The organism is Janthinobacterium foliorum (assembly GCF_978021625.1).
Window position 1 is genome coordinate 113,813 of the sequence record NZ_CDXDQE010000015.1, and the last position, 54,687, is coordinate 168,499.

A 54,687-nucleotide genomic window follows, 5' to 3' on the forward strand; every position below is an offset into this window, starting at 1 on the left:
CGCGTTTTATGTGCGCATCGGCGGCGTCAACCTGTACCAGTGGCTGTACGCGCACTGGTTTACGGGCTGGGCGCCGGCGCGCGTGGGGTCGCTGCTGTTTGCCGTCAGCTTCATGCTGCTGTGCTGGCTGATCGCGTATGCCATGGACAAGCGCAAGATCTATATCAAGGTCTAAAATTTCAACTTCAAGCCGTACCGGGTGGCCAGGGCCGTCAGCAGCAGCATCAGGGCGGTGACGGCGGCGGCGTTCCACAGGCCGGCCGCGCCGCCCGTTTCCCAGTAGGGCCACCAGAAACGCGGCAGGTGCAGCACGGCCGCCAGTTGCTGCCACAGGTCGGGCACGATATAGGCGAACAGGGCGTTGGTGCCGGCCGGCAGCAGCACCGCCGCCCAGGCGCGCCAGCGCCACACGTCGATGACGACATAAAACACCAGGAACAGGGCCAGGATGATGGCGCTGCACACCAGCGTATAGGATTCCGTCGCCGCGATCTTGTTGATGTGGTGATACGGCCGCAGCAGCATGCCGGCCGCGAACAGCCCCAGCGCGAACCATGCCATGAAACGGATCCTGCGGGCAGGCGTCAAGGCGGCACCGCGCAGGAACAGCTGGCCCACCAGGGTACCGGCCAACACGTTGGCCGCCGTCGAGCCCAGCACTTGCGGCACGTTGACGATGGCGTTGATGCCTGCCGGCAGGAAGTCCAGGCTGCCCGCCGTTCCCCCCATGTACAGCACGACCAGCAGGGCCAGCACGCCCATCAGCGCCGTGCTGTTGCCGCGGCACGCCAGGTACAGCAGGCTGCACAGCAGATAGGCCCAGCCGATCATGCCGAGGATGCCCCACCACGACGGCTGCAGCCAGGTGCTGGAAAATTCGCTGTCGAGCGTGCCGCGGAACGTCGCCAGCAGGAACAGCATCAGGATGGCGCCCGCCGCCAGTTCTAGCTTGCCGGCGCCCTGGCGCCACAGCAGGATCATGGCCACGTAAAACAGCAGGAAATACATGGCCTGCGGCAACAGCGCCGCCTGCGCATCGTAGCGGTAGGCGTTGGCCAGCACCACGCCGGCGAGCATCAGGCTGGCGGAGCGCCACAGCAGGCGCCCCAGCAAGGCGGGCGTGACGTGGCCGCAATGGCGCTGCATGGCCAGCGGGATGGCCATGCCGACCATGAACAGGAAGCCGGGGAAGACCAGGTCGGGCAGGGTGATGCCATCGGCGCGGGGCCCCGCATGTTCGAGCCACCAGGCAATACCGGGCATGCCGGCGAGGTAGTTGACCCAGATCATGGCGATGATCACGCAGCCGCGGAAGGCGTCCAGGCTGATCAGGCGTTCGGTGGCGGCAGGGGCGGTGACGGTGGCTGGTGGCATGGATGGCAGCGAAAAGTCGAAAAAAAAGCGGCCCCGGCGTTGACCGGGAACCGCTCTTGCAGGCATTACCTTGGCAACAATTACTGTGCCGCTGCTGCCGGCGCCGCCGCTGCCGTGGCAGGACGGTTCAGCCAGAAGATCCAGTAGCGGGCCAGGTCGCTCACGCCGTCGGTGCCCTTGACGGTTTCCAGTACCTTGATGGCTTCGTCTTTCTTGCCGGCCATGGCGTAGGAATAGCCGAGGCGCAGCTTGGCGTCTTCAGGACGCTTCAGGCCGCCCTTGGCGATGCCTTTCTGGATCAGGTCGATGCCTTTGTCGAACTGGTCCATGGTCACATAGGCGTAGCCCAGGTTGATCAAGCCCGTGCCATCCTTGCTCTTCATGGCCGACGCTTCGCCGCTGGCGATGTTTTTCGCATCGTCGGCTGCAGCCTTGTTGGCCTGGTCGCGCAATTTCTTGTGCTTGGCGGCGTTGGCGCCCGTGCCCAGCGCGCCCTTGGCATAGCCGGCGTCGAGGACTTTTTTCGCTTCCGTCGGGAAGGCATTGACGAGGGCGATTTCCGCCATGTCGCTGTAGTCCTGCGGCTGCATGTTGCCGACGGCCTGGAATTGCAGGCGCAGCACGTCCAGCGCGAAGCGGTCGGAATAGCCGGCCTTGCCCTGCAGGCGGCCCAGCAAGTCGCTCCAGTAGTCGTCCGACGGGTAGTAGCGCACCAGGTTTTCCATGGCGATCAGGTAAGTGGCCGGGTCCTTGCTTTTCGACCCCGTATTGGCCAGCAATTGCAATTCTTCGATGGTTGGCGTCTTGCCCGCTTGCTGCTTGGCGGTGAGGTCGGCCATCAGTTCCTGCTTGGCGCGGGCGAAATCATTGCTGAAGTAATAGGCGCGGATGATGTACGGGCGCACGCTGCTGACATCGCCAGTTTCCGTTTGGTAACGGGTGAACCACTTGATGGCGTTCGGGTAATCCTTGGCGTTGTAATGGTAGTTGGCCAGTGCCTGGATGAAATCACCTTGCGATTTTTTGTCCAGCTTGCCCGATTCGATCACCGCTTCCAGTGCCGTCATGGCCATCGGCGCATTGTTGGTGGTGGAAGCCAGCGCCACGCGCAGGCGGTTCAGCACGAACAATTCATATGGGGTCAGGGCGGGAATGGCGGCAGCCTGGTCGATGCGGCTTTGCACGTCGGCATAGTTTTTCGCATCCATCGATGCCTTCACGGCAGCCGGATCGAGCAGCTTGAAGATTTCAGGGCGCACCGTGTCGGCCGGGGCAGCGGCAGGCGCACCGGCAGCCGGGGCTGCAGGTTTGGCGTCCTGGGCATGCGACAGGGCGGGCAGGACGTTCAGGCCGATGGCGGCCAGGAGCAGGCTAAGGCGTGCAAGACGGAATTGGGACATGGGTTATCCTTCAATCAATAACAAAAATACGCCCCGACACTGCTTGCCGCAACAGGGTGCGGCGGTTTTGCCGGGGGGCAGGGAATCTTAAAAAACACGTATTTTGCCATCCATACCGCACAAGTCAAAGGGCGGCAGCATGGTAAACAAGGGCTATTGTCACATAAACGGCTGGGCTGGAGCGCCAAACGTGCGCGGCAGCGCCTGGCCTGCCGCATCGAACAGCAGGCAATGCGCGGGCGGCAGGTGCAGGCGCATGGCGTCGCCTGCCTGGCGCAAGCCGTCGCCGGCCGGCAGCTTGACGGCCAGCATCTCGGCCACGCCAGGCACGCTGGCGTAGACGACGGCCACGTCGCCCAGGTATTCGACATGGCTGACGGCCGCGTCGACGACGTTGTCCTCCGCCTTGGCGTCCACCCTGGCAGCGCCGTCGTGCAGGCTCACATGTTCGGCGCGCACGCCCAACGTCAGCTTGTCGCCAGGCGCTACCGTCCCGCCCTGTGCGTCGACATCGAGCACGGCGCCGCCGGGCAGGCGCACGGCCACCGAGCCAGGGCCGCTGGCGACGGCCTCGCAGGCGATGAAGTTCATCTTCGGCGCGCCGAGGAAGCCGGCGACGAACAGGTTGCCGGGATTGTTGTACAGGGCATGGGGACTGCCCACCTGCTCGATGCGTCCGCCGTTGAAGACGACGATGCGCTCGCCCAGTGTCATCGCCTCGACCTGGTCGTGCGTGACGTAGATCATGGTGGTCTTGAGTTCCTGGTGCAGGCGCGAGATCTCCACGCGCATCTGCACGCGCAGGGAAGCGTCGAGGTTCGACAGCGGTTCGTCGAACAGGAAGACCTGCGGCTTGCGCACGATGGCGCGGCCGATGGCCACGCGCTGGCGCTGGCCGCCCGACAGGTCCTTCGGCTTGCGCTGCAGCAGGGGCGTGATCTGCAGGATCTCGGCCGCCCGCTCGACGGCGGCGCGCACCTCGGCCTTTTTATGCCCCGCGAGGCTCAGGGCAAAGGCCATGTTCTCGAACACCGTCATGTGCGGATACAGGGCGTAGCTCTGGAAGACCATGGCCAGGCCCCGCTCGGCCGGCGCGATGTCGTTGGCCAGCCTGCCGCCGATGTGCAGCTCGCCGTCCGTGATGTCTTCCAGGCCGGCGATCATGCGCAGCAGGGTCGATTTGCCGCAGCCCGATGGCCCGACGAAGACGATGAATTCGCCGTCGCGGATATCGAGGTCGATGCCGTGGATGACCGGGTGCCTGTCGTCGTACAGCTTGACGATATTCTTTAATACGATATGGGCCATGTCGTGTTTCTATCCTAGCTGGCGCTGGCTGGCGTCTGTGGCGACCCGGCCTTGGCATCGGCCTTGGTCAGGTCAGGTTGGTCGTCGTCTTCCCTCGGCCCGACGCGGATGAAGCGCGACAGGACCAGCACGGGGATGGCCGACACCAGTACCCACAGGAAGAAATTCTTGTAGCCGAGCGCCGTCTGGATGTCGCCGCTGATCATCTTGAACAGCACGAAGCCCAGCTGCATCACGCCGGTGGCGAAGGCATAGTGGGCCGTCTGGTATTTGCCCACGGAGACCACCTGCATCATGAACAGGATCAGGCCGACGAAGCCGAAGCCGTAGCCGAACATTTCCACGCTGAGCGCGGCCGTGATCAGGGCCAGGTCCGTCGGCATGCTGTGGCTCAGGTAATAGAACACCAGGTTCGGCAGGTTCATGGCCAGGATCAGGAAGAACATGGCGCGCTTCAGGCCCAGCCAGGACGTGAAGTAGCCGCCGCCGATGCTGCCCAGCAGGAAGGCCACCGTGCCGGCCGTGCCGTACACGGCGCCCACTTCCGTCGTCGACAGGCCCAGGCCGCCCAGCTCGCGCGCTTCGCGCAGGAACAGCGGGCCGATGGTCTGCACTTGCGCCTCGCCGGCGCGGAACAGGATGATGAAGGCGATCATGCCCCAGATGCCCGGCTTTTTCAGGAAGTCGACCAGCACGTCCCACAGGGTGCGGCTGATGCCCGCCACGCTCTTGTCGGCCACGGCGGCGTTGCGCACCTGCGGCAGCGCCCACAGGTGATATGCGGCCAGCGACAGCATCATGGCGCCGATGATCAGGAAGATCACCGACCAGGCGGGCTGGATGCCGATTTTTTTCTCCAGGTAGCCGGCCAGGATCACCAGGCCGCCCAGCGAGATGAACTTGCCGGCGTTGAAGAAGGCGCCCTGCCAGCCCGCGTAGGCCGCCTGCTGCTTGTCGGACAGGCTGGCGATATACAGGCCGTCGCAGACGATGTCGTGCGTCGACGACGCCAGCGCGGCGACGAACAGCACGGCGATGCTGGCGGCGAACCACAGCGGCGTTTGCAGGGCCAGCGCGATCATGCCCAGGCTCAGGCCGCCGAGGAACTGGAACAGCACCACCATGGTCTTCTTGCTCGCGGCCAGCTCCAGGAAGGGGCTCCACAGCGACTTGAAGACCCAGGCAAAGCCGATCAGCCCCGTCCAGCGGGCGATCTGGTCGTTCGGCACGCCCATGCTCTTGAACATCAGGCCGGCCACCAGGGCCACGGCGTAAAACGGCAGGCCCTGGGCGAAATACAGCGTCGGCACCCAGGTGATGGGGCTGCGGGCGCTCTTGCTGTTATTGCTGCTCTTGTCGTTCATGAACACTTCCTCGGGTGATGGCGCCATCTGGCGATGGCGAAGGTACTGCTGTTATGTCTGCGCTTGTGCGTTTCATGGCTGCCGCGCCAGCGCCGCCTTGCAGCGGCGCCAGCCTTCGGCCAGGATGATGCGGTCGGCCGCCTCCTGCACGTAATGCTGCACGTTGCTCTCCGCCTTGGCCGGATAGCGCCGTGCCTGGGTGGCCAGGCGCGCCAGGCGCGCCCCCACCGCCTGGAGCGGCAGGCGCCCGGCGGCCAGCGCGCCGGCCAGGGCATCGAGCGCGGCGACTGCGGCGGGCCGTTCCAGCACCATGGCCATGTCGCTGCCGGCGGTCACGCTGCGCAGCGCGATCTCGCCCGTCATGTGGCGTTCGCGCACGCAGGCCGTGTCCAGGCCATCGCTGATGATCACGCCATCGTAGTGCCACTGCCCGCGCACCAGATCCTGCAGCACGCGCGGCGACAGGCTGGCGGGCAGTGCCGCGTCCAGGGCAGGGTACAGCACATGTGCGCTCATCATCGACGCTGCCTGCGCCGTGGCCTGGCGGAACGGCACGAAATCGTATTCCTCCAGCTGCGAACGGCTCTTGGCCACCGTCGGCAGGCTGGCCTGCGGCAGGGACAGCGCGGCGCTGCTGGGCATGTACAGCCTGGCGCAGCAGGCCACGCCTTCGGACTGGCTGCCGGCCATCCAGGCCATCGCCATCGCCGTCGCATGCGTGGGGTCGCCGCCAAATGCGTGTTCGGCGCCCGGCGCGGCCGGCGCGGCACTGGCCGGGGCCAAGTTCAGCAGGGGCGCCAGGTGCCAGTTGACGCCCAGCGAACGCAGCGCGCGCGCCACGCAGGCGCCCGTGCCGTAGGCCAGGCCGGCATCGCCCTCGGCGCACAGGGCCGCGGCCGTCGGCGGCACGGGCAGCCAGGCCGGGTAGGCGGGCGTCGCGGTTGCCGTGTCGATGGCGATCAGCGCCTGCGCGCCCAGCACGCGCTGCAGCGCGGCAGTGAGCCGCAGCAGCTGCGCCTTGTCGGCGATGTTTTCCGCGCGCAGGCAGACGGCGCGGATACCGCTGCGCTGCAGCCACTGCGCCGTGGCCGCATCGAGCTCGGTGCCCGCGATGCCCGTCATCAGCAGCTGCCCGGCCAGCAGGCGCAGGTCGTTCTCGATGGCGGCGCTCATTTGACGGCGCCGTCCATGCCGCGCATGAAGAAGCGCTGGGTAAACAGGAAGGCCAGCAGGGTCGGCACGATGGTGATCAGGGTGCCGGCGGCGATCACGCGGGTGCTGCTGCCGAAGGTGCCGCGCAAATACAGCACGCCCACCGACAGGGGGAATTCATCGGGCTTGCTCATGACGATGGAAGGCCAGATGTATTCATTCCACGATTCGACGGCCGTCAGGATGCCGACGGTGGCCAGCCACGGCGTGATCAGGGGCAGCATGATGCGGCTGAAGATGACCCACTCGGACGCGCCATCGACCCGCGCCGCATCGATCAGGTCTTGCGGCACTTCCTCGAACGCCTGCTTGAGCAGCAAAATGGCCACGGCCGTCACCACGTTGGGCAGGATCACGCCCGTGTAGGTGTCGACCAGGCTCATTTGCGTGATGGTGATGAAGTTGACGAGGAAGTTCACTTCCGACGGCAGCACCAGGGTGGCGAGGATCAGGCCGAACACCAGTTTGCGGCCGCGGAACTTCAGGCGCGCCAGCGGATACGCGGCCAGTGAGCACAGCAGCAGTTTCCAGAAGACGGTAAACACGGCGATCAGCACCGAGTTCTTGAAGAACGACCAGATGGGAATCGCGTTGAACACTTCGATGAAGTTGTCAAACGACGGCGCCCTGGGCCAGAAGGTGGGCGGGAAGGCGAAGATATTGCCTTCCGTGGAAATGGCCGTCACCAGCGTCCACCAGAACGGGAAGACGCAGACGACGGCAATCGCGCACAGCACGGCGTAGTGGCCGGCATATCGGCCTATGCGCTGCAGGCGCGTTGTCAATGGGCGGGAACGGGTGGTCATGGTCACTCCCTTGTCAGCGGTGCTTGGGTTTCAGGTAGCGCAGGCACAGCAGGGCGATGCCGATGCAGAACAGCGATACGACGAAGCTGGCGGCCAGCGCGCGCGGCAGTTTCAAATGCTTCAAGCCCTGGTCGTAGGCGTAGTACAGCGCCGTGAAGGTGGAGTTCATGGGCCCGCCCTGGGTCAGCACGTCGACTTCCTGGTAGGCCTTCAGGGCTGCCAGCACGGACAGGATGGAGCACAGCATGATGGTCGGGCGCAGCATCGGCACGGTGATCTTCCAGAAGCGCTGCCAGCGGCTGGCGCCATCGAGCATGGCCGCCTCCTGCATGTCCGACGGGATGGATTGCAGCGCCGCCAGGTACATCACCATGTACCAGCCCAGGCCGCGCCACAGGGTGACGAACATCACGGCAAACAGGGCCAGGCTGTCGTTCGACAGCCAGCCCACGGGCGCATTCACCAGCCTTAATGTCATCATCACGTAGTTCAGCGCGCCCTGTTCGTGGAACATGAAGCCCCACATGATGCCGACCACGGAAACGGTGGTCACCACGGGCACGTAGAAGGCGGCGCGGAACAGGCGGATGCCGGGCAGGCGGTTGTTCACCAGCACGGCCAGGGTGATGGCGCCCACCTGCACGAAAGGCACCATCAGCAAAAACATCAGCGAGTTTTTCAAGCCCGAGACGAACATCTCGTTATTGAAGATGTAGCGGAAGTTGTCCAGGCCGACGAAGCGCGTCTCGCGTATCAGGCTGTAGTCGGTAAAGGCCAGCACCGAGCCATAGCCGACGGGCCAGAAGGAAAAGGCGGCCAGCAGCAGCAGGGCGGGGGCAAGGAACAGCCAGGCTTGCGCGGTGTGGCGGTGGGCGAGTTTCATGGTGTCCTCAGTGGCGCGGCAGGGTGGCCAGCTTGCGGTTCCAGATGGCGACGGCCTGGTCCAGCGCCTGTTTCACGTCCTGCTTGCCCGTCACGCCCGCTTCAACGGCTTTCACCAGCGAGCGGCGCAGTTCGTCGTAGTCGCCGATGCCGGCCACGTACAGGGTGCGCGAGTGATTCATCGACATGGCGCCGGCGGCCACCGCCTTTTCGGCCGCGCCCGCGTTGGCCGGCGTGGCGAGGAAGAACGGGTCGGCCGCCGCCTTGACGGTGGTGGGGAAGACGCTGGCCTGGCGGGCGAAGTCCAGCTGGTTGGCGTCGTTCGTCAGGAAGCGCGCGAACTTGCCGACCGACGGCAGCAGGCGCGCCGGCACGCCCTTCGGAATGGCGAAGTGCACCAGCCAGCCGCCGTCGGCGATGCCCGTCGGGCCCAGCGGCGCGGGCGCCACGTCGGTGATGGCGTAGATGTCCTTCGCATCGCCGCGGATGCGCTGCATGGCCGTGGGCGGCGCCAGCAGCATGCCCAGGCGGCCGCCCTTGTAGGCGTCGATCACGGCGGGGAAGTTATCTTCGGCGAACAGGCTTTCCTTCAGCAGGCCGCCCACCTTGTAGGTGTCGGCCAGCTTTTGCACCAGCGCCACGTGCTGCGGCGAATTGAAGACGGCGCGGTTGTCGCTGATGACGGCCAGGCCCTGCTGCATGAACAGGCCGTCGATTTTCGACAGGGCGGGCGCGATGCCGGCCTTGCCCGTGCGTTGCGCGATCTGGCGCGCGAACGCCAGCTGTTCGTCGAGGCTGGCGGGACCGCGCGACAGGCCCGCCTGCTTGAAGATATCGGTATTGAAGGCGATCACCGCGACATTGCTGTACATGGGAAAGCCATAGGTGTGGCCCTTGAAGCGCAGGTCTTCCAGGGCGCTGGGAATGTAGCTGGCGCGCGCCTGCGCGATCAGACCATCGACGGGCGTGAGCAAGCCGTCGCGCGCGTATTCGTCGGCCCAGGGCACGTTCAGGCTGACCAGCGCGGGCGGCGTGCCGGCCACGATGCGCGTGACCAGCTTGGTCTGGATGACGTCCCACGGGAAGTCGATCCATTCGATCCTGACGTCGGGATTCTGCGCCTCATAGCGCGCCACCACCGCATTGAAATACGGCGTGAACTTGGGCTTCATGCTGAAGGTCCAGAATTCGATTTTCTCGACAGCGCCTGCCTGCGGCGCGAACAGGCCCGCGCAGGCAACTACCGCCAACAGTCTCTTGATGGTCATTTTTATCCTGGGGCGGAAGGCCCCACGTTTATATGAATCCGCAGCGCGGGTACATGCCCTTGCCGTCGCTTATGTTCTTGTTTTGCCGGCCAGCCGGCCCCGTGCCGGGGGCGGGCTGGCCGGGGAGTACTTAGTTCGTCTTTGTTACCTTGCTCAGGTGGCGTGGCGCATCCGGGTCCATGCCGCGCGCGGCCGACAGCTTTGCCGCCATCACGTAGAAGGACTGGATGGCAACGATCGGATCGAGATCCGGCGTGGCCGACACGGGCAGGGTCAGGTCGCGCTCGGCCACGTCGGCTGGCGCCGCCAGCAGGACCTTGGCGCCGCGGCCGCGCATTTCGCTGGCCAGTTGCAGCAGGCCGGCCTGGGTCGGGCCGCGCGTGGCGAAAATCAGCAGCGGGTAGCCGTCTTCGATCAGCGCCATCGGGCCGTGCTTGATTTCGGCGCCGCTGAAGGCTTCCGCCTGCAGGGCCGAGGTTTCCTTGAATTTCAGCGCCGACTCCAGCGCCACGGGGAAGCTGATGCCGCGGCCCACGACCATGATGTTGCGGGCAGGAGCCAGCACGTCGATGGCGGGCGACCAGTCGACGCGGGTCGCTTCGAGCAGCGCTTCGGGCAGCGCTTCCAGGCCCGCCTGCAGTTCAGGATCGTTCTGCCATTGCGCGACCATGCGCGCGCCGGCGACCAGGCTGGTGATGAAGCTTTTCGTCGCGGCGACGCTTTGTTCCTTGCCGGCGCGCAGGGGCATGGCCCATTCGGCGGCGTGCGCCAGCGGCGACTCGATATCGTTGACCAGGGCCACGGTGGTGGCGCCGCCGTCGCGGAAGTAGCGGATCGGTTCGACCACGTCAGGGCTCTGGCCCGATTGCGAGATCGAGATGGCCAGCGTGTCGCGCGTCACCAGCGGCGATTTGTTCAGCGTGACCAGCGACATCGGCAGCGAGGCGACGACACGGCCCAGGCGCGCCATGATCAGGTAGGCGACGTAGTTGCAGGCGTGGTCCGAGCTGCCGCGCGCGATGGTCAGCGCGGTCGAGAACGACGTGCTCCTCAATTTGCGGCCCAGTTCCGCGTAGCGTTCCGTGTCGCTGGCCAGTTGCAGGGCGACGCATTCGGCGGCGGAAATGGCTTCTTTAAGCATCATTGAGGTCACAGATTTCTCCTTCTATATACACAGCTTTGAGTTTGAGATCGCGATCGAGTACCACCAGATCGGCGTAAGTACCGGGGGCCAGCCGGCCACGTTCTTCCAGGCCCAGGTAATCGGCGGCGTTGGTCGACACGCGCTTGGACGCGTCGGCCAGGTCCAGTCCCAGTCCCACCAGGTTGCGCAGCGCCTGGTCGAGGGTCAGGGTGCTGCCCGCCAGCGTGCCGTCAGGCAGGCGCACGCCGCCCATGCATTTCTGCACGGCGTGGCGGCCCAGCATGTATTCGCCGTCCGGCATGCCGGTGGCGGCGGTCGAATCGGTGACGCAGTACAGGCGCGGAATGGCGCGCAGGGCCACCTTGATGGCACCCGGATGCACGTGCAGCAGGTCGGGAATCAGTTCAGCGTATTCGGCGTGCGCCAGCGCGGCGCCAACCATGCCCGGCTCGCGGTGATGCAGGCCGCTCATGGCGTTGAACAGGTGCGTGAAACCCATGGCGCCGTGTTCCAGCGCGGCCACGCCGTCTTCATAGGAACCCAGCGTGTGGCCGATCTGCACGCGCACGCCGGCGTCGGCCAGCGCCCGCACCAGGTCCAGGTGGCCGGCGATTTCCGGCGCCACGGTGATGACGCGCAGCTTGGCCAGGGTTTGCAGGCGCTCGATCTCGGCCAGCGTGGCGGCGCGCGCGTAGTTGGGCTGCGCGCCAAGCTTGCCGGAATTGATGTACGGGCCTTCCAGGTGGGCGCCCAGCACGCGGGCCGTGTTCGGGCGGCGGTCCTTGGCGGCGGCGCCGATGGCCGTCAGGGCCATGTCGATGTCTTCCGGCGGCGCCGTCATGGTGGTGGCCAGCAGGCTGGTGGTGCCGTGGCGCGCATGGATGGCGGCGATGGCGTAGACGGCTTCGCCGCCTTCCATGATGTCCTTGCCGGCGCCGCCATGCACGTGCAGGTCGATGAAGCCGGGCAGGATGTAGTCGTCGCTGTTGGTCGACGGGTGGACGGAGCCGCCCTCGATGCTGTCGACTCTTTCGCCGAAGGCGATGGCGCCGTGGATCCAGCCGCCGGGGGTAAGGATATTGCCTTTGATTGTGCTGCTCATCTGCGCGACTCCGCTACGAATTCATAATAATCACTGCGGCAATACGAGTGGGTCAGTTCCACCGCCGCGCCGTTGTCGAGATAACTGACACGGGTGATGTGCAGCATGGCTTCACCCGTCTTGATATTGGCCAGCTTGGCCTGTTCCGCCGTGGCGTTGACGGCGCGGATATGCTGCAGCGCGCGCATCGGGATGGTGCCGCGCGATTCCAGGTAGCCGTACAGCGAATCGGTGACCTGCTGCGGGTCCGGCATGTACAGCGCGGGTATGGTGGTGGTCTCGATCGCCATCACCACTTCGTCGGCCGTGCGCAGGCGGCGCAGGCGCGCCACCGGCATGTGCGGCGACAGGCCCAGCGACAGCAGCTCCAGCGGCGCCGCGGCGCCGATGTCGCGCTGCAGCCAGCGCGAGCCGGCCGTGAAGCCCCGCTGGCGCAGTTCTTCCGAAAAGCTGGTCAGGCGCGACAGCGGCTGTTCCAGTTTCGGCGTGATATACGTGCCCGAACCGCGCTTGCGCGTCAGCATGCCCCGGTCGCACAGCATGTCGATGGCCTTGCGCGCCGTGACGCGGGAAATTTCCAGGATGTCGGACAGCACGCGCTCGGAAGGCAAGGCCTGGTTGGCGCGCCAGTCGCCGCTGGCGATGCCGTCCGACAGCATGTTCGCCAGCTGCATGTAGAGCGGCGTGTCGCTGGCGGGATTGGGTTTGAAGGCCGACAGTTTGGCTAGCATGGCGATGGCTCCCGCAAGTGTTTGCGTATCAGGCGCAGGCCGCCTGCCGCCGAGTCGCCCTGTGCCGGCACGACCAGTTTCAACAATTCCGCCGGCAGGTAGGCCGACAATGGCGCCGCCAGGCCGCCGCACAGGGCCACCGGCAAGCTGCCCGCCGGGTCGAGCGCCCTGGCGATCAGCGCTACCTGCTGGCCCGCTTCGACGAGGATGGCGCGCGCCACGGCATTGCTGGGGGCGTGTTCAAGCACCAGGCGCGCCAGCTGCGCGAAGGTGGTCTGGCTGGCAGCCGCCAGCCACACCTGCATGGCGTCGCGCTGGCCGCCGCAGGCGTGGATGATGGCGGTGGCAAAGGCGCTGCCGGGCACGCGGCCGTCAACCACTTGCTGCGCGTGGTTGATGGCGCGCATGCCGATCCAGGCGCCACCCGCTTCGTCGCCGGTGGGGAAGCCCCAGCCGCCCACTTCCTGGCGGCTGCCGTCGGCATGCAGCACTTCGCCCACGCTGCCCGTGCCGATGGCCACGATGGCGCCCGGTTCGCCCGCATGCGCGCCCAGCAGGGTGGTCAGCGCATCCGATTCGAGCGCCACATGGGCGTATCCGGGATTGTGTTCGACGAAACTGGCGGCCCACTGCTTGTTGTGCACGCCAGCGAGGCCCAGGCCGATGGCCATGCGCTGCAGGGACGGCTGTTCCAGGTCGGCGGCGCGGAAGGCCAGGGTGACGGCATGCGCCACAGAAGTCCAGGCGCGGTCGATGCCATGCGCCAGGCCGGACGGGCCGCTCTGGCCCTGGGCCAGTTCCTGGCCATCCGGCCGCGCCAGGCGTACACGGGTGCCACTGCCCCCGCCGTCGACGCCGATTATGTATTCGATCATGTGTTTGCAGTCCGGCTTATGGTTGATTGCGCCTGTCTCGGGTTTTTATTTGTCGGGCGGCGAAAAAGCTGAAGGCACTATATTGTTGCCTCGATGGCTTGTCAACAGGTATTTAAGTGGTATTGTAAATTGGTGTAAAGGCGCTGCGGGGCTGGCCTTGGGAATGTGTTTAAGTTGTTGTTATTGAAGGGTTTTTTCTTTATGGTAAATGGTATTAAAATTGGCCTTGTTTAATGCCAATTTTTCTCAAGTGGTACACGCATGGGCGCGTGATATTGCTTTCACGCATGCTTGGCAAGCCCGGCCATCAAGAGTAGAGTCCGCCTTTTACACCTGAGTTGGAAGAGCATGATGAACGACAAGGCAGCAAAGAGCGCGTACTGGGACGACTGGCAGCAAGAGGCGCTGGCCGCTGGCGTGTCGGCGCCGCTGGCCGCGCTGGGCGTGGAATTGATGCGCACGCACCGCAAGAACCGCTGGCCGAAGGATTTCCTGGGCCGCGAAAGCGATGGCCCGGTCATGATCGAGATGTGCCTGGAAGATGAAGCGGAAACGGAACTGTTCTTTATCGAGAACCTGTATCCCTACGATGCGGCGCTGATCGAGAAGACCCGCCGCCGCCTGTGCCTGCATTGATCACGCCTGCGGTGTGACCGGAACGGCCGCCTTGCGCGGCCGTTTTGACGTCAGAGACTGAACTTTTCGCTGCTGACGCGGGTGTGCATGCGCAGGCTCAGCAATCCAACGGCGACCAGCAGCAGGGAATAGGTGCTCGGCTCGTGCGGAATGCGCGCGCGCAGCGCGCTGCGCGGCGCTTGAAAGCTAGCTAGTTGTATGGCGGCGGAATTTGCTGCCTGGTAGCCGCTCCGGGTGCCGGGTGCTTGCGCCGCGCCGGCATGGGCGCTGGCCCAGAACGACAGGGCCGCGCTCAGCAAGATCATTGTTCTCATCATGGTAGGTCTTTGTCCAAGGCTGCACTGATTCCACCTGGTCGCGACGCACGCCGGCCAGTTCCTGTCCCCAGTTGTATGCTTGGTGCCAGCGCGCAGTCAGCTGCACTGGAAAGATATCTTTTTATAAAGTGCGTGTATTAAAACATAATAAAGTGAAAATGCAAACGTCTTTTTTCACATAAGTGCATGCGGGCCGCGCGCGCTGCCGCACCGCTTCCGTTGCACCTGGGAAATGACGTGGCATTTTCATGGGGCGGTGTCATAATGGTTGCGGCATCCCCGCCCAGGCATGGAGTAGATAATGAGCAAGGCACAGGACAGCAAGAAAGAAGCCAAGAAAGAACCGGCCAAGACCATGAAGGAAAAGAAGGTAGCCAAGAAGGTCAAGAAAGAAGAGCGCAAACGCTGATCATGCGTGCATGCCGTTTCCTGATGCGGCCATGGCGCGCGCCGGCCCTGCTGGGCTTGCTGGCCCTGTTGGGCGCTGGCGCGCCCGTCTCCGGCGTGCTGGCGCAGGCCAAGCCGCCGCCGACGACATTCGGGCAAGTGGTGGGCAATGCCGTGCTGTGCGTCGACCAAATCGACAACAAGGCTTTTTATGCGTATCTGCTGACGGCCTTCGGTCCCGCCTACAAGCACGAGGGCGGCGCCTACTGGTTCCGCACGGATGCCAGCCTGTGGGGCGCGCCCGTTACCGATGTGATCGTCAGTGACGATACCAGTCCCCTCGTCTTCATGGGCGTGGTGGCGGACACGACGCCGGAAAAGCTGGAACCGGCCATCCGCAGCGCCTCGGGCATGCGCTTCAGCAAGCTGGATAATTCCGCCTTTCCTGTCCGTGGTTCCGTGCCTGGCAGTAAAATCGTCTACTTCCGTAGCAAGGCTAAAGTCTATTGCGCCAAATACAAGCCATTGCCGCCCGCGCAAACGCGGTAAGCCCCTGGCTTGCCGAACCAGCTTGCTGCAGCGTATTTTGATCGTTCCACCGCAGGGTCTCCATGTACACGCATTATTTCCAGCTCAAGCAATCGCCGTTTTCGATCGCCCCCGATCCCCGTTACCTGTACATGAGCGACCGCCACCGCGAGGCGCTCGCGCACCTGCTGTACGGCGTGGGCAGCGGCGGCGGCTTCGTCCTGCTGACGGGCGAAATCGGCGCCGGCAAGACCACCGTGTGCCGCTGTTTCATGGAGCAGATCCCCGAGAATTGCCAGCTGGCCTATATCTTCAATCCGAAACTGTCGGTCGAGGAATTGCTGCATTCCATCTGCGAAGAGTTCGGCATTGCCCTGGCGCCCGAGGTTGCCAGCGTGAAGGGCTATGTCGACGCCATCAATACATATTTGCTGGCCAGCCACGCGCAGGGCAAGAACAATGTGCTGATCATCGACGAGGCGCAAAACCTGTCCGCCGCCGTGCTGGAGCAGCTGCGCCTGCTGACCAACCTGGAAACGAGCGAGCGCAAGCTGCTGCAGATCATCCTCATCGGCCAGCCGGAATTGCGCGCCATGCTGGCCCGCCCCGAACTGGAGCAACTGGCGCAGCGCGTGATCGCCCGCTATCACCTCGGTTCCCTGTCGGCTGACGAGACGGCCAGCTACATCCATCACCGCCTGGCCGTGGCGGGCAGCACGGCGCAGATGCCGTTCGCGCCGCGCCTGATGGCGCAGATCCATGCGCTGAGCCACGGCGTGCCGCGCCGCATCAATTTGCTGTGCGACCGTGCGCTGCTGGGCGCCTACGTGGAAAACCAGCCGCAGGTGACGCGCCAGATCCTGCGCCGCGCCGCCGAGGAAGTGTTTGCGGAAGAGGGCGCCAAGGCGCCGGCGCAGGGCTTGCGCTGGCCGCACGTGGCCGGCGGCGTGCTGGCCGGCGCCGTCGTGACTGCCGCGCTGGCCTGGCATTTCATGCCACGCGCACCGGCCGTGGCGTCCGTGGCGAAAGCGCCCGTCGCGGTCGCCGCGCCAGCTGCCGCGGCCGCACCTGTCCCTGCATCCGCCGCCGCGCCTGCCGTTGCCAGCGTGCCGGACCGCAATGCCGTGCTGCGCCAGCTGGCCATCCTGTGGGGCGAACACTTGCCTGATGGCGACGCGTGCCAGGCTGCCGCCAAAGCAGGCTTGCGCTGCCTGTCCAGCCGTGGCGGCATCGCCGAACTGCGCGTGCTGGACCGGCCCGCCATGCTGGTGCTGCGCCAGCCGGCGGGCCAGGAACAGCTGGCCCTGCTGACCCGGCTGCAAGGCGAGACGGCCACCGTGGCGATCGGTGGCAAGCAGCACAGCCTGCCGCTGGCGGAACTGGCGCAGCGCAGCGATGGCGGTTTCACGACCTTCTGGCGCGCGCCGCGCAACTGGCGCGACGAAGTGCCCGTGGGCGCCCGCGGGGCCGACGTGGACTGGCTGGCGCAGCGCCTGGCGCAACTGCACGGCATGCCGGCGCCGCAGGCGAATCAGCCGCTCGATGCCGAGATGCAACGCCTGCTGCGCGACTTCCAGCAAAGCCAGAACCTGAAGGCCGATGGCCTGGCGGGACCGAAAACTTTCATGCGCCTGATGCAGCTGGGCGATAACGCGGAGCCGCGCCTGGCGGGCGCCGCTCCCGCCGTGTCCGCGCCTGCCGCGACGGCAATGGTGGCAGGGAAATAAGATGTCTTACATACTCGAAGCACTGAAAAAATCGCAGGCCGAGCGCCAGCTGGGTGAATTGCCCTCGATCCATGCGCCACAGGTGCAGCTGCAGGGCGGCATGGCGGCCAGCAGCGCGCGGCGCGGCCCCGTCTGGCTGGCGCTGGGCGGCATCACCTTGGCCGTGGCCGCCGCCTTGCTGTGGTGGCAGCCCTGGCAGGCCCCCGCGCCTGTGCCTGCGCCGGTCCCCGTGCTGGCGGCAGTGGTGCCGCCCCCGACGCCGCCTGCCGCTGCGCCGAAGCCGGTTCCGCAAGCAATCGCGGCGCCCGTGGTGGCCGCAGCGGTAACGGCGCCGGCAGCCGCACCTGCGCCCCTGCCTGGAGCGAAACCTGCGCCGCAACGCGAAGCGCCGCCGGCGCCCGCCGTCGTGCCCGCTCCGGCCATGCCAGCGCCAGTGCCAATGCCTGCCGTGCCTGCGCCCGCGCCGGCAGGCGACGAGGCCGTGCCCGGCATGCGCGACTTGCCCGAGCCGATACAGCGGCAGATTCCACCGATCGCCATCGGCGGCTATATCTATTCGAAGAATCCGGCCGACCGGCTGTTGCTGATCGATAAGGTCTTGCGCCACGAGGGCGAAGAACTGGCGCCAGGCCTGGTCCTGGAAAAATTGCAGCCGAAGGCGGCCATTTTCAGCTTCAAGGGTTACCGCTACCGCGTGCCGTACTGAGGCGGTTGTAACTGGTTGACTTGTCGCGCCTCAAGGCCTGGCGCCGCTAGCTGAACCATACTGGCGGCGCCTGGTCGAACCAGGGTTGCCGCGCCTGTGCGCGCGGCCGGAGAGTGCTGATGACCGCTGCTGAATCTGTCTCTGCTGACCTGGCGCCGGGAAACCTGGCGCAGATCGATCACATCGTCGTGCTGATGATGGAGAATCGCTCCTTCGACCACATGCTGGGCTACCTGAGCCTGGAAGGCGGGCGCAGCGACATCGATGGCTTGCGCGCCGGCCATGCCAACGTGCATGCGGGCGTCACCTATCCCGTGCACCATCTGCGCCGCACGGCGTTCGGTGCGCAGCAGGACCCGTCGCACACGGGCATGTCGGTGGCGCAGCAGTTGCAGAACGATAACGGCGGCTTCGTCGACGACTATGCGCAGACGCATCCGGGCGACCCGGATATCGACCTGGTGATGGGCTACTACAACGGGACCGACCTGCCCATGTACGACTTCCTGGCGCAGCAGTTCTGCGTCTGCGACCGCTGCCATAGCTCGGTGCCGGGCGCCACCTGGCCGAACCGCCTGTATGCGATCAGCGGCAGGGCGGCCGGCAGCAAGGATAGCAAGCGCGTGCCCCTGTATGCGAACAAATCGTTCGTGCGCCAGCTGGAGCGCAATCTGGTCAGCTGGAAGTTTTATTCCGCCTGGAAGCCGTGGAGCCTGGCGCTGACGGATGACCACTACCGCTCGTCCGAATTCTACGAGCCCTTCGGTTCCAGCCAGCGCCGCTATGGCTTCATCGGCGATGCGCTGGCGGGCACCTTGCCCGCCGTCAGCTGGATCGATCCGCATTTCTTTGTCAATGATGACCACCCGCCTGCCGACATCCGCGCGGGGCAGGCGCTGGTGGCGCAGGTGTACCAGGCGCTGGCGCGCGGCCCCGCCTGGCAGCGTACCCTGCTGATCCTCAGCTACGACGAGCACGGGGGCTTCTTCGACCACGTGCCGCCGCCCGCCGCCATCGACGACGATCCCGCGTTTCGCCAGTTCGGCGTGCGCGTGCCCATGCTGCTGGTGTCGCCATGGATCGCCGCCGGCAGCGTCAGCCACGAGCTCTACGATCACACCTCCATCATCAAGACCATCCTGCAGCGTTTTTGCCGCGCCGCCGACGGCAGCTTGCCCGACATGGGCGCGCGCGTGGCCGCTGCCAATGGCCTGGGCGCGATATTGCATCTTTCCGTACCACGCGCCGCACCCGCCGTGCCCGCCAGCGTGCAGGCCCAGCGCGCGCAGTGGGAAGCCGATCTGCGCGCCATGGACTTCGCCACGTCGCTGGCCGCTGGCGATGCGGCGTGCGCGGATGCCGCCACGGTGTCCACGGTGCCCGCCATGTCCGATGAGGAGGCGGGAGCGATTGCCGCGCACCGGCAACTGGCCCGCACGGCCAGGAATGCGCTGGCGGCAAATGGCAAGACGGCGCCGCAGTCGGTCGCCCGGCGCCGGCGCGGCAAGGGCGCCGCGCAAGGCGGCCTGGCCGCCCGGGTGGCTGGCCAGGGCGTGGCAGGGGATGGCGGCAGGCCGGATGGCGAAGGCATGGGCTGATGGCGCGATCGTAGCGGCGGTGCAGCCGCGTGTTTCGCATGCTGCCTGTCCGATTGCGAAATGCCTGACCTGCCACGGCCCGGGCAAGGGCGGGGCTGCCGACGTGCCCTTGTGCGGGGGAGTGGCTGCGTATAATGGGCCATACTCACTCAAGGAATGACCCATGCACGATGCAATGCCCGCGCACCCGGTACTCGGTGTGATTGGCCGCTCCGGCAGCGGCAAGACGACCCTGCTGGAATTTGTGGTGACGGAAATGGCGGCGCGGGGCTTGCGCGTCAATCTGGTCAAGCACAGCCACCATGACCTGGCGCTCGAACCGCCGGGCAAGGACAGCGCCCGCCTGCGTCTCGCGGGCGCGGCGGAAGTGCTGGTGGCGTCGCCATATCGTTTTGCCATCGTGCACGAATTGCGCGGCGCGCCGGAGCCCAGCCTGGCGCAGCAGTTGGCCCGCATGGGGCCGGCAGACCTGACCCTGGTGGAGGGTTTCAAGACGGACCCGATACCGAAACTGGAAGTGTTCCGGCCGGAAGTGGGGCAGGCGCCCCTGTATCCGCACGATCCGCATGTGATCGCCGTGGCTTCCGACAGTCCCGCGCCCGCCGATTTGCGCGACGGCGTGCAATGGCTGGACTTGAATGCGCGCGAACTGGTGCTGGAATGGCTGCTGCGGCGGCTGGAAAAATAAGGCTAAAGGTTTGTGATCGTTGTCCGTTAACAAGGGTAGAACCTCATTGGAGAAACGTATGGACGTCGGAAGCATTGCTCAACTGTCAACCACGATGGCGGAGACAGGCACGCGGCAAGCCGTCGGCTTGACCGTCCTCAAGAAAGCCCAGGATATCCAGAGTTCCACGGCAAACGCCTTGCTGGAAGCCTTGCCACCAGTGCAGTCGTCGGCGAGTCTGCCGGCGCACCTGGGTAACCGCATCAACACGACTGCCTGAGCCGTACCCTGGCGCCATCGCGGCGCCAGCCATGCCCACGCTACCGTTCGCCACGGTGGCGCGTGGGCATCGCATGCTGTTTTTTGACCGCGTTTGCTGCCTTTCCCCATTTATCCTCTTCCTCCGGCTCCCCATCGGCATGCCGCATGCGGCCTTGGCTGCAGCATTATTCGCCATGGCGCGGCCGATTCAGTAGAATGACGTGCATTGCTTCCTGGCTGCCGGCAGTGTTGCCAGGCGCCTTGCCGTATTTCCTATTACCCCGACCATGCCAGAGGATTACCCATGAATAAACGTCAAGCTCTCGTCGCCGCCGCCCTCGCCGGCATTTGCGCCAGCACCACCGTGGCCGCCCATGATGGCCCCGCGCCAGGTGACAAGGAAAAATGTTACGGCGTGGCCAAGGCTGGCCAGAATGACTGCGCCTCGTCCGATGGCGCGCACTCCTGCGCGGGCCAGGCGGCCACGGACAACCTGCCCACGGAATGGGCCTATGTTGCCAAGGGTACGTGCACGCAGGCGGGCGGTTCGCTCAAGCCCGTCAAGGCCGCCAAGGGCACGAAGCCAGCCACGCAGCCATAAGCACTTCACGCAACATCGTGGAGCCGGGTTCCGCGCTTTCCGGCGCGGGCATCGGCTTGCGCGCCGGGCATTACCGCGACTTTCTTGCGCAGCGGCCCAAGGTGGCCTGGCTGGAAGTACATACCGAAAACTATCTGCAGCCATCGGGATGGGACTGGCAAGTGCTGCAGAGCCTGCGGCGCGACTACCCCATCAGCCTGCATGGCGTGGGCCTGGGCCTGGGCTCGGCCCGCGGTTTTTCCGAGCCGCACTTGCAGCGCGTGCGCGCGCTGGTGCAGCGCATCGAGCCGGCCATGGTATCGGAGCACCTGTGCTGGGGCGCCGTGGCGCATCAGCAACTCAATGATCTGTTGCCGCTGGCCTTGAATGGCGCGGCCATGGACTTGCTGTGCGCCAGGGTAGGCAGGGTACAGGATGCCTTGAAAAGACCGATCTTGCTGGAGAATGTCTCCACTTACCTGCGTTTTCGAGACGATGCCATGGGCGAGGCGCAATTTCTCGCCGAGCTGGCGCGCCGCAGCGGCTGTGGCTTGCTGCTCGACATCAATAACCTGTATGTAAATCAGTGCAACCACGGCGAAGATGCGCTGGCGGCCCTGCAGTGCATCGCCCCCGGCAGCGTGGGCGAGCTGCACCTGGCGGGCCACCTCGTCACGCCGCACGCCGTGGTCGACCACCATGGCACCACCGTCGCCGAACCCGTTTGGGACCTGTATGCGGCGGCCCTGCAGCGCTACGGCGCGGTGCCCACCCTGATCGAATGGGATACGGACTTGCCGCCCCTCGATGTCTTGCTGGGCGAGGCGGGCAAGGCGCAAACGATGCTGGCGCGCCATGCGCCGCATTCTCCATGGCAAGGCACGCTGGCGGCGGCGCCATCGCCCGTGTCCGGCGATGCGCTGGCCGCGGACCAGCAGGCATTTGCCACGGCCCTGCTTGATCCAGCCTGCGACACGGGCCGGCTGTGGCAAGGCCAGGAGGCCGCATCGGCGGCGCGCTTCGGCCTGTACCGCGGTCAATTGAATGCTACCTGGCGCCGCACCCTCGGCCACGCCTATCCCGTCGTGCTGGCGCTGGTGGGGGAGGAGTTCTTTGCCGGCCTGGCGCGCGCGTATGGCAGGGAGCATCCGTCAGATAGTCCCGACTTGAACCAGTTTGGCGCCCGTTTCGCCGATTTTCTCGCCACCTTCCCGCACGTGGCGGATTTGCCCTACCTGCCGGACATGGCGCGCCTGGAATGGGCCTTGCACCTGGCCCACTACGCGCCCGATGCGCAGGGCGTGGGCCCCGAGGCGCTGGCCGCATTGAGTCCGCAGCAGCTGGAAGCGAGCCGCTGGGCCCTGCATCCGGCCTGCACCCTGCTGGCGTCACGCTGGCAAGTGCCCGCCCTGTGGCAGGCGCATCAGGAGGGTGACGGGCAGGGGGAGTTTCCGCAAGACCTGCAGGCAGCCAGCCATGCGCTGGTTTGCCGTCCCCGCTGGAAGGCGCAGGTGCTGGCACTGGATGCAGCCGCGCATGCGGCACTGGGGTTGCTGCAGCAGGGGCGGCCGTTCGGCGCCGCGCTCGATGCGGCATTCGAGCGCGATGAGGATTTTGACCTGGGCGGACAGTTGCGCCTGTGGCTGGCGCATGGGCTGCTGGTTGAAATATTGCCTGGCTAGTCGAAGGCGCGCAGCAGGCGTGCTTCGCCGGACTGGTCCTGGTACAGGGCATTGGCGGCCGAGGTGGCGTCCATCATGCGCGTGACTTGTTCTTCTTCAAAACGGGCAAGTTCGGCAGTGGCCGCGACGAGGGCCAGCTCCAGCCTGGCGCGCGCGCTCTGGTACAGGGTGCTTGTGTATTTGTCTGTGTTGCGGAGCAATTCTTCCGCATTTTCTATGACTTGGCGCAAGTCGCCGATCAGGCGCTCCTGGCTGCGCGTACCTTGTTCGGGATGGTCCATGGCGCTTCCCTTCCGCAATCGATATTCAATGACACAACGCTGGCAATAACGCTGGCAATCACGACATGTTGCAGCTTGATCAGGCAGCCGATGGCGGAATGACGGGCAAGACGCATGGGGCTGCTCGCGCGCCCCATGCGGGGATCATGCCGGGCCGACGACCGTGATGCGGATATCGCCCACGCTGACGACCTGGCCGGCGCGGATCTTGGCCGTCTTGCGCAATTCCTTCTTGCCATCGACCTTCACCACGCCGCTATCGACCATGACCTTGCCTGCGCCACCGCTGTCGCACAGGCCGACCAGCTTGAGCAGCTGGTTCAGCTCGACGAACTCGGATGTTAAATCAAAGCTTACTTTTTGCATTGTATCCCTTATTGCAATGATGTGTTTTCAACACTTGATGACGGCGTCAACCAAGTTGTTAGTTTACATGAAGCCGTCCGGGATGCAGGCAGAGCCTCAGCTTTTGTTGGGGCGCGTCATCTCCAGGGGCACGATCCAGGCACTGAATTGCTCTTCAGTAACAAATCCCAGGGACAGCGCCGCCTCCTTCAGGGTCGTGCCTTCGTGCTGGGCCTGCTTGGCGATTTGTGCCGCCTTGTCGTAGCCGATATGCGGCGCCAGGGCCGTCACCAGCATCAGGGAGCGCTCCATCAGCTCGGCGATGCGTTCGCGGTTCGGCGCGATGCCGTGGGCGCAATGCTCGTCGAAACTGCGCATGCCATCGCCCAGCAGGCGCGCGCTTTGCAGGAAGTTGTGCGCGATCAGGGGCTTGAAGACATTCAATTCAAAATTGCCCGAGGCGCCGCCCACCGTGATGGCGACGTCGTTGCCGAAGACCTGGCAGCACAGCATGGTCAGCGCTTCGCACTGGGTGGGGTTGACCTTGCCCGGCATGATGGAGCTGCCCGGTTCGTTTTCGGGGATGGTGATTTCGCCGAGGCCCGAGCGGGGGCCGGATGCCATCCAGCGCACGTCGTTGGCGATTTTCATCAGCGCCGTGGCCAGGGTTTTCAGCGCGCCATGGGCGGCCACCAGCGCGTCGTGCGCGGCCAGCGCGGCAAACTTGTTGCTGGCCGTCTCGAAAGGCTGTTTGGTGAGCCGTGCCAGTTCGGCGGCGATGCGGTCGGCAAATTCCACGTGGGCATTCAAGCCGGTGCCCACGGCGGTGCCGCCGGCAGCCAGCTGCAGCAGCGGCGGCAAGGCAGCCGTGATGATGTGCTCGGCAAAGTCCAGCTGCGCCACGTAGCCGGAAAATTCCTGGCCCAGGGTCAGCGGGGTCGCATCCTGCAAGTGGGTGCGGCCGATCTTGACGATGTCGGCAAATTCCGCGGCTTTCGCATCGAGCGTGGCGCGCAGCTGGCGCAGCGGCGGCAGGACGGTGTTGGCGACGGCCACTGCCGCCGCCACATGTATGGCAGTGGGAAAGATATCGTTCGAGGACTGGCCCAGGTTGACGTCGTCGTTCGGGTGCAGCAGGCGCTCGGCGCCCCGCAGACCACCGATCAGCTCGGAACCACGGTTGGCCAGCACTTCATTCATGTTCATATTGCTCTGCGTGCCCGAGCCCGTCTGCCAGACGGCCAGCGGGAATTCCCCGTCATGCTTGCCGGCCAGCACTTCGTCGGCTGCCTGCGTGATGGCCACGGCCTTCTTGCCATCCAGCAAACCCAGGTCCAGGTTGACGTGGGCGGCCGCGCGCTTGACGGTGGCCAGGGCGGCGATCAGTTCGGGCGGCATCTTTTCCGTGGAGATATGGAAATGTTCGAGCGAGCGCTGCGTTTGCGCTCCCCACAGCCGGTCGGCGGGTACGTCGATCGGGCCGAAACTGTCGCGTTCGATTCTGCTACTCATGGCATCCCTTTCATCGATGGAGGTGGATCGAGTGTACTCCAGACGCCAAAAAGGCACAGGATGATGCTGTATTGCATCATTTCTCCAGCATTCCCTCTCTATTTTTACGCTTTCCTGCCGTTAAAGATGAGCGAGTCCCGTTTATTTACCCTGTTATCAAAGCGATCAGCCCATGCCCCGTAGCGCCTTTTTCCATTCGACCCTGATCGCGTGCGCCGCCGCCAGCCTGGCCTTGCCGCCGGCTATGGCGGCCGAACTGGGCGAGATGACGGTACAGTCGCATGTGGGCCAGCCCTTGCAGGCCGAGATCGAGCTGACGGCACTGGCGCCCGAGGAGGCCAACGGCGTGGCCGTGCGCCTGGCTTCGCCCGACGTGTACCGCGGCGGCGGCATCGGCATGGATGCGGCCCTGAGCACATTGACCATCACGCCGCTGGAGCGGGGCGGGCACCGCTACGTGCGCGTGTCTACCCAGCAAGCGATCCAGGCGGCTCACGTGCATCTGTATCTGTTGCTGGGCAATGGCAACGCCGCCATCGTGCGCCTGGCAACGCTGTGGCTGACGCCGGCGCCACCGCCGCCGCCTTCCCTGGTGGTTGTCGCGCCGGCCAGGCCTGCGCCGTCGCTTGCCGCGCCGCCGGATGCCGCCATGCTGGCGGCCCGCGCCCGCGCGGAAGGCATGCTGCGCCCGCCTGCCGTCTTCGTGGCGCCGCCAGCCGCACCCAGGGCAGCCGCCGCCGTCATCCGCCCGCCCGCGACGGTGGGCCCGCCGCCGCTGCGCCGTCCGGCCGTGCCCGTGGCGGCCTGCGCGCCGCAGGCGGATGCGGCCCAGGCTGAAGCTTGCGTGGCGCTGGACCAGAAGAACGCGGCCCTGAATGACAAGCTGGGCGAACTGGAAGGCAAGATCGGCGCCCTGCAAAAGGCGCTGGCGCAACCTGTCACGACGGCCGCCTTGCCTGCCGCCGCGCCAGCCGTGCCGCAGCCTCAGCATGCCAAGCCCAAGCCCCTGGTGCCGGCGGCGGGCGAGAAGGAGAAGAAGGCGGGCGGCAATGGCTTGCTGTGGCTGGGCATCGGGACGCTGGCCTTCCTGCTGCTGACAGCCGTGATCGTGTATCTCTTGCGCAAGCGCAAGGAGGCGGGCCAGGCGGCGGCGCCGTCGAAATACTGGGTGCTGCTGCGCAAGCCCTTCCGCCGCAAGCCGGCGCCGCCCGTCCTGACGGAGGCAAGGCAAGAGTCCGGGGAGCGCGAGCCGGAAGCGGAGCCGTTTTCGCGTTAAGCGCTGCGGTGATTTGATATGAAAAAAGATATTGAAAAAATACATGGAAACGCTTGCCAATAGCGTTGCCTATTTTTCAAAGATGGCGATATAATTAATTCAGTGGACTTGCTCTACGACAAAACAGCTCCTGCCTGGCGCAGTCACCAACGATAGTGTGGCGCGGCAAACAGGTGTAGCGTTGCATAAACGCCTGGGGCTGGAAGCGGTCTGCGATGCCAACGATGTGCTCGCGGACGCCGGATGCAACCGGCAGCGAGGCGACGCCAGGAGATACCTGGGGTTCGCCTTCCACATTCCCCTCCATGTCCTGGACGCCGCGAACAGCAACAGATACGCGGCAAGGGCATGGCGGCAGACGTAAAAAAAGCACCCGCGGGTGCTTTTCTGTTTTCTGCTGCGGCAATCTTACATATTGGCGCGGGCTGCCGGCATGGCGCTGGCCATCTGCGCCATCCACGGTTCCGTGATGGTACGGATTTCGCGGTCGTTCGCCAGGATCTGCTTGAGCAGGTCGATCTTGCGCATGCGCGCGGCGCCGGCCAGGGCAGGCACATTGCCCGGCAGGGTAGGGCTGGCGGCACTGGCGCACTGGTTTTCCAGCGTGTTCAAGCCATCCCAGTCACTCGCTCGTGCGGCCACGACCATTTTGTTGGTCATTCCTGCAATATTTTCGTACATCGAGAGAACGTCGTTGGAGGTCATGAGCACACCCGTAACTAGTGAATGGATTACCGCTTGTCCAGATTAACGGCAGCTTCACGGGGAACTTGAGGGTGTTTTTGAAAAAAAGTGAAAATAATTTGGCTTATTTTCCGAAGCTCGCCCGCATCGCCCGCCAGGCCACATGGATGCCGGGATGGCAGGCGGCGATGCCGGCGGGCGGCGGCCTTATTTGACCAGTTCTTCCAGTCCCGCACTCAATTCGGCGGGCGGCGGCATTTTGTCGACCAGCACGGACGGCGGCAAGCCCAGCGCTTCAGCCACCTCGCCGGGATAGCACGCGATGATTTCTTCATTGCTCAGCTGATTTTCATCAATGCGCGCGCGCCAGGCGGCCAGGTGGACGATGGCGGCCAGGCGGTTCAACGGCGTTTTCGCCAGCGGGTCGGGAAAGGCGGCGATGGCGTCGGCAAAGGCGGCGGGAAATTTCCAGCGCCGCGCCAGTTCGGCGCCCACGTCCGCATAGCTGTAGCCCAGCGAGACCCGTTCCGCATCGAGCCGGCGCGCATCGAAGGGCGGGGCGATCTTGTCGAGCTGCATGGCTTGCTCGGGCATGGCGGCGTGGATCACCAGTTGGCCGATCGCATGCATCATGCCGATGGTAAAGGCCAGCTCCTGGTTGTCGCCCGTCTGCCTGGCGATCCAGCGGGCCGAGACGGCGCTGTGCAGGCTGTAGCGCCAGAATTGCGGCAAGTTCAAGCCGGGCACGGCCTTGAAACCGCTGACCAGGCCCGAGCTGATGACCAGGGTGCGCACGGTGACAAAGCCCAGCATCAGCACGGCGTCTTCCACCGTGCCGATGCTGCGCGACACGTGGTAATAGGCGGAATTGGCCAGGCGCAGCAGCTTGGCGCTCAGGGCCGGGTCCGCGCCCAGCTTGCGGGCGATGTCTTCCGTGGAAATGGCGGGGTTGTCGAAACTGCGCACCAGTTCATCGACGATCTTCGGGGCGGTAGGCAGGGCATGGGGATGCTGGAACAGCGCTTCCAGTTGCATGGCAATCTCCTTGGCGTTCGCGCGGCACGGTATGGGTCGTGAAACTATATGCCGATTTTTTGTTCTCATGCAAAAAAGATCACGCACGCTTTTTTCACGGGAAACAGGCTATGATTTTGGCTATTCCATCGAAAGGATCACCATGCACGGTTTGCGTTTTTCCTGGCGCCAAACGCCAGTCCAGGCTGCCATCGCCTTCGTCCTGGCGGGCGCCACCCTGGCCAGCGTGCCAGCCCACGCGCACGGCCAGGATGGGGCGGCTTCCGCTCCCGCCGCCGTCCCGGCGAAAGCGTTGCCCGGCGACGACTTCTATGACTACGTGAATGGCGACTGGATGCGCAGCACGCAGATTCCCGCCGACCGCAGCAGCTGGGGTTCGTTCGCCATGCTGGCCAACGCCACCAACGAGCGCATCATTGGCCTCGTCGAAGGCTTGTCCGCCACGCAACAGGCGGACGCTGGCGCGCGCCAGGTCAGCGATTTTTACCGCACCTATATGGACGAATCGGCTATCGAAGCGAAAGGCTGGGCGCCGATCAAGCCGCTGCTGAAGAAAATCGATGCCGTGCGCGACCAGGCCGGACTGGCGCGGGCGCTGGGCGAAAGCTTGCGGGCCGATGTCGATCCGCTCAACTCCACCAATTTTTATACGGAAAACCTGTTCGGCCTGTGGGTGGCACAGGACTTGAACGACACCACGCGCAACGTGGCCTATCTGCTGCAAGGCGGGCTGGGCTTGCCTGACCGCGCCTTTTACCAGAGCGACAGCGCGCGCATGCAGGGCTTGCGCACGGGCTACCAGGCGCATATCGCCGCCATGCTTGCCATGGCTGGCTACGGCGATGCGCCGGCCCGCGCCGCGCGCGTGTTTGCGCTGGAGCAGAAAATTGCCGCAAGCCACGCCAGCCGCGAGGATTCGGCCGATGTCGCCAAGGGGAACAACCCCTGGCGCGCGGCCGACTTCGCCAGCAAGGCACCGGGCCTGGACTGGAAGGTCTTCTTCCAGGCGGCCGGCCTGGGCGCGCAACAGGACTTCATCGTCTGGCATCCGACGGCCATGACGGGCAGCGCGGCCCTGGTGGCAAGCGTGCCGCTGGCCACGTGGAAGGATTTCCTCGCCTTCCATACGATTAATCATTTCAGCACGACCTTGCCGAAAGCGGCGGCCGCTCAGCGTTTCGCCTTCTATGGCCAGACTCTCAGCGGCACGCCGCAGCAGTCGCCGCGCAGCAAACGGGCGCTGGCGGCAACCAACGCGGCCCTCAGCGATGCCGTCGGCAAGCTGTATGTGGAACGTTATTTCCCGCCTGAATCGAAGGCGCGCGTGCAGGAGATGGTGACGAACATCGTTGCCGCCTTCTCGCGCCGCATCGACAAGCTGGACTGGATGGCGCCGCAGACCAAGGCGCAGGCGCAGGACAAGCTCAAGACCCTGTACGTGGGCGTGGGCTACCCGGAACGCTGGGACGACTACGCGGGCTTGCGCGTGGTGCGCGGCGATGCGCTGGGCAATGCGCAGCGGGCGGAGCAGTTCCATTACCGGCAGGCGCTGGCCAAGCTGGGCACGCCGCCCGACCGCAAGGCCTGGGCCATGCCGGCGCAGCTGGTCAATGCCGTCAACCTGCCGCTGCAAAACGCCTTGAATTTCCCCGCCGCCATCCTGCAGCCGCCCTTCTTCGACCCGCAAGCGTCCGATGCGGCCAACTATGGCGGCATCGGCGCCACCATCGGCCACGAGATCAGCCACAGTTTTGACGACCAGGGCGCGCAGTTCGACGCCCAGGGCAAGCTGCGCGACTGGTGGACGCCGGCCGACCTGGCGCATTTCCAGGCCGCGTCCAAGCAACTGGTGGCGCAATTTTCCGCCTACAAGCCGTTTCCCGACCTGGCCGTGAATGGCCAGCTGACCCTGAGCGAAAACCTGGCTGACCTGGCCGGCGTGGCGGCCGCGCACGATGCGTTCACCCTGTCGCAGCAAGGCAAGCCGGTGCAGGCGGAGGCGGACCGCGACTTCTTCACGGGCTATGGCATCAGCTGGCGCAGCAAGGCGCGCGAAGCGGCGGCGCGCCAGCAGATCCTCACGGATGGCCATGCGCCGGCGCAATACCGTGCCGCCAGCGTGCGCAACCTCGACGCCTGGTATCCGGCCTTCGGCGTGCAGCCGGGCCAGCAGTTGTACCTGGCGCCGGAGCAGCGCGTGCGCGTCTGGTAGTCATGGACGGTGCCGGACGCGCAGCGCGCCGGCGCCGTAAAATGGCGGGATTACCGATTGGAGCGCCATGAAGCCGACCCCGCAAGACCAGCAAGACCCGTTGCACGCCATTACCGGGCGTACCCTGGCCCATTACGAGGCCAGCGCCGAGCAGTTTTTCGCAGGCACGCGCGACCACGACGTCAGCCAGAATATCGGCGCGCTGCTGGACGCCATCGGCAAGCCGGCGCCGCTGGCCATCCTCGACCTGGGCTGCGGCCCGGGCCGCGATTTAAAGGCGTTCACGGCCATGGGCCACCATGCCACGGGCGTCGATGGCTGCCCCCGCTTTGTCGAGATGGCGCGCGCCTACAGCGGCTGCACCGTGTGGCAGCAGGATTTCGTCGACCTCGACTTGCCGGCCGCGCACTTCGACGGCGTGTTCGCCAATGCCGTGCTGTTCCACGTGCCCGGCGCCGCCTTGCCCGGCGTGCTGCGCGCCTTGTTCGCCTGCCTGAAGCCGGGCGGCGTGCTGTTCAGCTCGAATCCGCGCGGGCAGAACCAGGAAGGCTGGAATGGCGCGCGCTATGGCAGCTACCATGACGAGGAGCGCTGGGCCGCGTATGTGCAGGCGGCCGGTTTTACCCTGGTGGAGCAGTATTACCGTCCGCCGGGCTTGCCGCGCGAACAGCAGCCGTGGCTGGCCACGGTATGGCGCAAACCGGCCTGATTTTCGTATGTTGGCTGAATTTGGGCATGTGTTAGGAACCGTACATAGTTTTTGCGGCCTCGGGCGTACTATGGATACATCGACACGCAGCAAGCAGCGCAAGCTGCTTCCAGCAGCGTGTGAGCCGCAGTACCGGCCCTTTGGGCAGGACAACAGATGTACCAACTACAGTGAGGATCCATCATGAACAAAGATCAAGTCGAAGGTAAACTGAAGGAAGTCGGCGGTAAAATCCAGGAAGCCGCTGGCAAGGTCGTCGGCAGCGAAGAACAGCAAGCCAAGGGCCTGGCAAACCAGGTCGAAGGCAAAGTGCAAAAGAAAGTGGGCGACGTGAAAGATGCGGTAGAAACCGTCACGCGCAAACCGTAATTTGATGCACGCATGAAAAAACCGCCGCCTGTCGCGAGACAGGCGGCGGTTTTTTATTGGGGCGCGATGCTTACTTGGCCACGTCCAGGTTCTGCTTGAAGAACATCTCGATCTTCCTGTACACGTGGCGCTGGCCTGCGCGCGACGAGATGCCGTGCTTGGCGCCCGGATAGGTCATCAGGTCGAACTGCACGCCGCGGTTCACCAGCGCATCGATGAGGCGCGTGCTGTTGCTGAACAGGACGTTGTCGTCGGCCATGCCGTGCACCAGCAGCAGCGGCGATTTCAGGCCGTCCAGGTGGGCGAACACGGTGCTGGCCTTGTAGCCATCCACGTTTTCCTTCGGCATACCGAGGAATTGCTCCGTGTAGTGGGTGTCATACAGCGACCAGTCGGTGACGGGCGCCACGGAGACGCCCATGGCGATCTTGTCGGACGCGGCCGACAGCAGACGCAAGGTCATGAAGCCGCCATAGCTCCAGCCGAACACGCCGATGCGTTTCGGGTCGACGAAGCTTTGCTTGCCCAGCCAGTCGATCCCGACCAGCTGGTCGGCCACTTCGGCCGCGCCCAGGTTATGGTAGATGGCGTCCGTGAAGGCGCGCTCGCGGCGCGAGGAACCCCGGTTATCCAGGCGGAAGACGACAAAGCCCTGCTGCGCCATGTACTGGTCGAAGTTGTTGCCCCAGCGGCGCGCCACGTGCTGCGAGTGCGGGCCGCCGTAGGTCGACAGGAAGACGGGATAACGCTTGCTTGCGTCGAAGTTCGACGGCTTGACGATGGAGTAATACAGGGTCTGGCCGTCGTTGGCTGTCAAGGTGCCGTATTGCGTCGGCAGGTGGTCGGCCTTGTATTTCGCGTACGGGTGGCTGGCGTTCAGCGCGTTTTCTTCCAGCCAGCCCACCATCGAACCGTCAGGGCGGCGGATGCTCACCTGCGGCGGCGTGGCAGGATCGGAATAGGTGTCGACGAAGACGGCGCCATTGCTGGCAAACGTGGTGTCGTGCCAGCCGTCGGCTTGCGTCACGCGCTGCGGCTTGTCGGCCGTGCTGCCGTCGAGGGCCAGGGCGTAGGTCTGCTTGTCGATCACGGCGTCGCGGTTCGAGGAAACAAACACCTTGCCGGTTTTCTGGTTCACGGCCAGCACGCTGTCGATGCCCCACGCGCCCGAAGTGACAGGGTGCAGCAGCTTGCCGCCCATGTCGTACAGGTACAGGTGGTTGCGGCCCGTGCGCTCGGACGACCACAGGAAGGTGCCGTTCGGCAGGAAGCGCAGGTCGTCATGGATGCTGACCCAGGTCTTGGACGATTCCGTCAGCAGGGTGCGCTGCGCCAGCGTGCCGGCATCGACGGCCACCAGATCGAGAGTCTTCTGGTCGCGCGACTGGCGCTGGTACACCAGCGACTTGCCATCCGCGCTCCAGTCGGCGCGCACCAGGTAGATGTCGGGATTGGCGCCCAGGTCCACCTGGCGCTGCGCGCCCGTCTCCGGCGAGACGATCAGCAGCTGCACCAGCACGTTCGGATCGCCGGCGGCCGGGTAGCGCTGCTCGACGACGTCCGTGCGGTCGGCGAAGATCTCGAAGCGGCGCACGACGGGCACGGGCGCTTCGTCGTAGCGTTTGTAGGCGATGGCGGAATCGTCGGGCGCCCAATAGTAGCCGGTGCGCTGTCCCATTTCTTCCTGCGCCACGAACTCGGCTTCGCCGTTATGGATGGTGCCCTTGCCATCGGTGGTCAGCTGGCGTTCCTGGCCCGACTTCAGGTCGATCACATAAATATTCTGGTCGCGCACGAACGACACGTAGCGGCCTTTCGGCGAGATCTTCGGGTCGAGCACATTGCCCTTGGCGACCAGGCGCGCCTGGTCCGGGTGGGCCGCGTCGACCAGGTACAGATTGCCGGCCAGCGGCACCAGCAGCTGTTTGCCGTCCGGCGACCAGCTGTAGCTGAGGATGCCGTTCAGACTGGCCGTGCGCTCGCGTTCGCGGCGCGCCTGTTCTTCCGGCGAGATGCTTTCATTCGGCACCAGTGCCTTGGAGTCGACCAGGCGGTGCGTGCTCTTGTCCTTCAGCTTGAATTCCCACAGGTCGAGCTGGAACTGGTTGTCGGCGCGGCCGCGCAGGAACGTGACGCGCTCGCCGTCGGGCGACACCTTCAGGTTGCGCACGCCGGGGCCGGCCAGCGCCGGATCGGCGTGGATGCGTTCCAGGGTCAGCTTTTCAGCCGATGCGGGAACGCTGGCCATCGCGGCCAGGAAACAAAGAATAAAACGCATGGATGTCTCGGTAGTTGGAAGAATGAAGGGCACGGCCTGCATCGCGGGGAAGGCTGGCGTGAGCGATGCCCAAGCGTAAGACGATACCAGAGCGTGCCCGTTTATGCGATAGCGCCGGCCACGGAATAAGGCCGTGCTGGCCGTATTTTCTTCGTGAAAAATCTCCAGGTGCCGCCCATTCCATGGCGCTTTGCCCATTCAGGCCAATATCGACCCTTCGACGACCGTCACGCACGCGCCGCCTATCCACGCGTGGCCATCGCGGAAGCTGACGGCCACGCGGCCATCGCGCTGCAAGCACGTGCCCTGGCGCACGCGGTAATCGGCGCCCGGCAGCAAGTGCGCGATGCAGGCGTTGGCGCTGCCCGTGACGGGATCTTCCACCAGCGCGCCGTGCTCGCTGAGCAGGGCGCGCACTTCGTAGTCGGCCGGGCCGCCCGCCGCGTGGGCGCCGTACAGCGCCAGCCCGTCGGCCCGGGACGCGGTCAGCAATGCCGTCAGCGCGGCGATGTCGGCGCGCACGGCCAGGCAGGCGGCGGCGCCGGCCAGCGGCACGCACAGCCAGCGGATGCCCATCTCCACGATGCTGCCGGCAGCGGCAGGCGCAACGCCCAGTGCCGCCTGCAGCAGCGGCAGCAGCGCCGGGTCGAGCGCGCGCGCCGTGCCGGGCGGCGCCTGGAACGCCAGCCCGCCGCCGGCCTGCCGCTCGATGCGCACCAGGCCGACGCCGCATTCCTGCACGATGCGCGCGCCTTTCGGCCGCATGCCGGCGTCGAGCAGGGCGTGCGCCGTGCCCAGGGTGGGGTGGCCGGCGAACGGGAATTCCGTCTCCGGCGAAAAAATCCGCACGCGGTAGTCGGCCGCCGGGTCGCGCGGCGCCAGCACGAAGGTGGTTTCCGACAGGCCCGTCCAGCGCGCGATGGCCTGCATCTGCGCGTCGTCGAGGCCATCGGCGTCGAGCACCACCGCCAGCGGATTGCCGAGGAAGGGCACGCTGCTGAAGACATCGATCTGCTTGAAGGGGCGCGGCTGCGGCATCAACGGTTCCTTGTCGGCTGGGTATTTAGCGGGCGGCGCGCAGGCGCTGCAGCGACAGGCGGTTCAAATACCAGGTCAGCAGCACGGCCGCCACCGTCAGGCCCGTGACGAGGCCGATCCAGAAACCGGCGGCGGCCATCGGCTCGGCCGGCGACCAGGGGAAACCGGCCGGCGCCAGGCCCAGCACATAGCCGATGGGCAGCGAGAAACCCCAGAACGCCAGCAGCTGGATCAGCATCGGCTGGCGCGTCACCTTGTAGCCGCGGATGGCGCAGGAGGTGGCCACCTGCGTGGCGTCGGATAGCTGGAACAGGGCGGCGAACAGCAGCAGCTGCGCGCACAGGGCCTGCACCTGCGGATCGGACGTATACGCTTGCGCGATCTGGTGGCGGAAGACGGTGATCAGGGTGGCCGAGACGATGGCCGCCGTCAGCGACATGGCCACGCCCACCCACGAAATGAAGCGCGCGCGGCGCAGGTTGGCTTCGCCCACGGCGTGGCCCACGCGCGTGACCAGCGCGATGCCGAAGGTGAGCGGCACCATGAAGACGACGGACGAAAAATTCAGGGCGATCTGGTGCGCCGACACCTGGATCACGCCGAAGCGCGCCACCAGCAGGCTGATGACGCCAAACGCGCTCACTTCGGCAAAATAGGTCACGCCGATGGGCAGGCCCAGGCGCAGCATGGGGCCGATGGATGCCATCTGCGGCCCTTCCCGGTGCGTGAACGGATAGGTGGCGCGATAGGCTGGAGCGATCTTGATCCACGCCAGCATCGCCAGCAGCATCATCCACACGCAGCAGGTGGTGGCCACGGCGCAGCCCACGCCGCCCAGTTTCGGCATGCCCCAGTGGCCGTAGATCAGCAGGTAGTTGACGAAAATGTTCAGCGCCAGCGCGGCCAGCGCGATGACCATCACGGGCTTGGTCTGGTTGATGCTGGTGCTGTAGCCGTACAGCGCGCGGTAGGCGGCAAACGGCGGCAGGGCGCAGCTGATGATGTGCACGAACAGCTTGGCCTTGGCGGCGACCGCCGGTTCGAGCATCAGGTGGTCGAACACCAGCGCCGCCATGTTCGTCAGCAGGCAGGCCACGAGGCCGACGAGCAGCGCCTTCCACAGCGACTGGCGCACGATGTGCGGCACCTTGTCATGGCGCGCGGCGCCGATTTCATGCGCCACCAGGGTATTGATGGCCATCATGATGCCGCTCACGGTGACCAGCACGATGGACCAGATGGCCGCGCCCAGCGACACGGCCGCCAGCTCCTCGGGATTCGTGTGCCCCGTCATGGCCACGTCGGCCGCCCCCATGCCGACGGTGGCCAGCTGGCCGATCAGGATGGGCCAGGCCAGTTTCCACAGCGAGGAAACTTCATTGCGGACGGCGGGCAGGGTGAACGAGGTAGTGTGGGGCATGGGCGGCGAGCTTGACTAAACACGGGATTCTACTGATTTTCCGTCCGCTTGTCCGTTGCGGCGCCCGGGCACGCCGGCGCGGTAATCATTTGTTACAGCTTGGCAGGCGAGAGCCGGCTAGACTGCGTGCTCTATTTGGCAAGATGACCAAATAGTCACACCGCAACATCCTGACTATGGAGCATGACCATGTTGAAGAAAGCCTTGAATTGCGCCCTGCTGCTGGGCGCCGCCATGACGGCGGAACTGGCCGGCGCCGGCGAGCTGACCCTGTATTCGCGCGACGATTATCACGGCCGTTCGCAGACCGTGCGCGACGCCATCCCCGATCTTGAAGACCTGCGGTTCAACGACACGACGCAAAGCATCCGCGTGCGCTCGGGCCGCTGGGAAGCGTGCGAGGAAGCCGATTTCCGCGGCGCGTGCTTCCTGCTCGAGCCGGGCGAATATCCGTCGCTCGATGGACGCGCCAACAAGATCACGTCGCTGCGCGAAGTGCGCGGCGGCTGGGACGGCCATCCGGGGCGCGACCGGGACCGGGACCGCCGCTGGGAACGCGAGCGCGAACGGGGCCACCTTCCAGGGCGCGCCCTGGGCGGCGAACTGACCTTCTATACTCGCGACGATTTCGCCGGCCGCAGTTTGACCGTACGTAATGCCTCGGCCGATTTGCGCGAGCGCGATTTCAACGACACGGTGCAAAGCGTGCGCGTGCGCGCCGGCTATTGGGAAGTGTGCGAGGACGCCGACTTCCGTGGCCGCTGCCGCACGCTCGTCCCCGGTGATTATGCGAGCCTGGAACGCATGAGCAACCGCATTTCCTCGGTGCGCGAAGTGCGCTGACGCGACGCGGCAAGTGACGCCAACAGGCTCCCGCGGGGGCCTGTTATTGCTTTTGGTAACAATTTATTGTGCTTTTCCCATACTTTGTTACACCGTTTTTTGTGCGGATGGCTACACTGACAGCAGTTGTCATGTCGATCACTTATCGTTACTGCCACCGGAGACCGCCCCATGAATCGCCCGTTCGCCTTCGCCCTGCTGTGCGCCAGTTCGCTGTTTGTCCACCTAGCCGCGCAGGCCGGCGAAATCAGCCTGTACACAGACGATAATTTCAAGGGACGCGTGGTGGTCCTGCTCGACGCGACGGACGACCTGTCGCGTGTTAATTTCAACGATGCCGCGTCGAGCATCAAGGTCGCATCGGGCACGTGGGAAGTGTGCACGCATTCCGACTTCAAGGGCGACTGCAAGACCCTGGCACCGGGCGAGTACCGTTCGCTGCCGGGCATGAACGATCAAATTTCCTCCGTGCGCCAACTTGGCAGCGGCAGCGGCAGTAGCAGTAGCAGTAGCAGCGGGGGACGGCGCGCGGCGCTGGAACTGTTTGCCGACGGCGGCCAGCGCGGTGCGTCGGCGGGCGTGAATTCGGACCGCGACGACCTGGTCGACATCGGTTTCAACGACCGCGCCAGCAGCGCGCGCGTCGAACATGGCTACTGGCAGCTGTGCAGCGACTCCAACTACCGTGGCAGCTGCCGCGTGTTCGGGCCGGGTAGCCACGATGACCTGGGCGGCCTGAATGGCCGCGTGTCGTCCGCGCGCCTGGTCGATCCGCGCGAGGAGAACCGGCCGCAGAATGACGAGGGCCTGGTGGTGCTGTACGGCCGCACCTCCCTGAAGGGCCCCGGGCTGCAGGTGAACCGCGATGTCAGCGACCTGGTGCGCCTGAACTTCAACGACCAGGCCGCTTCTATCGCCGTCAACGAAGGCACGTGGGAAGTGTGTACGGATTCGCAGTTCAAGGGTAGCTGCGAGCGCATGGGGCCGGGCAAATATGAATACCTGGGCACGGAGTTAGACAAGCGTATTTCCTCGCTGCGCCGGCTGTATTGAGATTTTTGCGCAGGCTGGCGCTTGTTACAATGGCACCCTGGCGTCTTGGCCAGGAAAATCATCACCAAAGAATGAAGAATGGAGTAAATCATGACGGGCCCTTTCAAACACGCGCTGGCATGCGCGGCGACCTTGCTGCTCTCCCTGGGGGCGCATGCTGCCGCCCACGCGGGCGAAATCACCCTGTTCGAGGATGATAATTTCCGTGGCCGCGCGGTGACCCTGCGCGAAACGACGGACGACCTGTCGCGCCTGGGCTTCAACGACAAGGCGTCGAGCATCATGGTGCGCTCGGGGACGTGGGACGTGTGCACGGATTCTGGCTTTCGCGGCAATTGCCGCACCCTGGGGCCGGGCGAGTACCGCTCGCTGCCGGGCATGAACGATGCCATTACCTCGGTGCGCGAATCGGGCCGCGGCGATGGCTACAATCCCGGGCGCCCGGGACGCGATCCGGATCGCGGCAACGGCGGCTACGGCCGCGGCTCGACCCTGGAAGTGTATTCGGGCGCCGGCCAGAACGGCGGCTCGGCGCGCCTGAACCGCGATACGGACGATTTCGTCAATATCGGCTTCAATGACCGCACCACCAGCATCGTCATCTACAACGGCTACTGGCAGTTGTGCAGCGATTCGAACTACAACGGCACCTGCCGCGTGTTTGGCCCTGGCCGCCACGACGACCTGGGACGCGGCCTCGATGGGCGCGTATCGTCGGCGCGCATGGTCGACGAGCGCGAGGCGCGGCGCCAGCAGCAATACGAGAATCAGTATCCGCGGCCGCAGTACGAACAGCAGTATCCGCAATACCAGCAGCCGCAGTACCAGCAGCGCGGCGCCATCCTGCTGTTCCCCGATGCGGGCATGCGCGGCGAACCGCTGGCGCTGGACCGCAGTGCGGAAGACCTGGTGCGCTACAACTTCAACGACCGCGCTTCGGCCATCGTCGTCAACGAGGGTCAGTGGGAAGTGTGCAGCGACTCGAACTTCCGCGGCCGCTGCGAAGTGATCGGGCCGGGCGAATACGGCCGCCTGAATGGCCTGGAGAACCAGATTTCCTCGCTGCGCCGCGTGCGCTGATCACCTTCCGGCCTCTGGCTGACAGGCCGCCTGCCGGGGGCATCCCGCCAGGCGGCTTTTACATTCCCTGCCGTGTGCTGACATTTGCTTGCCCTTTGTTACACTCGCCGCCTGCCACCTGGACTACACTGGCGAAAATGTAATCTGTATTGGAGTTGTCATGGTTCGATCTTTCCGCCCCGCGCTGTTGTGCGCGGCCACCTTCCTTGCCCCTGCTTGCGTCTTCGCGGGTGAGATCACCCTGTTCGAGGATGCCGGCTTCCGTGGCCGCCCCGTCACCCTGCGTTCCGACGCGGGCGACCTGTCGCGCATGGGCTTTAACGACAAGACCTCCAGCATCATCGTGCGCTCGGGGACGTGGGAAGTGTGCAAGGACGCCAATTACCGCGGCAGTTGCCGCACCCTGGGGCCTGGCCGCTACAGCAGCATGCCGGGCATGAACGATGCCATCTCCTCGGTGCGCGAAGCGGGCCGTCCCGGCCACGGCGGCGGCGACCACCGTCCTTACCCGCCGCGTCCTCCGCGTCCGGAGCCGGAGCGCCCGTATCCCGGCTATCCCGGCCATGGCGGCGGCCACCGTCCCGACGCGAACGGCGCCGTGCTGATGTTCCCCGATGCGGGCATGCGCGGCCGGCCCGTGCGCCTGGACCGCGAAGTGCGCGACTTGAGCCGCTACGGCTTCAATGACCGCGCCGAATCGATCGTCGTCAATTACGGCCGCTGGGAATTCTGCGTCGATGCCAACTTCCGCGGCCGCTGCGTCGTCATGGGGCCGGGCAGCTATGGCCGCCTGCACAATGGCCTGGACCGCCGCATCTCCTCGCTGCGCCGCGTGCGCTGACGGGCCGGCGGCGCTGTTGTATTGTGCGCACGCTGTCCTTTGACCAATTCGTGTACTCTTCCCACAGGCGGTTCAACCATGGGGAGCGAGCACGGTGGAATACAAGGACTACTACAAGGAACTCGGCGTCGACAAGACGGCGACCGAGGCCGAGATCAAGAAGGCGTACCGCAAGCTGGTACGCAAATACCATCCCGACGTCAGCAAGGAACCGGACGCCGACAAGCGCACCAAGGCCCTGAACGAGGCGTATGGCGTGCTGGGCGACCCGGAGAAGCGCGCCGCCTACGATGAGCTGGGCCGCAACCAGGGCGCGCAGGGGCAGCCATTCCGCCCGCCGCCGGACTGGGGATCTGGCTACGAATCGTCGGGCGTCGACGACAGCGATTTCTTTGCCGACCTGTTCGCCCACGTGGGCGGGCGGCGCCGCGCCAGCAGCAGTTTCCAGATGCAGGGCGAAGACAGCCACGCCGCCATCACCATCGACCTGCAGGACAGCTACCAGGGCGCCAAGCGCCACATCGTCATGCGCGTGCCCGAAGCGGACGCGCAAGGCCATGTCGTCACGCGCGAGCGCACCCTGGAAGTGACGATCCCGAAAGGTGTCACGGAAGGCCAGCAGCTGCGCATGAAGGGCCAGGGCCACCCCGGCAGCGGCGGCGCGCCCGCCGGCGACCTGTACCTGGAAATCCGCTTCCAGCCAGATGCCCGCTACAAGGTGGAAGGGCGCGACGTGTTCGAGACCGTGCCGGTGACGCCATGGGAAGCGGCGCTGGGCGGCGAAATCTCCGTGCCCACGCCGTCCGGCACCGTGGCCGTCACCGTGCCGCCCAATTCGCAGACGGGACGCAAGCTGCGCCTGAAGGGGCGCGGCATTCCCGCCGCCCAGCCGGGCGACCTGTACCTGCTACTGGAAGTGGTGCTGCCGCCGGCGAACGACGCCAGGGCGCGCGAACTGTATGAAACCATGGCGCGCGAGATGGCCTTCAATCCGCGCCAGAAGCTGGGAGCATAAATCATGGCAAACAACGTAATCGGCGAATTGCTGGAAGACCGCGCCCTGAGCCTGGAAGAGCTGGCGCGTGCCTGCGCCGTGGAGCCGGACTGGGTGGTGCAGCATGTGCAGACGGGCGTGCTGCTGCAGGATGGCCCGCCGCCGGGGCAATGGACGGCCTGGCGCTTCACCAGCATGGACCTGGTGCGCGCGCGCCGCCTGCATGAAATCGAATCCGTGTTCGACGCCAACGCGGACCTGGCCGCGCTGGTGGTCGATCTGTCCGAGGAAGTGGCGCGCTTGCGGCGCCGCCTGCACGTGCTGGGCGTCGAATAGGCCTTATGCCGGGTCGCCGTGCCGTTGCACGGTGATCCTGGCAATGTAAAACTGCCCATTGACGACGACGCGGTGCGGGATGCCGGCCACGTCGAAGCCGGGGCCGCCGTCTTCCATCCATTCCTGCGCCACGGAGTCGAATTGCTGCGGCGTCATGCGCAGCATCTGCGCCGTGATGACGAAGCGCGCGCCAGGTTTTTGCTTGTTGACGAAGTCGTCGATGCCGGCCATGGGAAATCTCTTCAAGGTTGTGTCTGAAATCGGGGCCAGATCCCCGGACACGTTGGCACGGAGCTTTGCGTTGGCGGTGTCGAGGGACTCGGCGTCCCCGTCTGACCCCAGCAGTTATTTTGGGCTTGCCCCGGCATGATACCCGCCCGTGCCCGCTTCTAGAACCCCTGTTCGAGCAGCAGCGGCAGCTGTTGCGCAAAGCGCTCCGTGAGCCACTTGCCCGCCTGGCCTGGCGGCGTGTCGGCGCGCTGGATCAGGTACAGCGGATAATTCTCGCCCTTGTCGACGGCCAGTGGCAGGTGCACCAGGCGCCCGGCCCGCAAGTCGTCGCGCACCATCGCCTCGGGCATGTTGCCCCAGCCCAGCCCGGCGCGCAGCAAGGCATGCTTGGAACCGAGGTCGCCCAGGCGCCAGTTGCGCAGCCCCAGCACGCCGAAATCCTGGCCCTCCGTCAGGGCACTGCGGTCGCTGAGCACCAGCTGGATATGCTCGCGCGCGACGGCGGACGGAATTGGGCCCTCCTGCTGCGCCAGCGCGTGGCTGGGCGCGGCCACGGGAATCAAGCGCACGTGGCCGGCGGCCAGGCGCTCGAAGACGTCGGCGTTGGCCGTCGTCCAGCCGCTCAGGCCGATGTGGCAGCTGCCATCCATCACCAGCTGGGCCACCGCGCCCATGGCTTCCATGCGCAGGCGCAGGGCAACTGTGGGGAACTGCGCCTGGAACGCTTCCAGGATGCGCACCAGCACGCAGGTGGGGAACATCACGTCGACCACCACGGACACTTCCGCTTCCAGCCCGCCGGCCAGCGCCTTGGCGCGCGCGCGCATGCTGTCCACTTTCAGGGCCACGGCGCGGGCGTCGGCCAGCAGGGCGCGGCCCGCATCGGTCAGCGTGGGCTTGCGCTTGCCGCGGTCGAGCAGCACGACATTCAGCTGCTCTTCCAGGTTGGCGATGGTGTAGCTGATCACCGATTGCGTGCGGTGCAGCTGGCGCGCGGCGTGGGCGAAACCGCCGGCGTCGATGACGGCGACAAACACGCGCAACTGGTCGAGCGAAGGCTGGCCCGGTTCTCTCATGATGGCTCCATATCTAAAAATTCGATGCTAATCATTTATATTTACACGGTTTTATCGATGGTAGACCCGAACTATGATGTGTGCAAGCGCCGCGATGCGGCATTCCATCATCCGTTTTCGAAGGAGCCTCCCATGGCCAAGGTGTTACACATCAATAGCAGCGTGCGCAACAACGGTTCCCTGTCGCGTCAATTGTCCGGCGAATTCGTCGCCACGCTGGCCGCGCAAGGCGACGCCATCGTCGAGCGCGATCTTGCCCTGGACCCCGTGCCGCACCTGACGGAAGAAGTGATGGGCGCGTTCTTCACCCCGGCCGACCAGCGCAGCGCGCAAGCGGCTGCCGCCGTGCAACTGTCCGATACCCTGGTCGATGAACTGCTGGCCGCCGACGTGCTGGTGCTGGCCGCGCCCATGTACAACTTTTCCGTGCCATCGACCCTGAAGGCGTGGATCGACCACGTGGCGCGCGCGGGCCGCACCTTCCAGTACACGGCCACCGGCCCCGTCGGCCTGGCCACGGGCAAGAAAGCCGTGATTTTCACGGCCAGCGGCGGCGTCTACAGCGAAGGCCCGGGCGCCGCGTATGACTACCTGAGCACCTACCTGCGCACGGCGCTGGGTTTCATCGGCATCACCGACATCGAGTTCGTGCAAGCCGAAGGCGTGGCGATGGGCGAGGAAGCCGTCGCCAGCGCCATCGCCAAGGGCCGCGCCTCGATCGAAGCCTTGGCTGCCTGAACTACGTCTTTTGAGGGATTGCCAGCCTGGCGGGGCTGGCATAAGCTTGCCGGCGGCACGCCCCGTGCCAGCCGGGCGAGCGGTTCGCCATGAAAGTCCCTCATGTTCCTCCTGGCAAGCCATGCCCGCCATCGCACGCCTGATTGCCTGATACCCGGCGGCACTGCCTGCCTGCGCGCATTGCTGCGCAAGAAAAATTCCACCCTCTCCGTATCCCCGCGCAGCGCCATGCGCCAGGCCTGTTGGCTTGCGATGCCTTTGGCGCGATGTCGATGGCGGCGTCGTTTTTTGCATGAAAGATGTGCATCTGCCGCAGGCAGGCGGGCGGAAAGCGGCGGAGACCACCGGCCGGCATATGTGCCAGCGTCTCACCTGCGTTCTGTACAGGGTTTCCGATTAACAATTTTTTTGCATCGTTTATACTTTTAGCGTGCATGCGCATATAAGCTGACAGCGGAGCGCCCGGGCCTTGCCCAGTCCTGCTGTCGTCCAGCCTGCAGAAGATGCAGCCATTCATTCATTTTTTCTGTGCCGCATTATAAAAATAAAGATAACGCTGCATGTTGAGCAAATGCGTGCGCATGGTTTTCCCTACCGCGTCAGTCCCTAGAGACAAGCTGTCCGGCCATGCCAATTTTTGGAGCAAACATCGTGCCGATAAAGTATGTTGAATTTTATGAGGTGAACTACACGGCGGAACCCTTGCGGGGCTGCAAGTTGTGGGGAGCCTACGTCGCCATCTATGCGCCGTCGCCCAATCCCATGCACCGCATGAATCTGGTGAAAAAACGCCGCGTCTCGGCCGACCATCAGTTTACGACGCAAGCGGATGCCGTCGCCGAAGCGGGCGAAGTGGCGGTCAAGCTGGTCGAGCGGCGCCGGCGCCGCTATGTCTTCCATCCCTGATGCCACAGCGCCCCGTCCTGCAGGGCACGCCAGGGCAGGGTCTGCACGCGGCGCGTATGCACGGCTTCCAGCATCACGTGCGTGACGGCTTCATCCGGCGTGGCCGGCGGGCATAGCTTGACGACGAGGAAGTGTTTCTCCTTGTCGGCAGGGGTGACAGCCGTCCATTTGCTGTTCAGTAATTTGTTCGGGTGCAAGTCATTACGCTTTGGAATGTTCATGGCGGGCAGTGAAATGGCGGAATGGCGATGTTGGCATTATCATGCCATATCCGCCACGCACGAGGACCATCATGAAACGCCAGCTGCACCTGCTCGTCATCGATCCGCAAAACGATTTTTGCGACTTGCCGCCTGACTATCTGCCGCCTGGCGCCGCGCCCGCGCTGGCCGTGCCCGGCGCCCACCAGGACATGCTGCGCGTGGCGGGGCTGATCCGCGACGGCGGCGCGGGCCTGACGCAGATCAGCATTACCCTCGATGCGCACCACCGCTACGACATCGCGCACCCCGCCTTCTGGCGCACGGGCGACGGCGGCAGCGTGGCGCCGTTCACGCAAATCCATGCGCGGCAGGTGCGCGACCGCCTGTTCCTGCCCGCCGCCAGCGACGCCTTGCCGCGCGCGCTGGCCTATCTCGATGCGCTGGAGCAGGCCGGGCGCTACCAGCTGATGGTGTGGCCCGTGCATTGCGAGATCGGTTCCTGGGGACAGAACATCCATGCGGCCGTGCGCGCCGCCTACAACGACTGGGAAGTGGCGAACCTGCAAGTGGCCGCCAAGCTCAGCAAGGGTTCGAATCCCTGGACCGAGCATTACTCGGCCGTCATGGCCGAAGTGCCCGATGCGCAGGATGCCGCCACCCAGCTCAACCGCGCGTTCCTCGACACCCTGCTGCCGGCGCAGCAGATCTATATCGGCGGCGAGGCGGGCAGCCATTGCGTGAAAGCCAGCACGGAACATATCGCCGACTACCTGCAGGCGCAGCAGGGACCGCAGGCGCTGGCGCGGCTGGCGCTGCTGACGGACTGCATGAGCCCCGTCACGGGCTTCGAGGCACAGCAGCGCGACTTCCTTGCCGCCATGCGCGAGCGGGGCGTGCGGCTGGCCACGGCGGCCGAGGCATTGCCTGAATTGCTGGCCAATGGGCAAGCCTGACGCTGTTTCTCTGACGGACGCTGCTGAAATCCCTGCGGTGGCGTACTATTCTGGCTTCAGGAAGTTGGAGAAAACACACATGACCCCGATAGTGCGCAGTTTGCTGGAAACCGATCTGTATAAATTTACAATGTGGCAAGCATTGCTGCACGGTCATCCGAATACCCATACCGAATACGAGTTTGTCTGCCGCAACACCACCGCGTTTCCCCTGGCCGAACTGAAAGGCGAACTGGAAGAGCAGCTCGACCACCTGTGCTCGATGTCGTTTGCCGACGACGAGCTGGCCTATCTGCGCACCCTGCGCTTCATGAAGAGCGACTTCGTCGACTTCCTGACGGTCTTCCGCTTCCAGCGCAAGTTCATCGAGGTCAGCACGGATGGCGACACCTTGCTGGTGCACGCGGCCGGGCCGCAGGTGCATGTGATGGGTTTCGAGATTTTCGTGCTGTACATCATCAATGAACTGTATTTCCGCCGTTTCGACCTGGACGCCGCCATGCGCGAAGGGCGCCACCGCCTGGGCTTGAAAGTGGCGGCCGTGAAGGAATTCGGCAAGCTGCCGCGGCGCAAGCATCCGTTCGAGTTTTCCGATTTCGGCGTGCGCCGGCGTTTCTCCGGCGCCTGGCACGACGAGGTGGTGCAGCGCCTGGCGCGCGAAGTGCCCGAGTATTTCAAGGGCACGTCGAATGTCTACCTGGCGAAAAAGCTGGGCATCGTGCCGATCGGCACCATGGCCCATGAATACATGCAATCGTTCCAGTCGTTCGGCGTGCGCCTGCGCGATTTTCAAAAAGCGGCACTGGAAGACTGGGTGCAGGAATACCGCGGCGACTTAGGGATAGCCCTGACGGACGTGGTGGGCATGGATGCCTTTTTGGCCGACTTCGACCTGTATTTCGCCAAGCTGTTCGATGGCTTGCGCCACGATTCGGGCGACCCGGTCGAGTGGGGCGAAAAGGCGCTGGCCCACTACGCGGCCCTGCGCATCGACGCCAATACCAAGCGTCTCGTGTTTTCCGATGGCCTGGACCTGGACAAGGCCTTTGCCCTCTACCAGCACTTTGCCGACCGCATCATGACGGGCTTTGGCATCGGCACCAATCTGACCAACGACGTCGGCCTGACGCCGCTTAACATCGTCATGAAACTGGTGCGCTGCAATGGCCAGTCCGTGGCGAAACTGTCCGATTCGCCCGGCAAGACCCTGTGCAAGGATGAAACCTTCCTCGCATATCTGCGGCAAGTGTTTCATCACCCCGCCGTCCAGGCACCTGTCTAAGCCGGTCTGATGAGCGCGCCAAGGCCGCGCGTGACCGGACACGCTGAACGGACGGAGCACATCACTTAATGGCCGGCAAGGCGGACGGCAATACAGTTGCGCGGTCCGCCATGTGTGCCAGGTTCGCGGCACCAGCTTTCTTAAAATCCCGCTACCACCGTGTGCATGTGCTCCACCTGCGGCGGGGCGGCGAAGAATTCGCCCACCAGGGCGCGCCATGCCTGGAAATCGTCGCTGCCGCGGAAATGCACGGTATGGTCTTCCAGGGTCGTCCAGCCCACCACCAGGCGGTAGGCATTGCCGTTTTCGATCGAATGCTCCAGGCGCATCGACTCGCAGCCGCGCGCACGCTGGAACAGGGGCACGGCTTGCGTCACGGCCGCTTCGAACGCTGCGTGCGTGGCCGGTTTGATCTGGATGTGGGCAATTTCAAAAATCATGGCAAGTTTCGCTGTGGGATGAAGGAAGCTTGATCTTGCCATAGTTTGGCGCCGCAGGGGAGGGCAGGCGCGGCACCCGACCGCCGGTCCGCCGCCGCGAATGCCGCGGCTGTTGTCCGCTCTTGTCCTCGCGGTTGTCCCGCTGTTGCCCCTAATGCCCTATTGCCCCTATTGCCGCTGTTGCCCGTTGTCGCCATGCGCCGCATGCTGGCCGCCGACCCTGCCGCCCGCCTGGCCGCCGACCTCGTTACGGGCCAAGTCACCGACCTTGCCACCGCCTTTGTCACCGTTTTTATTGCCGCCTTTATCGCCCCCGTGGCTGGCCGTGCGCTGCTCGATGTCGCTGCCGCCATGCGTTTGCAGGATGGCGTGCGCGCGCGCCCGTTCCTCGGCATGGCGCACGGCAACGACGAGACGGAACATGCCGCGCCATGCGTCCTTGCCTCGCACGGGGCCAGCCTCGTCCCCCACCGTGTCGAGTTCCACCGCGTGCGGCGGAAAACCCTGTTCCAGCAAGGCGCTGCGGGCTTGCTGCGCCTCGGCGAAATGGTCGAAGATGCGGATCAGCACAAGCGGAAGGGCGGGCGCAGACAGACTGCTGGTGGAGGTACTCATGGCCAGGCTTTCGGAAGGTGTTGTCTGAATTTGACCCGTGAGCCTTGAAATAATTCTGGCTCAGCCTCTAAATTCCTGCATTAAGGCGCAAAAGTTTGATAAATATCCAGTATGGCTGCCAAGTCGCGCTAAGATACGCCTTGCGGTGCGTCCGGCAGGCGGGGATGCGGGATCAATCTTTCATAGGAGAACCAAATGGCAGCGAAGAAAATTCTGTTTTTGACCGGCGATTTTGCAGAAGATTATGAAACGATGGTGCCATTCCAGGCCCTGCTGATGCTGGGCCATACCGTGCATGCCGTTTGCCCCGGCAAGAAAAGCGGCGAGACGATCAAGACGGCCATCCACGATTTCGAGGGCGACCAGACCTACACGGAAAAGCCGGGCCACCTGTTCACCCTGAACGCCAGCTTCGACGAGATCGATCCGGCCCATTATGACGCCGTGATGATCGCCGGCGGCCGCGCCCCCGAATACCTGCGCCTGAACGAGAAAGTCATCGCCGCCGTGCGCCATTTCGCCGACGCGGGCAAGCCTGTCGCCGCCGTCTGCCACGGCGCGCAATTGCTGGCCGCCGCCGATGTCATCCGCGGCAAGCGCATTTCCGCCTATCCCGCCTGCGCGCCGGAAGTGAAACTGGCGGGCGGCACGTATGCCGACATCGCCGTCACAGACGCCGTCACGGATGGCCAGTTCGTCACGGCGCCCGCCTGGCCCGCGCATCCGGCCTGGCTGGCGCAGTTCGTCAAGCTGCTCGGTACCGAGATCCATTTGTAACCTTTTTTGCCCGGCGAGCCGCAGTCGCGCTGGCCGGGCGCATCACTTTTCAGATTCGAGTTTTTCATGCAAGCGCCGCGCAGTCATTCTTCCCGCAAACAACTTCCCGCTTCGCGCTGGCGCCAGCGCCGCCTGGCGCAATCGTCTGGCCTGAGCGCCGCGCAGGAGCGCCAGCTGGCCACCCTGCACGAGATCTCCACCCTGCTGGCGGGGCAGCACGCCATCGATGCGCTGTGCCGGGGCTTCCTGCGCCATGTGATGCAGTTCGCGCAGGCCGAAGGCGGGACCGTGCGCATCCTCGATGCGCAGCAGGATACGGTGCACATGATCGTGCATGAAGGCATTTCTGATGCCATGGTGGAAGAGGAACACTGCATCCGCAACAACGATTGCCTGTGCGGCGCTGCCGTGGCGCAAGGCGTGATCCAGATCCGCGATTTCCGCCAGGTCGATGCGCTGCAGCGCTACCGTTGCCAGGATGAAGGCTTCATCGCCATCGCCGTCTTCCCCATCCTGGCGCGCGAGCAGGTGGTGGGCAGTTTTTCGCTGCACTTTGCGCGTCCGCAAGCCGTGCATGCGCAGCAGCAGGGCTGGCTGGAAACCCTGGGCCAGAGCCTGGGCATCGCCATCGAAAACCAGCGCCTGATCGCGCGCGAAAAGGAATTCGCCGTGGCGCGCGAACGCAGCCTGCTGGCCGAAGGCTTACATGACAGCATCGCCCAAAGCCTCAATTTCATCAGCCTGCAAGTGCAGATGCTCGACGATTCCGTGCGCCGGGGCCAGCTCGACGAGGCAGCGGAAGTGCTGCCGCTGATGCGCATGGGCGTCGAACAGAGCTACCAGGATGTGCGCGAGTTGCTGGTCAATTTCCGCACGCGCTGGCATGGCAGCGACCTGGAAAGCAAGCTGGCGGAAGTGCTGGCCAAGTTCGAGCTGCAGACGGGCGTCGTCGGCACCCTGGACATGAGCGGCAATGGCGCGCCGCTGGCGCCCGAGCAGCAGTTGCAGATCCTCTTCATCGTGCAGGAAGCGCTGTCGAATATCCGCAAGCATGCGCAGGCCGGCAACGTGGCGCTGCGGGTGGAAAACGGACGCGATTTTTCGCTGCAGGTGCGCGACGATGGCGAAGGTTTCGCCGCCAATGTGCGCGACAAGAAAACGGAATTGCAGATCGGCTTGCGTATCATGCAGGAACGGGCCGAGCGGCTCGGCGCGCAGTTTTCCATCGACAGCACGCCCGGCGGCGGCACGACGATTTCGCTGGCCTTGCCGGCGGCCCGGCGCCAGGCCGCGTAACAGACGACTCATACTTATCAAGCAGAAGATATCAATACAGTGAACGCTCCAATCAAAATCCTGCTGGTCGACGACCACACCTTGCTGCGCAGCGGCGTCAAGCTGCTGTTGCAGCGCAATCCTCTGTTCCAGGTGGTGGGCGAGGCATCGAACGGGCTCGACGGCGTGCGCCTGACGGCCGAGCTGCAGCCGGACGTGGTGCTGATGGATTTGAACATGCCCGGCGTGTCCGGCGTGGAAGCGCTGCAGCTGATTCTGCAGGACTTGCCGCAGATGGTGGTGCTGATGCTCACCGTGTCGGAAAACGCGGCCGACCTGGGTGCGGCCCTGCGCGCGGGCGCGCGTGGCTACTTGCTGAAAAATATCGAGGCCGAGCAGCTGGGCCAGGCCATCTGCCGCGCCGCCGCCGGCGAGTCCGTGATCGCCGACGCCATGACGGCCAAGCTGGTGTCGCAATTCCGCGCCGGACAGAACGCACCGCAGGCGGACTATGACAAGCTGACGCCGCGCGAACGGGAAGCCATGGCGTGCCTGGCACGGGGCCAGAGCAACAAGGAAATTGCGCGCCAGCTGGATGTGGCGGAAAGCACGGTAAAAATCCACGTGCAAAACATCCTGAAAAAGCTCAAGCTGAGCAGCCGCGTGCAGATCGCCGTGTATGCGGTCGAGCGCGAATTGGGTAAATAAGCGTACCTGCATAAGCTGCTGCGCGTCGCCATTTGCGACCTCCGATGCTCACTGTGCTCAAGCACAGTTCCGCTTCTCAGTCGCAACTCGCTGCCGCTCGCTACGGTTCCGCCAGCTACGCTAAAAATCAAAAAATGCGCAAATAGTGAACCAGGAATGCGCGATTGTTTGACCTGCATGGCGTTCCGGCCTAGACAACCTAGTTCCTTTGACGTATGGCCTTGACCGTGCCTGCGCATTACACTCTTAGTCATTCGCTAATCTAATAAGAGAGTGTCATGCATAAGGTCAACGTCGATGGCTTGCTATCGAGCCAGGCTCTGTTCCGCCATATTTCCCCTTCGCAATTAGAGCAATTGCGCCAGGATGTCGTGCGCGTTGAAGTGGAAAAAGGCAAAGTGCTGTTCCGCAAGGGCGAAGTGGCGGAAGGCGCCTACGTGGTGGTCTTCGGCCTCGTCAAGCTCAGCGTGTTTTCCATGGAAGGCACGGACAAGGTGCTGGAATTGATCCGTCCGGGCCAGAGTTTCGGCGAAGCCATGATTTTCCTCGATGAACCGTATCCCTTCTGCGCCGAGGCGCTCGAGCACTGCCTGCTGCTGCGCATCCCGCCGCATGCGCTGCTGCGCCTGCTGGATCAGTCGCCGCGCATCGCGCGCCAGATGATGAACAGCCTGTCGCACCACCTGATGGGCTTTATCCGCAACGTGGAGCGCTGCTCCGTGCAGAACGCCACCCAGCGCGTGGTCGAGTATCTGCTGCAGGCATCGGACCAGCAGCGCTCGAACGAGGTCAAGCTGGACCTGAAGAAGAGTCTGCTGGCATCGTTCCTGAACCTGGCGCCCGCCACGCTGTCGCGCGTGCTGCATCAGCTGACGGACTTGCACCTGATTAAAGTCAGCGGCTCGCTGATCCAGATCCAGCCCGATGCGCTGAAAACCTACCGCCATGGCTCCGCCACGGCGCTGTTGAACTAAGCGTTTTTCACCACGTTGCATCAGCAGGCAAGGTCAGCCGCCAGTACAGCAGGGCGAGCAAGCTGACCGCCGCGCCCAGCCCGCACACCCCATGCCAGCCCGCCAGCGCATACACGCTGGTGGCGGCAATCGCACCGAGTCCGCTGCCCACCGCATAAAACAGCATGTAGCACGCCACCAGGCGGCCGTGCGCGTCGCTGTCGTCCTTGAAGATCAGGCTCTGGTTTGTCACGTGGATGGCCTGGCCCGCCAGGTCCAGCGCGATGATGCCAACGATCAAGGGCCACAGGGCAGCACCGGCAAAACCCAGTGGCAGCCACGCCGCCAGCAACAGCAGCAAGGCTGCCCCCGTCGTCCATTGCGCGCGGCCCTGGTCCGCCAGCGCGCCCGCGCGGGCCGCGCCCAGCGCCCCGATCACGCCCACCAGGCCGAAGGCGCCGATGGCTGCGTGCGTATAGCCTTGGGCCGTGAGGGGCAGCACCAGCGCGCTCCAGAAAATATTGAACACGGCAAACATCAGCAAGGCCAGCATGCCGCGCACGCGCAAGACCTTGTCATGCCTGAGCATGTCCAGCATCGACAGCAGCAGGACGCCGTACGTCAGCTTTTTGTGCTGCGGTGCCGGGGGCGGCAGCATGCGCCACAGCAGCAATAACAGGGCGCCAGCGATGGCCGCCGAGACCCGGTACACGGCGCGCCAGTCGGCCATGTCCGCCACCACGCCGGACAGGGTGCGCGCCAGCAGCAAGCCGATCACCACGCCGCCCTGCGCCATGCCGACCACCCGTCCCCGCTCATGGCTGGCCGCGGCGCTGGCCGCATAGGCGATCAAGCCTTGCGTCATGGCCGTGCCCAGCAAACCCACCAGCAGCATGCCAGCCAGCAAGGCGGCCGTGGAACGGGCGCAGGCCAGCGCCGCCAAGGCCAGGGCCAGCATGCCCAGCTGGAACAGGGTCAGGCGGCGCCGGTTCAGCATGTCGCCGAGCGGCACCAGCAGCAGCAGGGCCAGCGCGCAGCCGATCTGCGTGGCCGTGATGACCATGCCGCTGGCCGCTTCCGTCATGCGGAATTCCTGCGCCAGGGTGGCCAGCAAGGGCTGGGCGTAATACACATTGGCCACGCTGAGGCCGGCCGCCGTGGCAAACAGCCAGACGAGGGGTAGGGGAAGTGCCGTCGTAAGAGATGAAGTGGTATCGCGCATGGGATTTGGTTGAAGTAGTTTCAAATTAAAACTAGTTGGAGTCTACGGCGAATAGTTTTAAAATGCAACCACTCAATCCTGGAGCACGACCATGGCCAAGCGCAAGAGCCTGAAAACCGACCCCTGTCCCGTGGCGCGCGCGCTCGATGCGATCGGCGAGCGCTGGTCGCTGCTGATCGTGCGCGACGCCTTCGACGGCATGCGCAGGTTCGGGGAGTTCCAGAAAAGCCTGGGCGTGGCGAAGAACATCCTGGCCGACCGCCTGCACACCCTGGTGGAAGAGGGCATTTTTTCGATTGCACCCGCCTCGGACGGCACGGCGTACCAGGAATATGTGCTCACTCCCAAGGGCCTGGGACTGTTTCCCGTCGTGGTCGGCTTGCGCCAGTGGAGCGAGGCGCAGCTGTTCGACGCGGGCGAGGCGCATTCCATCCTGCTGGAGCGCGATACGCACGCGCCCGTGCGCCGCATGGAAGTGCTGGCGCCGGACGGGCGCGTCTTGCAGGCAGGCGATACCTTGGTGCTGAAGGTCGGTCCGGCGATGGAGTCCGGGGCATGAAGCGGGTGGCCGTGCTGGGAGCCGGCATCACGGGCGTGACGACGGCCTATGCCTTGGCCAGGCGTGGCGTCGATGTCACATTGATCGAGCGCCACCGCTATGCGGCCATGGAAACGTCGTTCGCGAATGGCGGGCAATTGTCCGCTTCGCATGCGGAAGTGTGGAACCACAAGGCGACGATACTGAACGCCCTGAAATGGATGGCGCGGCGCGATGCGCCCCTGCTGCTCCATCCCATGCCCAGCTGGCACAAGCTGAGCTGGTTTGCCGAGTTTCTCGCCGCCATGCCCGACTATGAACGCAACACCATCGCCACGGCGCGCATGGCCATCGCCGCGCGCGAACACCTGTTTGCCTGGGCGCGCGATGAACATATCGACTTCGACCACCGCCGCGCCGGCATCCTGCACGTCTACCGCGACCAGACCAGCTTTGCGCGGGCGGCCGGCGTGTCGCGCCTGCTGGCGCAGGGCGGCCTGCAGCGGCGCGCCGTCACGCCACAGGAAATGCGCGCCATCGAGCCGGCCTTGCACGGCGAGTTTTACGGCGGCTACTACACGGACAGCGATTCCACGGGCGACATCCACAAATTCACCAGCGGCCTGGCGGATGCCTGCGCGCGCCTGGGCGTGGCTTGCCGCTACGGCGCGCAGGTGACGGCGCTGGCGCGCGAGCATGGCAAGGTGCGCGTCAGCATGGGCGGGGACGGCACCGTGTTTGACGCCGTCGTCATCTGCGCGGGCACGGCCAGCCGCGCCATGGCAGCAAGCCTGGGCGACCATGTGAATGTGTATCCCGTGAAAGGCTATTCCATCACCGTGCAGCTCGACGACAACGCCAGCCGCGCGGCGGCGCCGTGTGTCAGTTTGCTCGACGATGCCACCAAGCTGGTCAGCAGCCGCCTGGGCGACGACCGCCTGCGGGTGGCGGGCACGGCGGAATTCAACGGCATCAACCACGACATCCGCGCCGACCGCATCCGCCCGCTGCTGCAATGGGTGGAGCAATGTTTTCCCGGCGTGCAGACGCGCAACGTGATTCCCTGGGCCGGCCTGCGCCCCATGCTGCCCGACATGTTGCCGAAAGTGGGGCGCGGCAAGGCACCCGGCGTGTACTACAACACGGGCCATGGCCACCTGGGCTGGACCCTGGCAGCGGCGACGGCCGAGCTGGTGGCGGCGATGGTGAGTAAGGCGGTGGCTGCGCCTAGTTCTTCGGCAATAAGTCGCTGAGCGCGGCACGGCCCTTGACGGTCAAGAAAGGGCCGACCTTGCTGTACGGCAGCAGGAACTCGTTTTCGCAGCCGCTGCCGTTCGCGTCTTCCCAGAACGACACGCCTTCGGGCTTCAAGGACAGGTGGAAGCGGCCACGGCCGTCGTAATCCGTGCCCTTGCATTCGGCGTCGATGGTGACGTTCTTGAACAGGGCCTGGCGCAGGCGGTCCGGCAATTCGGCCTTGTCGTCGCCATCGCTGGCGCTGGCGCCGAACCAGTTCCACACGTCCGTTTCCTGGCCCGTTTTCACGTCCCAGGTGCGGAACCTGATGGAAATGCCGTTGGCGCCATAGCCGGCCGCCCAGCGGTAGAACTTGATCGTCACCCAGCGCGGCGACCAGTAGGTGGGCTCCGCGTACACTTCGTCTTCCGTCGTGAAACCGTTACGGCCCAGGTATTCGCGGCGCGTGGCATGGAAGTCGGCCAGGTCTTTCTTGTTCTTCGCCAGCACGGCGCGCAGCTGCGCATTGATTTTCGCGATGCCATCGCCGGGCGCCATCAGTTCCACCGTGATGGTGTCGCCCACTTGCAGGTTGCGGTACTGCTTGCCTTCGAAGGCGATGGGTTTGCTCACCTTGGTGCTGGGGAAATCTTCCAGCGCCAGGTTGTAGGCA

The 54,687-nt window shown here is 65.0% G+C and carries 58 protein-coding genes (2 of these 58 only partly in view); 30 read left to right on the forward strand and 28 right to left on the reverse strand.

What is annotated here, in order from left to right:
* A protein-coding gene (locus ACZ92H_RS25045; protein ID WP_465051398.1) for an acyltransferase family protein crosses the window boundary here: on the forward strand, positions 1–175 show its final stretch. 938 nt of this gene lie to the left of the window's left edge; the window shows 175 of its 1,113 coding nt (coding positions 939–1,113); the start codon falls outside the window, past its left edge; it ends in the stop codon at positions 173–175.
* Here ACZ92H_RS25045 and ACZ92H_RS25050 read toward each other — a convergent pair.
* The 12 genes from ACZ92H_RS25050 to ACZ92H_RS25105 form a co-directional block, all read right to left on the reverse strand.
* On the reverse strand, positions 172–1,374 hold the full coding sequence (locus ACZ92H_RS25050; protein ID WP_465051399.1) for a hypothetical protein: 1,203 nt from the start codon (positions 1,372–1,374) through the stop codon (positions 172–174). The two genes, ACZ92H_RS25045 and ACZ92H_RS25050, sit on opposite strands and share 4 nt — an antisense overlap.
* 80 nt (positions 1,375–1,454) lie before the next feature.
* Entirely contained in the window at positions 1,455–2,774 is a 1,320-nt protein-coding gene (locus tag ACZ92H_RS25055; RefSeq protein ID WP_465051400.1) for a tetratricopeptide repeat protein, read from the reverse strand.
* A gap of 159 nt (positions 2,775–2,933) precedes the next feature.
* Positions 2,934–4,082: an ABC transporter ATP-binding protein gene (locus ACZ92H_RS25060; RefSeq protein ID WP_465051401.1), complete on the reverse strand. Its 1,149-nt coding sequence runs from the start codon at positions 4,080–4,082 to the stop codon at positions 2,934–2,936.
* A 14-nt stretch (positions 4,083–4,096) separates the two neighbouring features.
* The gene (locus ACZ92H_RS25065) at positions 4,097–5,446 is read right to left on the reverse strand and encodes an MFS transporter (protein WP_465051402.1); all 1,350 of its coding nucleotides are present in this window, start codon (positions 5,444–5,446) and stop codon (positions 4,097–4,099) included.
* 72 nt (positions 5,447–5,518) lie between these two features.
* Complete coding sequence (locus ACZ92H_RS25070; RefSeq protein WP_465051403.1) at positions 5,519–6,619, reverse strand: glycoside hydrolase family 3 N-terminal domain-containing protein; 1,101 nt, start codon at positions 6,617–6,619, stop codon at positions 5,519–5,521.
* Complete coding sequence (locus ACZ92H_RS25075; RefSeq protein WP_465051404.1) at positions 6,616–7,464, reverse strand: carbohydrate ABC transporter permease; 849 nt, start codon at positions 7,462–7,464, stop codon at positions 6,616–6,618. Before ACZ92H_RS25075 ends, ACZ92H_RS25070 begins: the two co-directional genes overlap by 4 nt.
* Before the next feature lie 13 nt (positions 7,465–7,477).
* Positions 7,478–8,347, reverse strand: a complete 870-nt coding sequence (locus ACZ92H_RS25080; protein WP_131373939.1) for a carbohydrate ABC transporter permease — start codon at positions 8,345–8,347, stop codon at positions 7,478–7,480.
* A gap of 7 nt (positions 8,348–8,354) precedes the next feature.
* Positions 8,355–9,614, reverse strand: coding sequence for an ABC transporter substrate-binding protein (locus tag ACZ92H_RS25085; protein ID WP_465051405.1), 1,260 nt, complete (start codon positions 9,612–9,614; stop codon positions 8,355–8,357).
* Positions 9,615–9,744: 130 nt separating this feature from the next.
* Positions 9,745–10,758 carry an SIS domain-containing protein gene (locus ACZ92H_RS25090; protein ID WP_131373937.1) on the reverse strand — a complete coding sequence of 338 codons (1,014 nt, stop codon included), beginning with the start codon at positions 10,756–10,758 and terminating at the stop codon, positions 9,745–9,747.
* Entirely contained in the window at positions 10,748–11,860 is a 1,113-nt protein-coding gene (gene nagA / locus ACZ92H_RS25095; protein ID WP_131373936.1) for an N-acetylglucosamine-6-phosphate deacetylase, read from the reverse strand. The genes ACZ92H_RS25090 and nagA overlap by 11 nt, the downstream gene beginning before the upstream one ends.
* Positions 11,857–12,591, reverse strand: coding sequence for a GntR family transcriptional regulator (locus ACZ92H_RS25100; RefSeq protein WP_070282815.1), 735 nt, complete (start codon positions 12,589–12,591; stop codon positions 11,857–11,859). Before ACZ92H_RS25100 ends, nagA begins: the two co-directional genes overlap by 4 nt.
* The gene (locus ACZ92H_RS25105) at positions 12,585–13,466 is read right to left on the reverse strand and encodes a glucosamine kinase nucleotide-binding domain-containing protein (protein WP_131373935.1); all 882 of its coding nucleotides are present in this window, start codon (positions 13,464–13,466) and stop codon (positions 12,585–12,587) included. The genes ACZ92H_RS25100 and ACZ92H_RS25105 overlap by 7 nt, the downstream gene beginning before the upstream one ends.
* 348 nt (positions 13,467–13,814) lie before the next feature.
* On the opposite strand from ACZ92H_RS25105, the gene ACZ92H_RS25110 reads away from it, so the two are divergent.
* On the forward strand, positions 13,815–14,102 hold the full coding sequence (locus ACZ92H_RS25110; RefSeq protein WP_152285311.1) for a hypothetical protein: 288 nt from the start codon (positions 13,815–13,817) through the stop codon (positions 14,100–14,102).
* 50 nt (positions 14,103–14,152) lie between these two features.
* Here the strand turns inward: ACZ92H_RS25110 and ACZ92H_RS25115 are convergent, their stop codons facing one another.
* Positions 14,153–14,419 carry a hypothetical protein gene (locus ACZ92H_RS25115; protein WP_131373934.1) on the reverse strand — a complete coding sequence of 89 codons (267 nt, stop codon included), beginning with the start codon at positions 14,417–14,419 and terminating at the stop codon, positions 14,153–14,155.
* A gap of 411 nt (positions 14,420–14,830) precedes the next feature.
* Here ACZ92H_RS25115 and ACZ92H_RS25120 point away from each other — a divergent pair, with 411 nt between their 5' ends.
* The 8 genes from ACZ92H_RS25120 (at position 14,831) to bufB (ending at position 22,555) form a co-directional block, all read left to right on the forward strand.
* Positions 14,831–15,355, forward strand: a complete 525-nt coding sequence (locus ACZ92H_RS25120) for a hypothetical protein (protein ID WP_131373933.1) — start codon at positions 14,831–14,833, stop codon at positions 15,353–15,355.
* Positions 15,356–15,417: 62 nt separating this feature from the next.
* On the forward strand, positions 15,418–17,061 hold the full coding sequence (locus ACZ92H_RS25125) for an ExeA family protein (protein ID WP_465051406.1): 1,644 nt from the start codon (positions 15,418–15,420) through the stop codon (positions 17,059–17,061).
* A 1-nt stretch (position 17,062) separates the two neighbouring features.
* Entirely contained in the window at positions 17,063–17,767 is a 705-nt protein-coding gene (locus ACZ92H_RS25130; protein ID WP_465051407.1) for a general secretion pathway protein GspB, read from the forward strand.
* Between the two features lie 119 nt (positions 17,768–17,886).
* Positions 17,887–19,365: an alkaline phosphatase family protein gene (locus tag ACZ92H_RS25135; RefSeq protein WP_465051408.1), complete on the forward strand. Its 1,479-nt coding sequence runs from the start codon at positions 17,887–17,889 to the stop codon at positions 19,363–19,365.
* A 163-nt stretch (positions 19,366–19,528) separates the two neighbouring features.
* Entirely contained in the window at positions 19,529–20,053 is a 525-nt protein-coding gene (gene mobB / locus ACZ92H_RS25140; RefSeq protein ID WP_131373929.1) for a molybdopterin-guanine dinucleotide biosynthesis protein B, read from the forward strand.
* A 58-nt stretch (positions 20,054–20,111) separates the two neighbouring features.
* The gene (locus ACZ92H_RS25145; protein WP_131373928.1) at positions 20,112–20,312 is read left to right on the forward strand and encodes a YjfB family protein; all 201 of its coding nucleotides are present in this window, start codon (positions 20,112–20,114) and stop codon (positions 20,310–20,312) included.
* 285 nt (positions 20,313–20,597) lie between these two features.
* Positions 20,598–20,894, forward strand: coding sequence for a BufA1 family periplasmic bufferin-type metallophore (locus tag ACZ92H_RS25150; RefSeq protein ID WP_131373927.1), 297 nt, complete (start codon positions 20,598–20,600; stop codon positions 20,892–20,894).
* A 17-nt stretch (positions 20,895–20,911) separates the two neighbouring features.
* Complete coding sequence (gene bufB / locus ACZ92H_RS25155; RefSeq protein WP_465051409.1) at positions 20,912–22,555, forward strand: MNIO family bufferin maturase; 1,644 nt, start codon at positions 20,912–20,914, stop codon at positions 22,553–22,555.
* Here the strand turns inward: bufB and ACZ92H_RS25160 are convergent.
* The 3 genes from ACZ92H_RS25160 to fumC form a co-directional block, all read right to left on the reverse strand.
* Positions 22,552–22,836 carry a hypothetical protein gene (locus ACZ92H_RS25160; protein WP_465051410.1) on the reverse strand — a complete coding sequence of 95 codons (285 nt, stop codon included), beginning with the start codon at positions 22,834–22,836 and terminating at the stop codon, positions 22,552–22,554. The two genes, bufB and ACZ92H_RS25160, sit on opposite strands and share 4 nt — an antisense overlap.
* A gap of 144 nt (positions 22,837–22,980) precedes the next feature.
* Positions 22,981–23,202 (reverse strand): RNA-binding S4 domain-containing protein, encoded by a 222-nt coding sequence (locus ACZ92H_RS25165; RefSeq protein ID WP_034781865.1) that lies wholly within the window; start codon positions 23,200–23,202, stop codon positions 22,981–22,983.
* Between the two features lie 96 nt (positions 23,203–23,298).
* Positions 23,299–24,693, reverse strand: coding sequence for a class II fumarate hydratase (gene fumC, locus ACZ92H_RS25170; RefSeq protein WP_131373924.1), 1,395 nt, complete (start codon positions 24,691–24,693; stop codon positions 23,299–23,301).
* Positions 24,694–24,865: 172 nt separating this feature from the next.
* Between fumC and ACZ92H_RS25175 the strand changes: the two genes are divergently transcribed.
* Positions 24,866–25,969, forward strand: a complete 1,104-nt coding sequence (locus tag ACZ92H_RS25175; RefSeq protein ID WP_465051411.1) for a type IV pilus assembly protein FimV — start codon at positions 24,866–24,868, stop codon at positions 25,967–25,969.
* 408 nt (positions 25,970–26,377) lie between these two features.
* On the opposite strand, the gene ACZ92H_RS25180 is transcribed toward ACZ92H_RS25175, so the two are convergent.
* Entirely contained in the window at positions 26,378–26,674 is a 297-nt protein-coding gene (locus ACZ92H_RS25180) for a flagellar protein FliT (RefSeq protein WP_131373922.1), read from the reverse strand.
* A 186-nt stretch (positions 26,675–26,860) separates the two neighbouring features.
* The gene (locus tag ACZ92H_RS25185; protein WP_465051412.1) at positions 26,861–27,688 is read right to left on the reverse strand and encodes an HDOD domain-containing protein; all 828 of its coding nucleotides are present in this window, start codon (positions 27,686–27,688) and stop codon (positions 26,861–26,863) included.
* 142 nt (positions 27,689–27,830) lie between these two features.
* On the opposite strand from ACZ92H_RS25185, the gene ACZ92H_RS25190 reads away from it, so the two are divergent.
* From ACZ92H_RS25190 to ACZ92H_RS25200, 3 genes are all read left to right on the forward strand, one after another.
* Positions 27,831–29,900 carry a M13 family metallopeptidase gene (locus ACZ92H_RS25190; RefSeq protein WP_465051413.1) on the forward strand — a complete coding sequence of 690 codons (2,070 nt, stop codon included), beginning with the start codon at positions 27,831–27,833 and terminating at the stop codon, positions 29,898–29,900.
* Positions 29,901–29,967: 67 nt separating this feature from the next.
* A complete protein-coding gene (locus tag ACZ92H_RS25195; protein ID WP_131373919.1) occupies positions 29,968–30,609 on the forward strand; it encodes a class I SAM-dependent methyltransferase in 642 nt (213 codons plus the stop codon).
* A 183-nt stretch (positions 30,610–30,792) separates the two neighbouring features.
* Positions 30,793–30,978 carry a CsbD family protein gene (locus ACZ92H_RS25200; RefSeq protein WP_034759763.1) on the forward strand — a complete coding sequence of 62 codons (186 nt, stop codon included), beginning with the start codon at positions 30,793–30,795 and terminating at the stop codon, positions 30,976–30,978.
* A 70-nt stretch (positions 30,979–31,048) separates the two neighbouring features.
* On the opposite strand, the gene ACZ92H_RS25205 is transcribed toward ACZ92H_RS25200, so the two are convergent.
* The 3 genes from ACZ92H_RS25205 to ACZ92H_RS25215 all read right to left on the reverse strand — a co-directional run bounded on the left by ACZ92H_RS25205 (position 31,049) and on the right by ACZ92H_RS25215 (position 35,714).
* On the reverse strand, positions 31,049–33,256 hold the full coding sequence (locus ACZ92H_RS25205) for a S9 family peptidase (protein WP_465051414.1): 2,208 nt from the start codon (positions 33,254–33,256) through the stop codon (positions 31,049–31,051).
* A 198-nt stretch (positions 33,257–33,454) separates the two neighbouring features.
* Positions 33,455–34,294: a PhzF family phenazine biosynthesis protein gene (locus ACZ92H_RS25210; RefSeq protein ID WP_465051415.1), complete on the reverse strand. Its 840-nt coding sequence runs from the start codon at positions 34,292–34,294 to the stop codon at positions 33,455–33,457.
* Positions 34,295–34,319: 25 nt separating this feature from the next.
* On the reverse strand, positions 34,320–35,714 hold the full coding sequence (locus ACZ92H_RS25215; protein ID WP_465051416.1) for an MATE family efflux transporter: 1,395 nt from the start codon (positions 35,712–35,714) through the stop codon (positions 34,320–34,322).
* A gap of 189 nt (positions 35,715–35,903) precedes the next feature.
* On the opposite strand from ACZ92H_RS25215, the gene ACZ92H_RS25220 reads away from it, so the two are divergent.
* The 6 genes from ACZ92H_RS25220 (at position 35,904) to ACZ92H_RS25245 (ending at position 40,861) form a co-directional block, all read left to right on the forward strand.
* Positions 35,904–36,557 carry a beta/gamma crystallin family protein gene (locus ACZ92H_RS25220; RefSeq protein WP_465051417.1) on the forward strand — a complete coding sequence of 218 codons (654 nt, stop codon included), beginning with the start codon at positions 35,904–35,906 and terminating at the stop codon, positions 36,555–36,557.
* Positions 36,558–36,728: 171 nt separating this feature from the next.
* Positions 36,729–37,610 (forward strand): beta/gamma crystallin-related protein, encoded by an 882-nt coding sequence (locus ACZ92H_RS25225; protein ID WP_465051418.1) that lies wholly within the window; start codon positions 36,729–36,731, stop codon positions 37,608–37,610.
* Between the two features lie 90 nt (positions 37,611–37,700).
* Positions 37,701–38,690, forward strand: a complete 990-nt coding sequence (locus ACZ92H_RS25230) for a beta/gamma crystallin family protein (RefSeq protein ID WP_465051419.1) — start codon at positions 37,701–37,703, stop codon at positions 38,688–38,690.
* Between the two features lie 160 nt (positions 38,691–38,850).
* Positions 38,851–39,531: a beta/gamma crystallin family protein gene (locus tag ACZ92H_RS25235; protein WP_131373913.1), complete on the forward strand. Its 681-nt coding sequence runs from the start codon at positions 38,851–38,853 to the stop codon at positions 39,529–39,531.
* A gap of 94 nt (positions 39,532–39,625) precedes the next feature.
* A complete protein-coding gene (locus ACZ92H_RS25240; RefSeq protein ID WP_131373912.1) occupies positions 39,626–40,546 on the forward strand; it encodes a DnaJ C-terminal domain-containing protein in 921 nt (306 codons plus the stop codon).
* Positions 40,547–40,549: 3 nt separating this feature from the next.
* A complete protein-coding gene (locus tag ACZ92H_RS25245) occupies positions 40,550–40,861 on the forward strand; it encodes a chaperone modulator CbpM (protein ID WP_131373911.1) in 312 nt (103 codons plus the stop codon).
* Positions 40,862–40,864: 3 nt separating this feature from the next.
* Here the strand turns inward: ACZ92H_RS25245 and ACZ92H_RS25250 are convergent, their stop codons facing one another.
* Positions 40,865–41,092 carry a hypothetical protein gene (locus tag ACZ92H_RS25250; protein WP_131373910.1) on the reverse strand — a complete coding sequence of 76 codons (228 nt, stop codon included), beginning with the start codon at positions 41,090–41,092 and terminating at the stop codon, positions 40,865–40,867.
* Positions 41,093–41,250: 158 nt separating this feature from the next.
* Positions 41,251–42,168, reverse strand: coding sequence for a LysR family transcriptional regulator (locus ACZ92H_RS25255; protein WP_131373909.1), 918 nt, complete (start codon positions 42,166–42,168; stop codon positions 41,251–41,253).
* Positions 42,169–42,300: 132 nt separating this feature from the next.
* Between ACZ92H_RS25255 and ACZ92H_RS25260 the strand changes: the two genes are divergently transcribed.
* Positions 42,301–42,906, forward strand: a complete 606-nt coding sequence (locus ACZ92H_RS25260; RefSeq protein ID WP_131373908.1) for an FMN-dependent NADH-azoreductase — start codon at positions 42,301–42,303, stop codon at positions 42,904–42,906.
* Between the two features lie 681 nt (positions 42,907–43,587).
* Positions 43,588–43,812, forward strand: coding sequence for a hypothetical protein (locus ACZ92H_RS25265; protein ID WP_314635747.1), 225 nt, complete (start codon positions 43,588–43,590; stop codon positions 43,810–43,812).
* Here ACZ92H_RS25265 and ACZ92H_RS25270 read toward each other — a convergent pair.
* Positions 43,794–44,033 (reverse strand): TIGR02450 family Trp-rich protein, encoded by a 240-nt coding sequence (locus tag ACZ92H_RS25270; protein WP_465051420.1) that lies wholly within the window; start codon positions 44,031–44,033, stop codon positions 43,794–43,796. The two genes, ACZ92H_RS25265 and ACZ92H_RS25270, sit on opposite strands and share 19 nt — an antisense overlap.
* Before the next feature lie 71 nt (positions 44,034–44,104).
* On the opposite strand from ACZ92H_RS25270, the gene ACZ92H_RS25275 reads away from it, so the two are divergent.
* Both ACZ92H_RS25275 and pncB read left to right on the forward strand, forming a co-directional pair.
* Entirely contained in the window at positions 44,105–44,968 is an 864-nt protein-coding gene (locus tag ACZ92H_RS25275) for a cysteine hydrolase family protein (RefSeq protein ID WP_131373905.1), read from the forward strand.
* Between the two features lie 79 nt (positions 44,969–45,047).
* Entirely contained in the window at positions 45,048–46,250 is a 1,203-nt protein-coding gene (gene pncB / locus ACZ92H_RS25280) for a nicotinate phosphoribosyltransferase (RefSeq protein ID WP_465051421.1), read from the forward strand.
* A 140-nt stretch (positions 46,251–46,390) separates the two neighbouring features.
* Here the strand turns inward: pncB and ACZ92H_RS25285 are convergent, their stop codons facing one another.
* Together ACZ92H_RS25285 and ACZ92H_RS25290 are read right to left on the reverse strand one after the other, a co-directional pair.
* The gene (locus ACZ92H_RS25285; RefSeq protein WP_465051422.1) at positions 46,391–46,690 is read right to left on the reverse strand and encodes an antibiotic biosynthesis monooxygenase family protein; all 300 of its coding nucleotides are present in this window, start codon (positions 46,688–46,690) and stop codon (positions 46,391–46,393) included.
* 168 nt (positions 46,691–46,858) lie between these two features.
* Positions 46,859–47,305, reverse strand: a complete 447-nt coding sequence (locus tag ACZ92H_RS25290) for a hypothetical protein (RefSeq protein ID WP_465051423.1) — start codon at positions 47,303–47,305, stop codon at positions 46,859–46,861.
* Between the two features lie 195 nt (positions 47,306–47,500).
* On the opposite strand from ACZ92H_RS25290, the gene ACZ92H_RS25295 reads away from it, so the two are divergent.
* The 4 genes from ACZ92H_RS25295 (at position 47,501) to ACZ92H_RS25310 (ending at position 51,039) form a co-directional block, all read left to right on the forward strand.
* Positions 47,501–48,082: a DJ-1/PfpI family protein gene (locus ACZ92H_RS25295; protein ID WP_071324937.1), complete on the forward strand. Its 582-nt coding sequence runs from the start codon at positions 47,501–47,503 to the stop codon at positions 48,080–48,082.
* 66 nt (positions 48,083–48,148) lie between these two features.
* Complete coding sequence (locus ACZ92H_RS25300; RefSeq protein WP_131373901.1) at positions 48,149–49,378, forward strand: GAF domain-containing sensor histidine kinase; 1,230 nt, start codon at positions 48,149–48,151, stop codon at positions 49,376–49,378.
* Between the two features lie 39 nt (positions 49,379–49,417).
* Positions 49,418–50,065 carry a response regulator gene (locus tag ACZ92H_RS25305; RefSeq protein ID WP_131373900.1) on the forward strand — a complete coding sequence of 216 codons (648 nt, stop codon included), beginning with the start codon at positions 49,418–49,420 and terminating at the stop codon, positions 50,063–50,065.
* A gap of 278 nt (positions 50,066–50,343) precedes the next feature.
* Positions 50,344–51,039 (forward strand): Crp/Fnr family transcriptional regulator, encoded by a 696-nt coding sequence (locus ACZ92H_RS25310; RefSeq protein ID WP_092798371.1) that lies wholly within the window; start codon positions 50,344–50,346, stop codon positions 51,037–51,039.
* Between the two features lie 7 nt (positions 51,040–51,046).
* Here ACZ92H_RS25310 and ACZ92H_RS25315 read toward each other — a convergent pair whose 3' ends face one another.
* Entirely contained in the window at positions 51,047–52,240 is a 1,194-nt protein-coding gene (locus ACZ92H_RS25315) for an MFS transporter (RefSeq protein ID WP_465051424.1), read from the reverse strand.
* A 91-nt stretch (positions 52,241–52,331) separates the two neighbouring features.
* On the opposite strand from ACZ92H_RS25315, the gene ACZ92H_RS25320 reads away from it, so the two are divergent.
* Together ACZ92H_RS25320 and ACZ92H_RS25325 are read left to right on the forward strand one after the other, a co-directional pair.
* Positions 52,332–52,799, forward strand: a complete 468-nt coding sequence (locus ACZ92H_RS25320) for a winged helix-turn-helix transcriptional regulator (RefSeq protein WP_131373898.1) — start codon at positions 52,332–52,334, stop codon at positions 52,797–52,799.
* A complete protein-coding gene (locus tag ACZ92H_RS25325; protein ID WP_465051425.1) occupies positions 52,796–54,031 on the forward strand; it encodes a D-amino acid dehydrogenase in 1,236 nt (411 codons plus the stop codon). Before ACZ92H_RS25320 ends, ACZ92H_RS25325 begins: the two co-directional genes overlap by 4 nt.
* Here the strand turns inward: ACZ92H_RS25325 and ACZ92H_RS25330 are convergent.
* Positions 54,006–54,687 carry the 3' portion of a hypothetical protein gene (locus tag ACZ92H_RS25330; RefSeq protein WP_465051426.1) on the reverse strand. The gene runs 398 nt beyond the window's last position, so the window shows 682 of its 1,080 coding nt (coding positions 399–1,080); its start codon lies off the right edge, out of view; it ends in the stop codon at positions 54,006–54,008. The genes ACZ92H_RS25325 and ACZ92H_RS25330 overlap by 26 nt on opposite strands.

Bases quoted from the DNA above. Each gene is read 5' to 3' on its own strand.
- ACZ92H_RS25050 (WP_465051399.1), bottom strand. From the start codon at position 1,374: ATGCCACCAGCCACCGTCACCGCCCCTGCCGCCACCGAACGCCTGATC.
- ACZ92H_RS25055 (WP_465051400.1), bottom strand. From the start codon at position 2,774: ATGTCCCAATTCCGTCTTGCACGCCTTAGCCTGCTCCTGGCCGCCATC.
- ACZ92H_RS25060 (WP_465051401.1), bottom strand. From the start codon at position 4,082: ATGGCCCATATCGTATTAAAGAATATCGTCAAGCTGTACGACGACAGG.
- ACZ92H_RS25065 (WP_465051402.1), bottom strand. From the start codon at position 5,446: ATGAACGACAAGAGCAGCAATAACAGCAAGAGCGCCCGCAGCCCCATC.
- ACZ92H_RS25070 (WP_465051403.1), bottom strand. From the start codon at position 6,619: ATGAGCGCCGCCATCGAGAACGACCTGCGCCTGCTGGCCGGGCAGCTG.
- ACZ92H_RS25075 (WP_465051404.1), bottom strand. From the start codon at position 7,464: ATGACCACCCGTTCCCGCCCATTGACAACGCGCCTGCAGCGCATAGGC.
- ACZ92H_RS25080 (WP_131373939.1), bottom strand. From the start codon at position 8,347: ATGAAACTCGCCCACCGCCACACCGCGCAAGCCTGGCTGTTCCTTGCC.
- ACZ92H_RS25085 (WP_465051405.1), bottom strand. From the start codon at position 9,614: ATGACCATCAAGAGACTGTTGGCGGTAGTTGCCTGCGCGGGCCTGTTC.
- ACZ92H_RS25090 (WP_131373937.1), bottom strand. From the start codon at position 10,758: ATGATGCTTAAAGAAGCCATTTCCGCCGCCGAATGCGTCGCCCTGCAA.
- nagA (WP_131373936.1), bottom strand. From the start codon at position 11,860: ATGAGCAGCACAATCAAAGGCAATATCCTTACCCCCGGCGGCTGGATC.
- ACZ92H_RS25100 (WP_070282815.1), bottom strand. From the start codon at position 12,591: ATGCTAGCCAAACTGTCGGCCTTCAAACCCAATCCCGCCAGCGACACG.
- ACZ92H_RS25105 (WP_131373935.1), bottom strand. From the start codon at position 13,466: ATGATCGAATACATAATCGGCGTCGACGGCGGGGGCAGTGGCACCCGT.
- ACZ92H_RS25110 (WP_152285311.1), top strand. From the start codon at position 13,815: ATGATGAACGACAAGGCAGCAAAGAGCGCGTACTGGGACGACTGGCAG.
- ACZ92H_RS25115 (WP_131373934.1), bottom strand. From the start codon at position 14,419: ATGATGAGAACAATGATCTTGCTGAGCGCGGCCCTGTCGTTCTGGGCC.
- ACZ92H_RS25120 (WP_131373933.1), top strand. From the start codon at position 14,831: ATGCGTGCATGCCGTTTCCTGATGCGGCCATGGCGCGCGCCGGCCCTG.
- ACZ92H_RS25125 (WP_465051406.1), top strand. From the start codon at position 15,418: ATGTACACGCATTATTTCCAGCTCAAGCAATCGCCGTTTTCGATCGCC.
- ACZ92H_RS25130 (WP_465051407.1), top strand. From the start codon at position 17,063: ATGTCTTACATACTCGAAGCACTGAAAAAATCGCAGGCCGAGCGCCAG.
- ACZ92H_RS25135 (WP_465051408.1), top strand. From the start codon at position 17,887: ATGACCGCTGCTGAATCTGTCTCTGCTGACCTGGCGCCGGGAAACCTG.
- mobB (WP_131373929.1), top strand. From the start codon at position 19,529: ATGCACGATGCAATGCCCGCGCACCCGGTACTCGGTGTGATTGGCCGC.
- ACZ92H_RS25145 (WP_131373928.1), top strand. From the start codon at position 20,112: ATGGACGTCGGAAGCATTGCTCAACTGTCAACCACGATGGCGGAGACA.
- ACZ92H_RS25150 (WP_131373927.1), top strand. From the start codon at position 20,598: ATGAATAAACGTCAAGCTCTCGTCGCCGCCGCCCTCGCCGGCATTTGC.
- ACZ92H_RS25160 (WP_465051410.1), bottom strand. From the start codon at position 22,836: ATGGACCATCCCGAACAAGGTACGCGCAGCCAGGAGCGCCTGATCGGC.
- ACZ92H_RS25165 (WP_034781865.1), bottom strand. From the start codon at position 23,202: ATGCAAAAAGTAAGCTTTGATTTAACATCCGAGTTCGTCGAGCTGAAC.
- fumC (WP_131373924.1), bottom strand. From the start codon at position 24,693: ATGAGTAGCAGAATCGAACGCGACAGTTTCGGCCCGATCGACGTACCC.
- ACZ92H_RS25175 (WP_465051411.1), top strand. From the start codon at position 24,866: ATGCCCCGTAGCGCCTTTTTCCATTCGACCCTGATCGCGTGCGCCGCC.
- ACZ92H_RS25180 (WP_131373922.1), bottom strand. From the start codon at position 26,674: ATGACCTCCAACGACGTTCTCTCGATGTACGAAAATATTGCAGGAATG.
- ACZ92H_RS25185 (WP_465051412.1), bottom strand. From the start codon at position 27,688: ATGCAACTGGAAGCGCTGTTCCAGCATCCCCATGCCCTGCCTACCGCC.
- ACZ92H_RS25190 (WP_465051413.1), top strand. From the start codon at position 27,831: ATGCACGGTTTGCGTTTTTCCTGGCGCCAAACGCCAGTCCAGGCTGCC.
- ACZ92H_RS25195 (WP_131373919.1), top strand. From the start codon at position 29,968: ATGAAGCCGACCCCGCAAGACCAGCAAGACCCGTTGCACGCCATTACC.
- ACZ92H_RS25200 (WP_034759763.1), top strand. From the start codon at position 30,793: ATGAACAAAGATCAAGTCGAAGGTAAACTGAAGGAAGTCGGCGGTAAA.
- ACZ92H_RS25205 (WP_465051414.1), bottom strand. From the start codon at position 33,256: ATGCGTTTTATTCTTTGTTTCCTGGCCGCGATGGCCAGCGTTCCCGCA.
- ACZ92H_RS25210 (WP_465051415.1), bottom strand. From the start codon at position 34,294: ATGCCGCAGCCGCGCCCCTTCAAGCAGATCGATGTCTTCAGCAGCGTG.
- ACZ92H_RS25215 (WP_465051416.1), bottom strand. From the start codon at position 35,714: ATGCCCCACACTACCTCGTTCACCCTGCCCGCCGTCCGCAATGAAGTT.
- ACZ92H_RS25220 (WP_465051417.1), top strand. From the start codon at position 35,904: ATGTTGAAGAAAGCCTTGAATTGCGCCCTGCTGCTGGGCGCCGCCATG.
- ACZ92H_RS25225 (WP_465051418.1), top strand. From the start codon at position 36,729: ATGAATCGCCCGTTCGCCTTCGCCCTGCTGTGCGCCAGTTCGCTGTTT.
- ACZ92H_RS25230 (WP_465051419.1), top strand. From the start codon at position 37,701: ATGACGGGCCCTTTCAAACACGCGCTGGCATGCGCGGCGACCTTGCTG.
- ACZ92H_RS25235 (WP_131373913.1), top strand. From the start codon at position 38,851: ATGGTTCGATCTTTCCGCCCCGCGCTGTTGTGCGCGGCCACCTTCCTT.
- ACZ92H_RS25245 (WP_131373911.1), top strand. From the start codon at position 40,550: ATGGCAAACAACGTAATCGGCGAATTGCTGGAAGACCGCGCCCTGAGC.
- ACZ92H_RS25250 (WP_131373910.1), bottom strand. From the start codon at position 41,092: ATGGCCGGCATCGACGACTTCGTCAACAAGCAAAAACCTGGCGCGCGC.
- ACZ92H_RS25255 (WP_131373909.1), bottom strand. From the start codon at position 42,168: ATGAGAGAACCGGGCCAGCCTTCGCTCGACCAGTTGCGCGTGTTTGTC.
- ACZ92H_RS25260 (WP_131373908.1), top strand. From the start codon at position 42,301: ATGGCCAAGGTGTTACACATCAATAGCAGCGTGCGCAACAACGGTTCC.
- ACZ92H_RS25270 (WP_465051420.1), bottom strand. From the start codon at position 44,033: ATGAACATTCCAAAGCGTAATGACTTGCACCCGAACAAATTACTGAAC.
- ACZ92H_RS25275 (WP_131373905.1), top strand. From the start codon at position 44,105: ATGAAACGCCAGCTGCACCTGCTCGTCATCGATCCGCAAAACGATTTT.
- pncB (WP_465051421.1), top strand. From the start codon at position 45,048: ATGACCCCGATAGTGCGCAGTTTGCTGGAAACCGATCTGTATAAATTT.
- ACZ92H_RS25285 (WP_465051422.1), bottom strand. From the start codon at position 46,690: ATGATTTTTGAAATTGCCCACATCCAGATCAAACCGGCCACGCACGCA.
- ACZ92H_RS25290 (WP_465051423.1), bottom strand. From the start codon at position 47,305: ATGAGTACCTCCACCAGCAGTCTGTCTGCGCCCGCCCTTCCGCTTGTG.
- ACZ92H_RS25295 (WP_071324937.1), top strand. From the start codon at position 47,501: ATGGCAGCGAAGAAAATTCTGTTTTTGACCGGCGATTTTGCAGAAGAT.
- ACZ92H_RS25300 (WP_131373901.1), top strand. From the start codon at position 48,149: ATGCAAGCGCCGCGCAGTCATTCTTCCCGCAAACAACTTCCCGCTTCG.
- ACZ92H_RS25310 (WP_092798371.1), top strand. From the start codon at position 50,344: ATGCATAAGGTCAACGTCGATGGCTTGCTATCGAGCCAGGCTCTGTTC.
- ACZ92H_RS25315 (WP_465051424.1), bottom strand. From the start codon at position 52,240: ATGCGCGATACCACTTCATCTCTTACGACGGCACTTCCCCTACCCCTC.
- ACZ92H_RS25320 (WP_131373898.1), top strand. From the start codon at position 52,332: ATGGCCAAGCGCAAGAGCCTGAAAACCGACCCCTGTCCCGTGGCGCGC.
- ACZ92H_RS25325 (WP_465051425.1), top strand. From the start codon at position 52,796: ATGAAGCGGGTGGCCGTGCTGGGAGCCGGCATCACGGGCGTGACGACG.